General features: G+C 65.4%; 50 protein-coding genes (1 of these 50 running past the window's edge). 35 read left to right on the top strand and 15 right to left on the bottom strand.

All coding sequences use genetic code 11. From position 1 onward, the window contains the following. Positions 1-300: the 5' portion of a transporter gene (locus tag ABIC50_RS13685; protein WP_354164615.1), read on the bottom strand. Its footprint begins 597 nt before the window's first position; the window shows 300 of its 897 coding nt (coding positions 1-300); it begins with the start codon at positions 298-300; the stop codon falls past the left edge of the window. A 426-nt stretch (positions 301-726) separates the two neighbouring features. Between ABIC50_RS13685 and nthA the strand changes: the two genes are divergently transcribed. The 3 genes from nthA to ABIC50_RS13670 are packed head-to-tail and all read left to right on the top strand — an operon-like array spanning position 727 to position 3,265. Continuing rightward, a complete protein-coding gene (gene nthA, locus ABIC50_RS13680; RefSeq protein ID WP_006752893.1) occupies positions 727-1,326 on the top strand; it encodes a nitrile hydratase subunit alpha in 600 nt (199 codons plus the stop codon). A gap of 44 nt (positions 1,327-1,370) precedes the next feature. Then, positions 1,371-2,024 (top strand): nitrile hydratase subunit beta, encoded by a 654-nt coding sequence (gene nthB, locus ABIC50_RS13675; protein ID WP_011661412.1) that lies wholly within the window; start codon positions 1,371-1,373, stop codon positions 2,022-2,024. After that, a complete protein-coding gene (locus tag ABIC50_RS13670; protein ID WP_354164612.1) occupies positions 2,021-3,265 on the top strand; it encodes a GTP-binding protein in 1,245 nt (414 codons plus the stop codon). The genes nthB and ABIC50_RS13670 overlap by 4 nt, the downstream gene beginning before the upstream one ends. A 226-nt stretch (positions 3,266-3,491) precedes the next feature. On the opposite strand, the gene ABIC50_RS13665 is transcribed toward ABIC50_RS13670, so the two are convergent. Both ABIC50_RS13665 and ABIC50_RS13660 read right to left on the bottom strand, forming a co-directional pair. After that, positions 3,492-4,796, bottom strand: a complete 1,305-nt coding sequence (locus ABIC50_RS13665; RefSeq protein WP_354164609.1) for a HipA domain-containing protein — start codon at positions 4,794-4,796, stop codon at positions 3,492-3,494. After that, a complete protein-coding gene (locus ABIC50_RS13660; protein WP_006752887.1) occupies positions 4,786-5,070 on the bottom strand; it encodes a helix-turn-helix domain-containing protein in 285 nt (94 codons plus the stop codon). The genes ABIC50_RS13665 and ABIC50_RS13660 overlap by 11 nt, the downstream gene beginning before the upstream one ends. 310 nt (positions 5,071-5,380) lie before the next feature. Here ABIC50_RS13660 and ABIC50_RS13655 point away from each other — a divergent pair, with 310 nt between their 5' ends. Then, positions 5,381-6,091, top strand: a complete 711-nt coding sequence (locus tag ABIC50_RS13655; RefSeq protein WP_354164606.1) for an MgtC/SapB family protein — start codon at positions 5,381-5,383, stop codon at positions 6,089-6,091. A 56-nt stretch (positions 6,092-6,147) separates the two neighbouring features. Here ABIC50_RS13655 and ABIC50_RS13650 read toward each other — a convergent pair whose 3' ends face one another. Then, positions 6,148-8,340 carry a hybrid sensor histidine kinase/response regulator gene (locus ABIC50_RS13650; RefSeq protein WP_354164604.1) on the bottom strand — a complete coding sequence of 731 codons (2,193 nt, stop codon included), beginning with the start codon at positions 8,338-8,340 and terminating at the stop codon, positions 6,148-6,150. Between the two features lie 370 nt (positions 8,341-8,710). On the opposite strand from ABIC50_RS13650, the gene ABIC50_RS13645 reads away from it, so the two are divergent. From ABIC50_RS13645 to ABIC50_RS13630, 4 genes are all read left to right on the top strand, one after another. After that, positions 8,711-9,637 carry a TauD/TfdA dioxygenase family protein gene (locus tag ABIC50_RS13645; RefSeq protein WP_011661405.1) on the top strand — a complete coding sequence of 309 codons (927 nt, stop codon included), beginning with the start codon at positions 8,711-8,713 and terminating at the stop codon, positions 9,635-9,637. Between the two features lie 52 nt (positions 9,638-9,689). Beyond that, positions 9,690-10,745 (top strand): ABC transporter substrate-binding protein, encoded by a 1,056-nt coding sequence (locus ABIC50_RS13640; RefSeq protein WP_354164601.1) that lies wholly within the window; start codon positions 9,690-9,692, stop codon positions 10,743-10,745. Positions 10,746-10,869: 124 nt separating this feature from the next. Beyond that, a complete protein-coding gene (locus ABIC50_RS13635; RefSeq protein WP_494178969.1) occupies positions 10,870-11,820 on the top strand; it encodes an ATP-binding cassette domain-containing protein in 951 nt (316 codons plus the stop codon). Beyond that, a complete protein-coding gene (locus tag ABIC50_RS13630; protein ID WP_354164595.1) occupies positions 11,817-12,704 on the top strand; it encodes an ABC transporter permease in 888 nt (295 codons plus the stop codon). Before ABIC50_RS13635 ends, ABIC50_RS13630 begins: the two co-directional genes overlap by 4 nt. Positions 12,705-12,753: 49 nt before the next feature. Here the strand turns inward: ABIC50_RS13630 and aroE are convergent, their stop codons facing one another. The 5 genes from aroE to ABIC50_RS13605 are packed head-to-tail and all read right to left on the bottom strand — an operon-like array spanning position 12,754 to position 16,607. Beyond that, positions 12,754-13,587 (bottom strand): shikimate dehydrogenase, encoded by an 834-nt coding sequence (aroE, locus tag ABIC50_RS13625; RefSeq protein WP_354164593.1) that lies wholly within the window; start codon positions 13,585-13,587, stop codon positions 12,754-12,756. Further along, positions 13,584-14,807 carry a CaiB/BaiF CoA transferase family protein gene (locus ABIC50_RS13620; protein ID WP_354164591.1) on the bottom strand — a complete coding sequence of 408 codons (1,224 nt, stop codon included), beginning with the start codon at positions 14,805-14,807 and terminating at the stop codon, positions 13,584-13,586. Before ABIC50_RS13620 ends, aroE begins: the two co-directional genes overlap by 4 nt. Beyond that, complete coding sequence (locus ABIC50_RS13615) at positions 14,807-15,265, bottom strand: MaoC family dehydratase (RefSeq protein ID WP_126224816.1); 459 nt, start codon at positions 15,263-15,265, stop codon at positions 14,807-14,809. Before ABIC50_RS13615 ends, ABIC50_RS13620 begins: the two co-directional genes overlap by 1 nt. Positions 15,266-15,267: 2 nt before the next feature. After that, complete coding sequence (locus tag ABIC50_RS13610) at positions 15,268-15,660, bottom strand: VOC family protein (protein WP_105830673.1); 393 nt, start codon at positions 15,658-15,660, stop codon at positions 15,268-15,270. After that, positions 15,657-16,607, bottom strand: coding sequence for a ketopantoate reductase family protein (locus ABIC50_RS13605; RefSeq protein ID WP_354164589.1), 951 nt, complete (start codon positions 16,605-16,607; stop codon positions 15,657-15,659). The genes ABIC50_RS13610 and ABIC50_RS13605 overlap by 4 nt, the downstream gene beginning before the upstream one ends. A 95-nt stretch (positions 16,608-16,702) precedes the next feature. Between ABIC50_RS13605 and ABIC50_RS13600 the strand changes: the two genes are divergently transcribed. Further along, complete coding sequence (locus tag ABIC50_RS13600; RefSeq protein ID WP_175661275.1) at positions 16,703-17,623, top strand: LysR family transcriptional regulator; 921 nt, start codon at positions 16,703-16,705, stop codon at positions 17,621-17,623. Positions 17,624-17,685: 62 nt separating this feature from the next. Here ABIC50_RS13600 and ABIC50_RS13595 read toward each other — a convergent pair whose 3' ends face one another. Both ABIC50_RS13595 and ABIC50_RS13590 read right to left on the bottom strand, forming a co-directional pair. Beyond that, positions 17,686-19,092, bottom strand: a complete 1,407-nt coding sequence (locus ABIC50_RS13595) for an MBL fold metallo-hydrolase RNA specificity domain-containing protein (RefSeq protein WP_354164586.1) — start codon at positions 19,090-19,092, stop codon at positions 17,686-17,688. Positions 19,093-19,345: 253 nt separating this feature from the next. Next, positions 19,346-19,711, bottom strand: coding sequence for a hypothetical protein (locus ABIC50_RS13590; protein ID WP_175734191.1), 366 nt, complete (start codon positions 19,709-19,711; stop codon positions 19,346-19,348). A gap of 382 nt (positions 19,712-20,093) precedes the next feature. Between ABIC50_RS13590 and ABIC50_RS13585 the strand changes: the two genes are divergently transcribed. The 12 genes from ABIC50_RS13585 to ABIC50_RS13530 all read left to right on the top strand — a co-directional run bounded on the left by ABIC50_RS13585 (position 20,094) and on the right by ABIC50_RS13530 (position 33,339). After that, complete coding sequence (locus ABIC50_RS13585) at positions 20,094-21,356, top strand: MFS transporter (RefSeq protein WP_165754564.1); 1,263 nt, start codon at positions 20,094-20,096, stop codon at positions 21,354-21,356. A gap of 138 nt (positions 21,357-21,494) precedes the next feature. After that, entirely contained in the window at positions 21,495-23,174 is a 1,680-nt protein-coding gene (locus tag ABIC50_RS13580; RefSeq protein ID WP_354164583.1) for a flavin-containing monooxygenase, read from the top strand. Positions 23,175-23,258: 84 nt separating this feature from the next. Further along, the gene (locus ABIC50_RS13575; RefSeq protein WP_165754562.1) at positions 23,259-23,963 is read left to right on the top strand and encodes a CoA transferase subunit A; all 705 of its coding nucleotides are present in this window, start codon (positions 23,259-23,261) and stop codon (positions 23,961-23,963) included. Position 23,964: 1 nt separating this feature from the next. Continuing rightward, positions 23,965-24,606 (top strand): CoA transferase subunit B, encoded by a 642-nt coding sequence (locus tag ABIC50_RS13570; RefSeq protein WP_354164580.1) that lies wholly within the window; start codon positions 23,965-23,967, stop codon positions 24,604-24,606. A 152-nt stretch (positions 24,607-24,758) separates the two neighbouring features. Next, entirely contained in the window at positions 24,759-26,156 is a 1,398-nt protein-coding gene (locus tag ABIC50_RS13565) for a KamA family radical SAM protein (RefSeq protein ID WP_354164578.1), read from the top strand. After that, a complete protein-coding gene (locus ABIC50_RS13560) occupies positions 26,153-27,061 on the top strand; it encodes an N-acyl homoserine lactonase family protein (RefSeq protein ID WP_354164575.1) in 909 nt (302 codons plus the stop codon). The genes ABIC50_RS13565 and ABIC50_RS13560 overlap by 4 nt, the downstream gene beginning before the upstream one ends. Next, positions 27,058-28,995 carry an FAD/NAD(P)-binding protein gene (locus ABIC50_RS13555; protein WP_354164569.1) on the top strand — a complete coding sequence of 646 codons (1,938 nt, stop codon included), beginning with the start codon at positions 27,058-27,060 and terminating at the stop codon, positions 28,993-28,995. The genes ABIC50_RS13560 and ABIC50_RS13555 overlap by 4 nt, the downstream gene beginning before the upstream one ends. 2 nt (positions 28,996-28,997) lie before the next feature. After that, entirely contained in the window at positions 28,998-29,654 is a 657-nt protein-coding gene (maiA, locus tag ABIC50_RS13550; RefSeq protein WP_354164566.1) for a maleylacetoacetate isomerase, read from the top strand. 2 nt (positions 29,655-29,656) lie between these two features. Then, positions 29,657-30,175, top strand: a complete 519-nt coding sequence (locus ABIC50_RS13545; protein ID WP_006756721.1) for a cupin domain-containing protein — start codon at positions 29,657-29,659, stop codon at positions 30,173-30,175. A 61-nt stretch (positions 30,176-30,236) separates the two neighbouring features. Beyond that, positions 30,237-31,058, top strand: coding sequence for an acetoacetate decarboxylase family protein (locus ABIC50_RS13540; protein ID WP_354164563.1), 822 nt, complete (start codon positions 30,237-30,239; stop codon positions 31,056-31,058). Positions 31,059-31,195: 137 nt separating this feature from the next. Then, a complete protein-coding gene (locus ABIC50_RS13535; RefSeq protein ID WP_354164560.1) occupies positions 31,196-31,633 on the top strand; it encodes an acyl-CoA thioesterase in 438 nt (145 codons plus the stop codon). Between the two features lie 401 nt (positions 31,634-32,034). Continuing rightward, positions 32,035-33,339 (top strand): MFS transporter, encoded by a 1,305-nt coding sequence (locus ABIC50_RS13530; protein WP_354164558.1) that lies wholly within the window; start codon positions 32,035-32,037, stop codon positions 33,337-33,339. Positions 33,340-33,387: 48 nt separating this feature from the next. On the opposite strand, the gene ABIC50_RS13525 is transcribed toward ABIC50_RS13530, so the two are convergent. Continuing rightward, entirely contained in the window at positions 33,388-34,311 is a 924-nt protein-coding gene (locus ABIC50_RS13525; protein WP_105830806.1) for a LysR family transcriptional regulator, read from the bottom strand. A gap of 744 nt (positions 34,312-35,055) precedes the next feature. Here ABIC50_RS13525 and ABIC50_RS13520 point away from each other — a divergent pair. Then, the gene (locus ABIC50_RS13520) at positions 35,056-35,265 is read left to right on the top strand and encodes an MbtH family protein (protein ID WP_354164555.1); all 210 of its coding nucleotides are present in this window, start codon (positions 35,056-35,058) and stop codon (positions 35,263-35,265) included. A 505-nt stretch (positions 35,266-35,770) separates the two neighbouring features. Here the strand turns inward: ABIC50_RS13520 and ABIC50_RS13515 are convergent. The 3 genes from ABIC50_RS13515 to ABIC50_RS13505 form a co-directional block, all read right to left on the bottom strand. After that, positions 35,771-36,196, bottom strand: coding sequence for an acyl-CoA thioesterase (locus tag ABIC50_RS13515; protein ID WP_354164552.1), 426 nt, complete (start codon positions 36,194-36,196; stop codon positions 35,771-35,773). Between the two features lie 61 nt (positions 36,197-36,257). Further along, positions 36,258-37,202 (bottom strand): branched-chain amino acid transaminase, encoded by a 945-nt coding sequence (locus tag ABIC50_RS13510; RefSeq protein ID WP_354164549.1) that lies wholly within the window; start codon positions 37,200-37,202, stop codon positions 36,258-36,260. After that, the gene (locus tag ABIC50_RS13505; protein ID WP_354164546.1) at positions 37,199-40,810 is read right to left on the bottom strand and encodes an indolepyruvate ferredoxin oxidoreductase family protein; all 3,612 of its coding nucleotides are present in this window, start codon (positions 40,808-40,810) and stop codon (positions 37,199-37,201) included. Before ABIC50_RS13505 ends, ABIC50_RS13510 begins: the two co-directional genes overlap by 4 nt. Before the next feature lie 94 nt (positions 40,811-40,904). On the opposite strand from ABIC50_RS13505, the gene ABIC50_RS13500 reads away from it, so the two are divergent. The 13 genes from ABIC50_RS13500 (at position 40,905) to alr (ending at position 57,345) form a co-directional block, all read left to right on the top strand. Continuing rightward, the gene (locus ABIC50_RS13500) at positions 40,905-41,822 is read left to right on the top strand and encodes a LysR substrate-binding domain-containing protein (protein WP_354164543.1); all 918 of its coding nucleotides are present in this window, start codon (positions 40,905-40,907) and stop codon (positions 41,820-41,822) included. Positions 41,823-41,965: 143 nt separating this feature from the next. Beyond that, complete coding sequence (locus ABIC50_RS13495) at positions 41,966-43,057, top strand: LacI family DNA-binding transcriptional regulator (RefSeq protein WP_354164540.1); 1,092 nt, start codon at positions 41,966-41,968, stop codon at positions 43,055-43,057. Positions 43,058-43,209: 152 nt separating this feature from the next. Next, positions 43,210-43,875 (top strand): cysteine hydrolase family protein, encoded by a 666-nt coding sequence (locus ABIC50_RS13490; protein ID WP_354164537.1) that lies wholly within the window; start codon positions 43,210-43,212, stop codon positions 43,873-43,875. Between the two features lie 108 nt (positions 43,876-43,983). Continuing rightward, on the top strand, positions 43,984-45,507 hold the full coding sequence (locus tag ABIC50_RS13485) for a methyl-accepting chemotaxis protein (protein ID WP_354164534.1): 1,524 nt from the start codon (positions 43,984-43,986) through the stop codon (positions 45,505-45,507). A 130-nt stretch (positions 45,508-45,637) separates the two neighbouring features. After that, positions 45,638-47,203 carry an ABC transporter substrate-binding protein gene (locus tag ABIC50_RS13480; RefSeq protein ID WP_354164531.1) on the top strand — a complete coding sequence of 522 codons (1,566 nt, stop codon included), beginning with the start codon at positions 45,638-45,640 and terminating at the stop codon, positions 47,201-47,203. A gap of 7 nt (positions 47,204-47,210) precedes the next feature. Continuing rightward, the gene (locus tag ABIC50_RS13475) at positions 47,211-48,146 is read left to right on the top strand and encodes an ABC transporter permease (RefSeq protein WP_354164529.1); all 936 of its coding nucleotides are present in this window, start codon (positions 47,211-47,213) and stop codon (positions 48,144-48,146) included. Between the two features lie 14 nt (positions 48,147-48,160). Further along, positions 48,161-49,111 (top strand): ABC transporter permease, encoded by a 951-nt coding sequence (locus ABIC50_RS13470; RefSeq protein ID WP_354164526.1) that lies wholly within the window; start codon positions 48,161-48,163, stop codon positions 49,109-49,111. After that, positions 49,108-49,950: an ATP-binding cassette domain-containing protein gene (locus tag ABIC50_RS13465; protein WP_354164523.1), complete on the top strand. Its 843-nt coding sequence runs from the start codon at positions 49,108-49,110 to the stop codon at positions 49,948-49,950. The genes ABIC50_RS13470 and ABIC50_RS13465 overlap by 4 nt, the downstream gene beginning before the upstream one ends. Further along, positions 49,940-50,749, top strand: coding sequence for an ABC transporter ATP-binding protein (locus tag ABIC50_RS13460; protein ID WP_354164521.1), 810 nt, complete (start codon positions 49,940-49,942; stop codon positions 50,747-50,749). The genes ABIC50_RS13465 and ABIC50_RS13460 overlap by 11 nt, the downstream gene beginning before the upstream one ends. Positions 50,750-50,890: 141 nt before the next feature. Beyond that, positions 50,891-52,060, top strand: coding sequence for a porin (locus ABIC50_RS13455; RefSeq protein ID WP_354164518.1), 1,170 nt, complete (start codon positions 50,891-50,893; stop codon positions 52,058-52,060). A gap of 187 nt (positions 52,061-52,247) precedes the next feature. Beyond that, on the top strand, positions 52,248-54,362 hold the full coding sequence (locus tag ABIC50_RS13450; RefSeq protein ID WP_354164515.1) for a hydantoinase/oxoprolinase family protein: 2,115 nt from the start codon (positions 52,248-52,250) through the stop codon (positions 54,360-54,362). Next, positions 54,359-56,194, top strand: a complete 1,836-nt coding sequence (locus tag ABIC50_RS13445; protein WP_354164512.1) for a hydantoinase B/oxoprolinase family protein — start codon at positions 54,359-54,361, stop codon at positions 56,192-56,194. Before ABIC50_RS13450 ends, ABIC50_RS13445 begins: the two co-directional genes overlap by 4 nt. 14 nt (positions 56,195-56,208) lie before the next feature. Then, positions 56,209-57,345: an alanine racemase gene (alr, locus tag ABIC50_RS13440; protein WP_354164510.1), complete on the top strand. Its 1,137-nt coding sequence runs from the start codon at positions 56,209-56,211 to the stop codon at positions 57,343-57,345. Positions 57,346-57,671 lie beyond the last annotated feature (326 nt).

Raw genomic sequence — 57,671 nt, 5'->3', positions numbered from 1 at the left:
CAGCAGCACCTGCGGATCGATCGTCAGCCGGTCGGTCAGCTGGAATACGTGCAGCAGCCGCGCGATGCCGATGTTCGACTGCAGGTCGAAATTCGATGTCTTGCTGCCGTTCGCGTAGTACGCGTTCGTCGCCGAATAGTTGTAATACAGCACGCCGATCGTCGCGCCGACCGGGTACTGCTCGTAGTCGCCGGGATCGACCTCGACCGCGCCCGCGTAATGCGACGCGACGACTAGCAGCGATGCGCCGATCCAGTGCGCGATTCGCTTCAGTTTCATTCTGTTGACGTTGTCCATCATGCCCCTTGCCTGGATGCGCAGATACCATCGCGTCCGATGTGCGACGCACGCGCGCCGTTGCCGGACGCCGGAGTCGTGGTGTGCTGCACGCTGTTATCCATCGGCGCATCGGGTGCGCCCGACGATTCGCGACACGGAACGGCCGTCGCTTGAGGATGAGAATAGGAAGGCAAAATCCGCGATTCTGTTTTCCGGCGGAACAAGAAATTGGCTGTGGCGGGCCTCTGCCGTCGATGCCATGCAGTCGCAACAAAGGCAGGTGTCGGATCCGTCTCAGCACAGTTTCCGATCCGTGCCGGCAAAGAACCGCGCTTTTTCTCTTCTTAACCTACTCGTCGTAGCGTGACCGATACGACGTGTCCGCGCCCCGCCAGGGAAGCAGCGGCGGGGCGGCGGTCGACCCGAACCCCCACGAGGAGCCCCACGATGAGCGCGAACCACTCTGCAGAAACAGCATCGACACCCGGCGAACGCGCCTGGGCGCTGTTTCGCGTGATGAAAGAGAAAAACCTGATCCCGGACGGCTATATCGAAGGCCTGACGGAACTGATGTCGACGACCTGGGACCCGGCCAACGGCGCGCGGATCGTCGCGCGTGCGTGGGTCGATCCGGGGTTTCGCGAGCTGCTGTTGAAGGACGGTACCGCCGCGTGCGCGCAGTTCGGCTACACCGGCCCGCAGGGCGAATACATCGTCGCGCTCGAAGATACGCCGACGCTGAAGAACGTGATCGTCTGCAGCCTGTGCTCGTGCACGAACTGGCCGGTGCTCGGGCTGCCGCCCGAGTGGTACAAGGGTTTCGAATACCGCGCGCGGCTCGTCCGCGAAGGGCGCACGGTGCTGCGCGAACTCGGTACCGACTTGCCCGACGACGTCGTCGTGAAGGTCTGGGACACGACGGCCGAAAGCCGCTACCTGGTGCTGCCCGTGCGTCCCGTCGGCACCGAGCACATGACCGAGGAACAACTGCGAACGCTTGTCACGAAGGACGTGCTGATCGGCGTCGCGCTGCCGCGCGCGAGCTGATCCGCGGCGCATTCCCTTATCGACCTTCATTTCGGAGATCACAGATGGACGGCTTTCACGACCTCGGCGGATTCCAGGGCTTCGGCCGGGTGCCGCACACGATCAACAGCCTCGGCTACAAGCCGGTCTTCAAGGAAGACTGGGAACATCTCGCATACAGCTTGATGTTCGTCGGTGTCGATCAATTGAAAAAGTTCAGCGTCGACGAAGTGCGTCACGCGGTCGAACGGATCGACGTGCGCCAGCATGTCGGCACGCGCTACTACGAGCGCTACGTGATCGCGACCGCGACGCTGCTCGTCGAAACCGGCGTGCTGACGCAAGACGAACTCGACCGTGCGCTCGGTTCGCACTTCCGGCTCGCGAACCCGTCGCATTCCGTCGGCCGGGCAGCGCCTGCCGGCGCGACGCGGTTCGAGGTCGGCGATCGCGTCGTCGTGCGCGACGAATACGTGAGCGGACACATCCGGGCGCCGGGCTACGTGCGGGGAAAGACAGGCGTCGTGCTGCACCGGACGACCGAATCGTGGCCGTTCCCGGACGCGATCGGCCACGGCGACACCGGCGCCGCGCATCAGCCGACCTATCACGTCGAATTCCGCGTGAGGGATCTGTGGGGCGACGCCGCCGACGACGGTTATGTCGTGGCCGATTTGTTCGAAGGCTACCTGGATCGCGCGCCGGAGACGCGCGCATGAATGCGCTGGCGAATCAACCCGCGCCGGCCGGCCCGCCGGCGCGGATTCCGGTGACGGTACTGTCCGGATTCCTCGGCGCCGGGAAGACGACGCTGCTGAATTACATCCTGCGCAATCGCGCCGGCCTGAAGGTGGCCGTGATCGTCAACGACATGAGCGAAGTGAACATCGACGCCGACGATGTGCGACGCAACGTCGAGCTGCATCGCGGCGTGGACGAACTGGTCGAGATGAGCAACGGCTGCATCTGTTGCACGCTGCGCGCCGATCTGCTCGATCAGGTCAGCACGCTCGCGCGACAGCAGCGCTTCGATTACCTGCTGATCGAGTCGACTGGAATCTCGGAGCCCATGCCGGTCGCGGAGACGTTCGCGTTCCTCGATCGCGACGGCTTCAGCCTCAGCGAACTCGCGCGGCTCGATACGCTCGTCACGGTAGTCAACGGCGAGACGTTCGAGGACATGATCACGTCGGAAGAACCGGCCTCGAACGGAAGTGAAACCGGCCAGCCACGCAAGCTGTCGGACCTGCTGATCGAACAGGTCGAATATGCGAACGTCGTCCTCGTCAGCCGATTCGATCGGATCGGCGATGCGGGTTTCGACAGGCTGCGCGCGGTGCTCGCATCGTTGAATCCATCCGCGCGGATACTGCCGATGCGTGACGGTGAAATCGATCCGTCGGACGTGCTCGATACCCGGCGCTTTGATTTGCCGGCGCTCGTCGAATCGCCGGGATGGATGCGCCACATGCAGGTCGACGAACGACCGTCGGAATCCGACACATACGGAATCGGATCGTGGGTCTATCGCGAACGTGCGCCGTTTCATCCGGCGCGCCTGCTCGCCTGGCTGAGGCGGCCGTGGACCAACGGCCGGCTACTTCGCTGCAAAGGCTATGCGTGGGCTGCGCACCGCCATGAGGAGATCGGCATGCTCGTGCAGACGGGGGGGCGGTTCCAGTGGGGCTACGTCGGCCGCTGGTGGCGATTCGTGCCGCAGTCGGACTGGCCGCGCGACGACTATCGTCGCGCCGGCGTGCTGGAAAAATGGGCGGAGCCGGTCGGCGATTGCCGGCAGGAAATCGTGTTCATCGGGCAGTCGATCGATCACGAACGGTTGCGCCGCGAACTCGATGCGTGCCTGTTGACGGTGGAGGAAATCGAGGCGGGACTGGAAGCGTGGGCGGCGTTTCCGCAAGGAGACGCGTTCGATGCGCTCGTGGCCGTCGAACATCCGTGACGTTTGCTGGGCCGCGGGTCAGCGATGAATTTGCGATGTCGCGGTGGTCACGCGCGGCGACGAGGAGGCCGGCGTGCGGCCGCACGCGATCGATCCCGAGGCGGCTGAGCGTCTATGGGCGCACTCCGCTGCGCTGACGGGAGTCGATGCCTTCGCGGTGCGCCGCTGAGCGGGTGTCCGGGCGGGGGAGGCCCGCGGCGAAGCGCGCTTTTCCGCCCATCCCGGTTCACTCCCGCATCGACCGAAGCGCCCGCCCCATCTCCGCGATCGGCATCGCCACAATCGAATTCAGCAACCGCATCTCCCCGGCGTCCGGCCGCGCGATCTCCCGCACTTCGTCAAGCGTCTGCGCGACGTGGCGATCGAGCGGCTCGAGAAAGCGCCGCAGCTCGCTGGCCGCCGCCTTGTCCCTGAGCCCGAGCGCCTGGCCGAATGCGATCAGCGCATCCACATCGATATCGGCAAACCGCGTCGCGTTGCCGAGCGGCATCGTCAGTTCGCAGTGCGGCCAATGATCGCCGCGATAGTCGGGCCGGTGCGTCGGCGTGTGATACACGACCGTGCTGACGATGTCGTAGAACGGCGCGAGCCGGTAGCCGCGCGCGTCGACGAAGAACGACAGGTTCTTCAGATGCGCGTCGGCATTGCCCACCACCACGTTGAACACGGTCCAGCGGAACACCGACAGGCGCGCCAGCGCGCGCGTGCTGGTGCGGTCGATCGCGCGAGCGAGCTCCTGCGCATTCGCCCGCTGGTATTTGAAGCCGCGATCGTAGTTGAGCAGCTGCATCGCGTCGATCGTATGCACGCGGCCGGCCGGCGCCGACGCGACGTCGCGGTCGAACCGGTCGATCACGTAGCACGCGGACGGCGCGCGCAGGAAGTGCACGTCCGGCACGTCGAGCCCCATCTTCCTCGCGAGCTTCATGCAGAAGAATTCGTTGATCGCCGAGTGCGGGTAGCCGGCCGCGCGCATGTCCGGCTTGAGCAGGTGCATCGACGGCTCGCTGCCGACCGGCTCGTACAGCGTGTAGTCGGGCGCGTCGCCGCGCAGCACCAGCAGCAGCTTCTGCTGCGCGCCGGCCGCCGACATGCGCTTGGGCGCGGTGGCCGTTAGCGCGCGCTCGGGCATCGCCTGGATCCGGCGCTCGAGTTCGTCGAGCGACAGCGGCTGCAGGCTGCCGGGCGCTTCCCGCTCGCCGTCGGCGAGCAGCGTCAGCGCGCCGGCCGATTCGCGCCCGAAGTATGCGAGCAGGCCCCATGCGTCGGCGGCATCGACCTTCGCCTCGCGGGCGAGCGACATGCGCATGCCTTCCTCGGGCAGCAGGTTGTCGAAGAACCACTGGACGGGGCGATCGGTCGACGTGTCGGTGAAGGTGTCCGCGCGCAGCGCGAACGCCGGCGACAGCGGGTACGCGGCCGCGGACGCGAGCCACTGCGGATCGTACGCGAATGACCAGATACCTTTGTCGTCGGTCAGCGTGCCCATGCGCACGCCGTTGGCGGACGCGATCAGCGTTCTAGCCGCCATGGCTGCTCCTGCGGCGTTGCGCGGCCTTCAGCGCGGTGGCTTCCGAAATCTCGACCGACGATTCCGCGTACAGGCGCACGCCGAGTTCGCCGAGCAGCAGCATGACTTTGCCGATTTGCGCGGTCGGCTTTCCGGCTTCCACCTGGCTGATGAATTTCGGCGACAGCCCGGTCGCGTTCGCGAGTTCGTCGCGCGTGAACCCCTGCTGGAGCCGCGTCGCGCGAATGAGGTGGGCGAGCGCGCCGATCGTGTCGACGGACTGGGATTCCGACATGACGTTCTCCGTGCTTCGTATCTGATCGGGAACAGTATGGCACAACGCGCCGGCCCGGGCACCATTTCGTATCCGTTCAGGAACGAAGATGCGTTCACGGCAAGCCGGCGCGTCCTTTCGTACCCGATCGGAAACGGCGGGGCGTCCAATCCTCGCGTGCGGCTAAGTCCGTATCCGATCGGATACGTCGAGAGCGTGATGTGGCGTTTGCGCATTGCACGCGCGGCCGGGCTCGAACCTTGCGTCCCGGGAGTGTCGTCCGCGGTCGTACCGCGACGCATCTCGCATCACGATTTGCATGGAGGCGCGCATGGAGCCGATGCCGGTCGTACTTCACTGGACCGATGCTCTCCTCAGGATCGCGCTGGCGCTCGTCGCGGGCGGGCTGGTCGGCCTCGATCGCAGTGAAGCCGGCAAGACGGCCGGGCTGCGCACGACGATCCTCGTCTGCCTCGCCGCGTGCCTGGCGATGCTGCAGGTGAATGCGCTGCTGATGCAGGCCGGCAAGCCGGAGGGCGCGTTTGCGGTGATCGACCCGATGCGGTTGCCGCTCGGCATCCTGACCGGGATGGGCTTCATCGGCGGGGGCGCCATCCTGCATCGCGACGGCCTCGTCTCCGGCGTGACCACGGCAGCGACGCTGTGGTTCGTCACGATCATCGGACTGTGCATCGGCGGCGGCCAGTTGTCGCTCGGCGCGCTCGGGCTCGTGCTCGCATTGCTCGTCGTGTGGCCGCTGCGGCTGGTCGAGGAACGGCTGCGCGGCGTCAGGACGGCGCGGGTCACGGTCGAATACGAACTCGGCTCGACGGCGCGCGAGCGGCTGACGACCCAACTGCACGCCGCGGGATTCACGTGCCGCACGCGCGGCTTTCACGAATCGGTCGCGCGTGCGCTGCGCGAGGAGGAACTGCTCGTGCAGTGGCGCGAGCAGGCCAACACCGACGTGATGCTGCCGCAACTGATCCGGACCCTGGAATCGGCCGGCCTCATGTCGGTGCGCTGTTCATCGGAGAACTGAGCCGCGCGCCGCCGGCCGCCGTCCGCCGTCTACGGCGCGCATGTACCGTGCCGCGTTCAGCGTCCGGCTTCCGCGCCCGCGCCGTCGTGCGCATCGCCACCGGTGCGGGGCAGCGTCATCGCGAGATGCAGCGCGGCCGGATCGACCGGCTTCACGAAATGCTGCAGGAACCCGGTCGCGAGGCAGCGCTCGCGATCCGCGCTGCGGCCATAACCGGTCAGCGCGAGGAACATGCACGTCGTCACTTCGTTGATCGCCTTCAGCCGCCGCAGCAGCTCGTAGCCGTCCATCACCGGCAGCCCGATATCGAGGATCGCGACGTCGGGGCGGTACGCGCGATAAGCGGCCAGCGCGGTCACCGGGTCGTGCACGACGGCGACTTCGTGGCCGGCGTCGCGCAGCCATTGCGCGAGCGTCGACGCGGCATCCTCGTTGTCGTCGACCAGCATCACGCGCCGGCCGGTGCTGCCCGGCGCCAACTCGCGGATGCCCGGCGGCGGCTGCGGCGCGACCACCGCCACGGCTTTCGGTCGGTACTCGGGCAGCGCGATCGTAAACGTGCTGCCGCACCCGGGGCCGGCGCTGTCCGCGCGCACCGTGCCGCCATGCAGGTTCACGAGGCTGCGTACGAGCGCGAGGCCGATGCCGAGGCCGCCGTGCGCCTGCTTCGTTTCGCCGTCGAGCCGGTAGAACGGCTCGAAGATGCTGTCGAGGCGGTCGGGCGGAATGCCGGCGCCGTTGTCGCAGACCTCGATGATCGCGGCGCCGTCCGCGCCGTGCGTCGCGCGCACGGTGATATCGCCGCCCGGCATCGTGTATTTCGCCGCGTTGGTCAGCAGGTTCGCGACGACCTGCGACAGCCGCACCGGGTCGCCGTGGCAACGCGCGTCGGGATCGGCGTCGACATGCAGGCGGTGACGGCGCTGCTCGAGCAGCGGGCTGGCGACCTCGACCGCGCGGTCGACGATGTCCGCGAGCCGCAAGGATTCTTTCTTCAGCGTGATCTTGCCGCGCGTGATGCGCGACACGTCGAGCAGGTCGTCGATCAGCCGGACCATGTGATCGAGCTGCCGCTGGATGATCGCGATCTCGTTCGGCGTTGCCTGGCCGTCGCGGTTGCGGATCAGCTCGAGCGCGAGCGAGATCGGCGTCAGCGGATTGCGCAGCTCGTGGCCGAGCACCGCGAGAAACTGGTCCTTCGCCTGGTTCGCGTCGCGTAGTTCGCCCAGCAGCCGGTCGCGCTCGGCGTTCGCGGCGACGAGCTTCTCGCGCGCGGCGACGTGCTCGGTTACCTCGACCGCGCTGACGATCACGCCGAGCCCCTCGGCGAGCGGCTGCGGATTGAAATGCAGCCGGTACACGCGGGCGGCGCCGTCCGGTTCGGGCCGGTCGTGGTGTTCGCCGATCGTCGTCGAACAGCCTTGCTCGCGGGCGGTTTCAAGCGCCTGCACGATCGCAGGCGTATCGCCGCCGGGCAGCACCGACGTCAGCGGCTGGTCGACGATGTCGGTCCGGCCGCACAGCGCGGAGAAACGGTGATTCGCGAGCACGATCCGGTGCTCCGGGCCCGACAGCAGCGCGATCGGCAACGGCGCATGCATCAGGACGCCGTTGCGTTGCTGTTCGGCGTCCTCGCGGCGGCGGATCTCGTCGCTCAGCGCGCGCGAGCGTTGCTGGGACAGCGCCAGCGTCAGGTGCAGCTCGTTTTCGTCGTTGCGCAGCGACGCGGCAGGCAGGATTCGGCGGTGCAGCGAGCACACGTGGCGGAACATCTCCGACTGCTCGGCGCTCGGAAACGCGTCATGCGAATAACCGCAGTAGAGCGAGAAGCGGTACCGCGCGATCAGTTCGTCCCATAACGCTTCCAGTCGCAGGGCGCCGGCGTACCGATCCTGCGCGCACAGCAGCGAGACCATTTCTCCGAACGCATGCACGGGCCGGCCGGCGCGGATCGCGGCTTCGACGATCGGGCCGATCGAGCGGCGAAAGCGCGCCGGATCGGGCAGATCGCCGTCCATGAAGCTGTCGAGCAGCGCCTGCGCGCTCGACATGAAGATCCGGTCGCGGGCCGCGGCGCCGATTGCGGCGCCGAGCGCATCCAGGCGTTCGTGCACCGCCGCGAGCCGGTCGGCCCGCGCGATCACGATCGCGCTGCCGCCGTCGCGCAACGCATCGGCCGCAAACGACGCGACCTCCGACACGAGCTGCTCGTCGGATTCGTAGAACTGGACGAAATGATCGGCCCGCATCAGGGCCGATTCCAGCAGGGGAGAGTCAGGTGTCATAGCTCACGACCAGGCGATTGCCGGTGGCGGCCGGCGTCCCACTGCTGTCGCCGTCGCCATATCCGGGCCGATGTGAGCAAGCTGCGTGCCGCCTGCTCGGGGCGGGTCCCGCGGCCTTGCGGCACGGGCCTCGGCGCCCCGCGGGCGGTGCCGGACGCCACCGGGTTTGTAAATTCTGGACACGCGGTGTGCAAGATGGGTGCGCGATCCGGCCGGCAGCGCACCGGCACCGATCCTTATCGCCGCGGCAGATAAACGTATCGGAATCGCTTCGTTGACGCAATCCGGCACGCGCTCGTAGATTCGCATTTTTACCGAATCAGGGGCTTGTACCGTGACGACTTCCGCCATCCGCGCCGCATCGACGTCCGCCGGCCATCGGGCCGCGTTGCCGCCGGAAGCCGGCGCGCAGCGATTCGACATCGTCCCGTTCGATGCGCCGCTCGGCGCCGAAGTCGTCGGCATCGACCTGTCGCAACCGCTCGGCGCCGCCGATTTCGCGCGCGTCCATCGCGCGCATCTCGACCATCACGTGCTGGTGTTTCGCGACCAGCGCATCACGCCGGACGAACACGTCGCGTTCAGCCGCCGCTTCGGCCCGCTGCAGATCCATGTGCTGCACCAGTTCGCTCTGGCCGCGCATCCGGAAGTGCTGATCGTGTCGAACATCGTCGAGAACGGCCGGCCGATCGGGCTCGGCGACGCCGGTCATTTCTGGCACTCCGACCTGTCGTACAAGGAAAAACCGAGCCTCGGCTCGCTGCTGCATGCGCAGGAGCTGCCGGCCGAGGGCGGCGACACGCTATTCGCGAACATGCATCTCGCGTGGGATACGCTGCCTGCGCACCTGCGTCGCGCGGTCGAAGGGCGGCGTGCCGAGCATACGTATCTGGCTCGCTATGCAGAGCTGCAGGCGCGCAGCCCGTGGCGGCCGAACCTGTCGGCCGAGCAGATCGCGCAAGTCGAGGCGGTCGTGCATCCGGTCGTGCGCACGCATCCGGAAACGGGCCGCAAGGCGTTGTTCGTCAGCGAGCATTTCACGACGCGCATCGTCGATCTGCCCGAAGACGAAAGCCGCGCGCTGCTCGACGAACTGTTCGCGCACAGCGTGCGTGCCGAGCATCTGTATCGGCACCACTGGCGCGCGCACGACCTCGTGTTCTGGGACAACCGCTCGCTGATGCATCTCGCGGCCGGCACGCCCGACCATCTGCGCCGCAAGCTGTACCGCACGACGATCGAAGGCGACGCGCCGTTCTGAGCTGAGCGTCGCGCGTATCCGTCCCGCTGCCCCCATCCTGACTGGAGTTCCGATGTCGTTTCCGTTTTCGCCGGCACTGCGCCGCACGACCCGGCTCGCGCGCCGCGCGCTGGCCACCACGCTCACCGCCGCGCTGGCATTCGCCGCCGCCGGCACGCCGCAAGCCGCGCACGCGGAAGGCCGCATCCGCATCGCCGAGCAGTTCGGCGTCGTCTACCTGATGCTGAACGTCGCGCGCGACCAGCAACTGATCGAGAAGGAAGGGCGCAAGGCGGGCATCGACATCAAGGTCGACTGGGTGCGGCTGTCGGGCGGGGCGGCTGTGAACGACGCGTTGCTGTCGGGCGCGGTCGATATCGCCGGCGCGGGCGTCGGGCCGCTGCTGACCGTGTGGGATCGCACGCGCGGCCGGCAGAACGTGAAGGGCGTCGCGTCGCTCGGCAATTTTCCGTATTACCTCGTCAGCAGCAACCCGAACGTGAAGACGATCGCCGACCTGGGCGCGAAGGACCGCATCGCGGTGCCGGCTGTCGGCGTGTCGGTGCAGTCGCGTGTGCTGCAGTACGCGGCCGCGAAGCAGTGGGGCGACAAGCAGTTCGACAAGCTCGATCCGCTGACCCAGGCGATCCCGCATCCCGATGCGACGGCCGCGATCCTCGCGAACAGCAACATGATCACCGGCCACTTCGGCAATCCGCCATTCCAGGAGCAGGAACTCGCGGGCAATCCGAACGCGCACATCGTGCTGAATTCCTACGACGTGCTCGGCGGCCCGAGTTCCGCGACGGTGCTGTACGCGACCGGGAAATTCCGCGACGACAACCCGAAGACGTACCGCGCGTTCGTCGCCGCGCTCGCCGACGCGGCCCGCCAGATCGCCGCCGATCCCGAGCGCGCGGCCGACACCTATATCCGCGTGAACGGGTCGAAGATCGATCGCGCATTGCTGCTGAAGATCCTGCGCAATCCGCAGGTGCAGTTCAAGACGGCTCCGCAGAACACGATGAAGCTCGCGCAGTTCATGTACCGCACCGGTGCGATCCGCAACGAGCCGAAGTCGTGGCGCGACTACTTCTTCGACGATCCGGCGACGGCCGGCGGCAGTTGAGCGATGGTGTTGCGACGTCGCGATCGATGCTTATGCGTCGACGCGGTTTCGATATGCGCAATCGTTGGTTGGGTCGCGCGCCGCGCCGCCGTATGTTGATGCTTTCCCGCCAAGAGTTTCGATCGTGAACGCCACTTCTGCCCGAATCGGTTTGCCGCCGTATGCGGCGCGCGGCGCGGCCGCGCCGGCCGCCCATCCCGCCATCGACGCACGCGCGGCGAGCCGGCCCGCGCCGCAGGCCGCACCGGCAGGCGCGCACAGCGAGCGCCTGCTCGCGATCGATCGCGTGAGCCTCGAATACCGCAACGGTGCGCGGATCGTCCGCGCGACCCATCAGGTCAGCTTCGACGTGTACGGCAGTGACCGTTTCGTGCTGCTGGGCCCGTCGGGGTGCGGCAAGTCCACGCTGCTGAAGGCGATCGCCGGCTTCATCGAGCCCGTGTCGGGTTCGATCGCGCTCGATGGCCAGCCCGTGCACGGGCCGGGCCCCGACCGCATCGTCGTGTTCCAGGAGTTCGATCAGTTGCCGCCGTGGAAGACGGTCGTCGAGAACGTCGCGTTTCCGTTGCGCGCGGCCGCGAAGCTGTCGCGCGCCGAAGCACGCGAGCGTGCGCTGCACTATCTCGACAAGGTCGGGCTTGGGGCCTTCGCCGATGCGTATCCGCATACGCTGTCCGGCGGGATGAAGCAGCGCGTCGCGATCGCGCGGGCGCTGGCGATGCAGCCGCGCGTGCTGTTGATGGACGAACCGTTCGCCGCGCTCGACGCGCTCACGCGCCGCAAGATGCAGGAAGAGCTGCTGCGGCTGTGGGACGAATTCCGCTTCACGCTGCTGTTCGTCACGCATTCGATCGAGGAGGCGCTCGTTGTCGGCAACCGGATCCTGCTGCTGTCGCCGCATCCGGGTCGCGTGCGCGCGGAGCTCAACAGCCACGACTATTCGCTCGACAGCATCGGCAGCGGCGACTTCCGCGACAGCGTCGCGCGGATTCATCATCTGCTGTTCGACACCGACGTGGCGAGCGGAACGCATCCCGCATCGACTACGGAGACCACGGAGGCCACGGCATCATGAGCACGATCGATCCGGCTCTGCCGCCGCTGCCGCCCGTTCGCGCCGAATACGTGCGCACGCTCGACACGCCGCCCGACGCCGAACGTGCGGCACCCGCGCCGCTGGTGCGCCGCATCGTCGGGGCGAGCGCGTTTCGGCGCGTCGTCGTCGCGTTCGTGCTGATTGCCGCGTGGGAAATCGTCGCGCGTATCGTCGCGAACGATCTGCTCGTGCCGACCGTCGGCGCGACGCAGGCCGCGTTCGTGCAAGGCATCGCGTCGGGCGAACTGCTCGTGAAGACGGGGGTCTCGATGTCGGTGCTGCTGCGCGGCTATGCGCTCGGCGTGGTGTTCGCGTTCGTGCTGACGTCGCTTGCGGTGTCGACGCGCATCGGCCGTGACGTGCTGACGATGCTCACGGCGATGTTCAATCCGCTGCCGTCGATCGCGTTGCTGCCGATCGCGCTGCTGTGGTTCGGGCTCGGCACCGGCAGCCTGCTGTTCGTGCTCGTGCACGCGGTGCTGTGGCCGCTCGCGCTCAGCATGTACACGGGTTTCGCCGGCGTGCCGGCCACGCTGAAGATGGCCGGGCGCAACTACGGCCTCACCGGCGCGCGGCAGATCGCGCTGATCCTGGTGCCTGCCGCGCTGCCGTCGATCCTGTCGGGGCTGCGCGTCGGCTGGGCATTCGCGTGGCGCACGCTGATCGCGGCGGAACTCGTGTTCGGCGCGAGCGCCGGGCAGGGCGGGCTCGGCTGGTACATCTTCCAGAACCGCAACGAGCTGTACACCGACCGCGTGTTCGCGGGCCTCGCGGCCGTCATCGTGATCGGGCTGCTGGTCGAGCACCTCGTGTTCGATACGCTCGAGCGTGTGACGGTGCGACGCTGGGGTATTCAGCACTGACCGTATTGAATCGGAGCGCGAGCGCGCGCGCTGCGCTCGCGCACCGCATTCAATCGAGCGGGACCGTGAGTCGTTCGATCACGGTAGCCGTCTCCGGGCGCACGCCGCGCCACCACGCGAACGCTTCCGCAGCCTGCTCGACCAGCATGCCGACGCCGTCCGCGACGCGGCTCACGCCGGCATTGCGTGCGAGCCGGAGAAAGGGCGTGAGCCGCTTGCCGTAAGCAAGCTCGTACGCAGCCCCGGTCGGGCTGAACACGCCCGGCGGGACGGGCGGCAGATCGCCGGCGAGGCTCGCCGACGTGGCGTTCACCACCAGATCGAAACGTCCCATCGCGACGAGATCGGCATAGCCGCACGCCGCCAGCGGCCCGCGTCCGGCGACCTGCGCGGACAGTGCGCGCGCCTTGTCGACGTCGCGATTCGCGATCACCATCTCGGCGGGGCCGGCCGCGAGGAACGGCAGCAGCGCGCCGCGCGCCGCGCCCCCCGCGCCGAGCATCAGCACGCGTTTGCCGGCCATCGGCAGGCCGAGATTGATTTCGATATCGCGCACGAGCCCGATCCCGTCGAAGTTGTCGGCCAGGATGCGTCCGTCTTCGAACTTCAGCGCATTGGCCGCGCCGGCGAGCGACGCGCGCTCGCTGCGCTCGTCCGACATCGCGAATGCCTGAAGCTTGAACGGCGCGGTGATGTTGATGCCTTTACCGCCGCTCGCGGCGAATGCCCGCACCACGTCGACGAACGCGCCTTCCGGCTCGAGCGGCCCTTCGATGGCCGAGTAGTGCAGGTCCTGCCGCGACGCTTGCGCAAAGATGCCGTGGATCAGCGGAGATTTCGTGTGTCCGATCGGGTTGCCGATCACCGCGTACTGGTCAGTCATCGTTGGCTCGCTTTTGAATAGAGAACACCATCGGCCTGCATCGCGTCGATTTCAGCGGGCTCGAACCCGAGCGAACGGGCGACGTCGGCGTTGTGCTGGCCGAGATCGGGCGCGACGTCGCGAATCGTCGTATCGCAATCCGAGAACCGGAACGGCAGATTCGGCAGGCGCAGCGTGCCGTAGCGCGGGTGCTCCTGCTCGACAACCATGCCGCGCGCCTGGATCTGCGGATCCGCCAATACCTCGTCGATGCGTTGTACCTTCGCGCACGGCACGTCGATGCGATCGAGCAGGTCGAGCACCGACGCGACGGACTGGGCGGCCACCCACGGCTCGACGATCGACAGGATCTCGACGCGGTGCGCGTTGCGTCCGACACTGTCGTGAAAGCGCGTGTCGGCGCCGAAGCCGGCCGGTCCGCCATGCGCTTCGATCAGGATCGCGAATCGTTTCCATGCATCGTCGACCTGCGCGGCGATCACGAGATCGCCGTCCGCCGCGCGAAACACGCCGTAGAGCGTCGAAGTCGGCATGTCGTGGCCGGTCTGCTCGGGCAGCACGCCTTGCAGCGTGTAGCACTGGACCGCGTATTCGTGCATGGAAACCAGCGTGTCGTACAGCGCCATGTCGATGTGCTGTCCGCGGCCGCTCTTCACGCGTCCCAACAGTGCGGCGTTGATGGCCGCGACCGCGTGAATGCCGGTGTACATGTCGCCGAGCGATATCCGCAGCAGCGGCGGCCGCTCGCCCGGTGTGCCGACCATCTGCATGATGCCGCTCTTCGCCTCGGCGATCAGCCCGAAGCCCGCGCGATGCGCATCGGGACCGGTATGTCCGTAGGCCGAGATCGAGCAATAGACGAGCGCCGGATTGCGGGCCGACAACTCCGCATAACCGAGCCCCAGCTTGTCCAGCGCGCCTGGGCGGTAGTTCTCGATGAACACGTCCGCGGAGTCGCACAGCCGCTGCATGAATGCCTTGCCGCGCGCGTCCTTCATGTTCACGCTGACGCCGCGCTTGCCCATGTTGAGCTGCAGGAAATAGCCGCTTTGCTGGTCGTCGAGTACCGTCGCGTGCTGGCGGCCGGCGTCGCCGGTGCCGGGGCGTTCGACCTTGATCACTTCGGCGCCGAGCGCCGCGAGGCAGCGCCCGACATACGGGCCGGCCAGGAAATGGCTGTAGTCGACGACACGAATACCTTCGAGAGGGCGGGCCTGCATCAGAACGCTCCCGGCCGGCGCGGCACCATCAGTCGATGCTCGCCGCGCTGGACGACCTGGCCGTCCTGGTTGATCAGCTCCGACGGCAGCACGACGATGCCCCAGCCCGGACGGCTCTTGCTCGCCCGCATCGAGCCGACGCGGAACGTCACGTGCAGCACGTCGTTCACCTTGATCGGCAGCAGGAAGTCCCAGGTCCAGCCGAGCGACATGCCCGGCAGGAAACGGTAGTCGCTCTGCGTCTTGAGGCCGTCGGCGATCGACAGCCCGAACAGCCCGTGCGCGACGAGGCAGCCGAAGTGGCTCGCGTTCGCGTATGCCTCGTCGACGTGCACCGGCGTGTGGTCGCCGGTGAGATCGGCGTAAGCGAGGATGCGCGCCTGGGTGACCGTGTAGGTCGGACTCGTGCAGGAGTCGCCCTCGCGGGCATCGTCCCAGTATTTTTCGACGATCGTCATGGTCATGCCTCCGTCCGCGGGTTGATCGCCAGCGCCTGCGCGACACAGGAGGCGGGCGTTGCCTGAATGAGCTCGACGACCAGGCCGTCCGGCAGGCGCAGCCAGTTGCGCCCCTGCGGCAGGTCGGTCACGCCGTACGCTTGCGCCGCGGCCAGCGCGGCTTCCAGGTCCTCGCACATCACGCCGAGATGACCGAGCCGGCCCTCGGGGCCGTCCCAGCCCGGCGCATGGATGAACTGCAGGCCGCCGAGCGTCCAGTACTGCCGCGGCGCATCGACGGTGCCGTCCACTTCGCGCATCGTCATGCCGAGCACGTCCTCGAAGAAGCGGATATGCCAATGGATGTCCTTCACCCAGATGGCGACGTGCTCCAGATAGGCTTTAGTGGCGCTCATGCGGTTATCTCCTTTGCCTGGCGATCGGTCATCGCGCGCTCGATTCCCTTGATGCATGCGACCAGCGTCGCGTTGACCGGCGTGGGCACGCCGTATCGCTGTCCCCAGCGCACGACCGATCCGTTGATGAAGTCGATTTCGGTCATCGTCCCTCTCTCCAGGCTTTGCAGCATCGATGTCTTGAACGCGGCTGGCAGGCCCTCCGCGGCGAGCGTCCAGGCCTGCTCGGGGTTCGTCATCGACAACCTGACGCCGGCCGCTTGCGCGACCCCGATCGCTTCGGCGACGGCCGCGAGCGACGTGGACTTCAGCAGCGGCTCGCCGTAGAGCTGCCCGTAGGTCAGGCCGGTGATGCCGGTGAGCGCGCCCGTGGCGACGTTGACCAGCAGCTTGTCCCACATCGTGCCGACGATGTTGTCGCTGACGGTCGTCGCGAGGCCCGCGGCATTGAACGCATCGGCGATCGCCTGGACGCGCGGCGTGATGCGGCCGTCGAGTTCGCCGATGAAGGTGAGCTTGCCGGCCACGCCCGATTCGATGTGCGCGTCGCCGCGCCGCACGCCGCCGACGTAGGTTTTGCCCGCGAGCACGCGCTCGCGGCCGACGACGTCGGCGAGGATGTCCTCGTGCCCGAGGCCGTTCTGCAGCGACAGCACGAGCGTATCGGGCCCGATCAGCCCCTGCGCGCCGCGCATGGCCGCGTCGGTGTGGAACGACTTGACCAGCACGATCACCAGATCCGCCACGCCGACGTCGTCCGCCTGCGTCGTCGCGCGGACGCGGACGCGCCGTGATCCGCTCGTGTCGTCGACCTGAAGGCCGTCGCGGCACATCGCGCCGACGTGCGACGGCGAGCGGGCGATCAGCCAGGTCTCGTGGCCGCCTTCGGTCAGGGCGGCGCCAATCGCGCAGCCCAGCGCGCCGGCGCCCAGCATTGCAATCTTCATGGGTTTCTCCGATGTCATGCAGGGTTGACGTATCGCTGCACGATAGAAGTTGCCCGTCATGCTGACAATGCAATGACTACAATGACGTTATTGCGATGGACAATAATGCGATGATTCCGACCGATCTTCCCGACCTGAAGCTGCTCCAGCTTTTCGATTTGCTGTACGACGCGCGCAGCGTCACCCGCGTGGCCGAGCAACTCGGGCAGAGCCAGCCGACGGTCAGCATCTGGCTCGGGCGCTTGCGCGAACACCTTCACGATCCGCTGTTCATTCGAACGCCCGGCGGCATGGCGCCGACGCCTCAGGCCGACGCGCTCATCGGCCCGTGCCGGGAAATCCTCGAATCGTTGCGGCGCTTCGCGGCCTGGGAGATCGCGTTCGACCCGGCGACTGCCCAGCGCCGGTTTCGCATCTGCATGACCGATGCGAGCCATGTCACGCTGCTGCCGCGGCTTCTCGCACACGTTCGCGCGCAGGCGCCGGGCGTGCGGCTGGAGGCGGCGAGGATCGACGGCAACACGGAACGGGCGCTCGAGTCGGGCGAAGCCGATCTCGCGATCGGCTATGTGCCGTGGCTCGGCGGAGGCATCTACCAGCAGAAACTGTACGACCAGGACTGGGTGTGCCTGGCCAATCGCCATCATCCGAGGATTCGCGGGCGCCTCGGCGTCAAACAGTACCGGTCGGAAGGGCACGTGGCCATTACGGCCGGCACGGGCGCGCAGCTTCTCGACCAGGCGCTGATGCGGGAGCGCATCGAGCGTCAGGTCGTGCTGGGGCTGCCGGGGTTTCTGGGTTTGGGCGCGATCATCCAGAGCACGGACCTGATCACGACGCTGCCGCGCCATATCGGCGAGACGCTGGCTCAGGCCAACGACCTGACGGTGCATGCGTGTCCGATCGAGGTCGAAGGCTTTGCGGTTCGACAGCACTGGCACTCGCGATATCACCACGAAGCAGGGAATCGCTGGCTGCGCGGCGTCGTGGTTCAGTTGTTCGCGAACGGGCGGTGAGGGGGCGCGCGAGCATCTACTTCCCGTCACGCGCATTCCGCGATTCGCCGCATTGCCGTCAGTTATGACGAAAGCATCGCGGATCCCCGCGCGCCGCCCGATGCGACTTCGTCCAGATCGACGCATTGCTCGTAAGCCGGCACCTCGCATGGCCACTGCAGGCGCTCCGCAATACGCCGCCGCAACGCGTCCGCGGCAGCCGGTTCGCCATGCGTGATGAAGGTCCGGACGGGGGCGCACTGCATCGTGCCGAGCCACGTGAGGATCTCTTCGTAGTCGGCATGGGCCGAGAGCGCCGTGATCGACTCGACCTGCGCACGCAGGCGGACGTACTCGCCGTGAATCTTCAGCGTTGGCTCGTGCGCGGCCAGCGCCGCGCCGCGCGTGCCGGTGGCCTGGTAGCCGACCAGCGCGATCGTGTTGCGCGCATCGGGCGCATAGCGGCTCAGGTGATGCAGCACGCGTCCGCCGGTCGCCATCCCGCTGCCGGCGATGATGACCATCGGGCCATGGTGTTCGGCGATCGCCTTCGACTGGTCGACCGAGCGGACCATCGTCGCCGCATGGCCGAGCGTGTTCGCTTCGGAGACGGTCAGGCGATGTTCGAGGATATGGTGGCGATAGATCTCGGTCGCGTTCGTCGCCATCGGACTATCCAGGAAGACCGGGACGTGCGCCATGCGGCCGGATGCCTTCAGCCGTGCGATGTAGTACAGGATTTCCTGCGTGCGGCCGACGGTGAAGCAAGGCATCACGACGACCCCGCCGCGCGCGAAGGTCTTGTCGAACATCGCGGCCAGCTCGTTCTCGGGATCCGACGCCGGGTGCAGCCGGTCGCCGTACGTCGATTCGACGACGACGTAGTCCGCATGCGCGGGCGGCCGCGGCGGCTGCATGATCGGGTCGTGATACCGGCCGAGGTCGCCGGAGAAGGCCAGCACCTTGTGATCCCAGTGCATCACGACGCTCGCCGCGCCAAGGATGTGCCCGGCCGGCAGCATCCGGAACGACAGGCCGCCGCCGCCCAGCGCCGTGCATTCGTCGTACGCAACGGGCTTCAGCAGGTGTAGCGCGCGCTGCGCGTCGTCCAGCGTGTAAAGCGGCTGCGCCGGCCGATGCTTCGAATAATCGTGCCGGTTTGCGAAGTCGGCTTCCTCTTCCAGCAGGCGCGCGCTGTCGCGCAGCATGATGTCGCAGAGCTCGGCCGTGGCCGCCGTGCAGTACACCGGCCCGCGATAGCCTTCGCGCACCAGCACCGGAAGATAGCCGGAGTGATCGAGATGCGCGTGGGTGAGCACGACCGCGTCCAGCGTGTCGGGCGCGAGCGGCAGCGGCTGCCAGTTGCGCAGCCGCAGGTTCTTCGTACCCTGGAACAGGCCGCAATCGACCAGCACGCGCCGGCTGCCGTGCTCGACCAGGTACTTCGAGCCGGTCACGGTTTCGGTCGCGCCGAGAAAAGTCAGTTTCATGGAGCGCCTCAGCGGAGTCGACGGGACGGTAATTCGATTACAGCCCGAACGTGCGAGAGACGGTTGACCGAAATCAGGAAGTGGGGGGATTTGCCGCTGGCGCTGTGGCGCTCGTTGGGCTCGCCGGGCGGCTTGGGCCGGCGCGACGGGTAGGGCAGATGCGATTCATCTCGGCGCCCATCGCGCGCTCGATGCATCAGGTGCGGTGCTGGTGTTCGCCGTTGTTGCGTGAGCGTCCCCGGATCCCGTTGACTCACTTGAACTTGCCGAAATCTGCTTCTTCTTTGACGAACTTCCCCGTCAACAGGAGTGCCCGTTCGACGTCCGCGACTATGGACGCGTTGTCGATTGAGGCGGTCACGAAGAGTCCCCAGATATCGTCGTCTATTTCATAGTAGCCGCGAGCATATTTCCAATAGCTGAAATAGTGGTCCTGCGATAAGGCGATTCCTGGATCATCAAGGCCGTCTGGATGCGGCACTTGGACGGAATGGAGAGCTTCTTGGAGGATCGCAGCGACGTTGGGAAAGTCGACAGTGCGATGGTCTTCGAGTATCTCGACCAGAAGATCGCTACCGTGGTAGACGGGCCGAACCCGGAATCGAATCAGTTTTGTCATTGCCCGTTTTTCTGTTTCGACAGAGCGGCGTCGATTGTGCCACATGCGAATGTGGTGGAATTCGTCCGCATGACAGCGTGGTGTCGTATTCCGGCGCCTGAAGTCGGCTTTCGATGCGATCAATCAATTGACCGCTTCTGACTGAACGCCGACGCTCCTCCCCCGGCGCTCCCGCCGAAAATCCGCGATGAACCTTTTAATTTCCCATCCGCGGACCCATGACCGGGCAGAGCGCGAACTTACTGCCATCAGCCTTTCCCTACAGTTCTGAAAGGAAATTCTGGGTTATCGGTAACTACGATAATTTCTATTGCAGATACGTCTCTACTCGCAAAACCGGCCTTCGACTACTGTAGCCGTCACGTTACTACCGAGGCCATTCATGTCCAAACTCAACATCAAACTACTGGGTCCATGCCTGCTCGCCATTGCGATCGACGCGATGGGATTCGGGCTCGTGTACCCGATCATGGCGGCGATTTTCTCCGACCCCCAATCGGGCATCATCGGGGCCGACACGAGTCCGCACCTCCGCAATTTCTACCTGGGGCTCGGGTACGGCGTCTATCCGTTCTGCATGTTCTTCGGCTCTTCGCTGATGGGTGAGCTGTCCGACGGCTACGGTCGGCGGAAGATCCTGCTGCTGTGCGTGTTCGGCCTGGCGCTCAGCTACTTCCTGATGGCGGTCGGCGCGCTGCTGCCGAGTATCGCGCTGCTGTTAATCGGACGCGGCCTGAGCGGGCTGATGGCCGGTTGCCAGGGGATCGCGCAGGCAGCGATCACGGACATGAGCACGCCGGAAACCAAGGCGTACAACATGAGCATCATGTCGATCGCGTTCAGCGCGGGCGTCATCGTCGGCCCCGTGCTCGGCGGCGTCACGTCGGACCGCACGATCGCGCCGTTCTTCAACTACGGCACGCCGTTCCTGCTGGTCGCCGCGCTGTCGGTCGTCTGCGGGCTCTGGACGTTCTGGTCATATCGCAACGCGGTCGCGCCGACCGGCAACACGCGAGTGGACCTGCTGATGCCGCTGCGGATCATCTACCAGGCCGGCACGCACCGCCGCGTCGCGTTCCTGTCGATCGTGTTCTTCCTGATGCAGGTCGGCTACGGGCTGTATCTGCAGACGATCATGCTGGTGCTGCAGACGAAATTTCATTACACCAGCTCGCAGCTCGGCCTGTTCAGCGGTCTGATCGGCATATCTTTCGTGTTCGGGCTGATGGTGATCGTGCGGCTGATGCTGAAAATCTGGAGCGTGGTCGACATCGCGAAGACGGGCCTCTTGATCGCGGGCATCGGGCAAGTGCTGTCGGCGCTGTTTCCGCACGAGAACACGCTCTGGGTGCTCGGCATGGTGGTCGGCTGCTTCGACATGGTTGCATACACCACCATGTACACCGCGTATTCGGACGCGGTGAGCGAGGACCGGCAGGGCTGGGCGCTCGGCGTCGCCGGCTCAGTGATGGCGATCGCCTGGGTCGTGACGGGCTTCCTCACCAACCTGTTGCCCGTGCTCGGCGAGCTCGGCCTGCTGATGGTCGGCGGCCTGAGTTTCGTCCTCAGCTTCGTGATGATGCTGGCGTATGGCCGAAAGTGGTCCGTGCCGATCGTGTCCGTCGGCTCGCGCGCCTACGACTGATGTGTGTTTTCCCGGTGCGCGCATCGCTGCGGCGATGCGGGCCGGGCGCCAACCGGGTTCCAGGCCGGCGCATGCTCTCCCTGTATCGAAACGGAAGTACCCGATCAATCCAGCAACACTTCATATTGAAGGACTGACATGGTGAACATCGCATCAAGTGACGAGGACGCCGCATTCGATATGGTCATCGTCGGCGCCGGCGTAGCCGGCCTGTACATGCTGCATCGGGCCAAGGAAGCCGGCCTGTCCGTACGGCTCGTCGACGCGGCCGACGGCATCGGCGGTACCTGGTTCTGGAATCGCTATCCCGGCGCACGCGTCGACATCGAGAGCTTCGAGTATTCGTACTCGTTTTCGAGCGAACTCGAACAGGAATGGCGCTGGACGGAACGCTATGCATCGCAGCCCGAACTGCTGCGCTATTTCGATCACGTCGCGCATCGCTTCGGGCTCTATGAACACATCCGGCTCGGCACGCGGATCGATGCCGCGACGTTCGACGAATCGCGCGCCCGCTGGACGCTCGTCACTCACGCCGGCGAACGACTGCACGCCCGCTACTGCGTGATGGCGACTGGCTGCCTGTCCGCGCCGAAGGTGCCGGACGTCCCCGGGTACGGCAGCTTCGCCGGCGAAACCTACTTCACGTCGCGCTGGCCGGCCGGCACGGTCGACCTTGCGGGCAAGCGCATCGGCGTGATCGGCACCGGTTCGTCGGCGATTCAGTTCATTCCGGTGGCCGCGCAATCGGCCGCTCACGTCACCGTGTTCCAGCGCACGCCGAACTACAGCATCCCGCTGCGCAACCGCCCAATGGACGCGGAATACGAGCAGCAAATGAAGGCGAACTACGCGGAACTGCGCCGCATGGAATGGCAATCGCCTGGCGGCTTCGTCTGTGTCGGCGGCGAACCACGTCAACCGCTGCGGATTTCCGCGCTGTCCGTCACGCCGGAAGAACGCCTGCGCGAATACGAAGCGCGCTGGGCCGCGGGCGGGCTGTGTTTCTACACGTCGTATAACGATCTGCTGACGAACAAGGAGGCGAACGACACGCTCACGGCGTTCGTTCGCGCGAAGATCCGCGAGAAGATCGACGATCCCGTGCTGGCCGACAAGCTCACGCCGAGCGGCCATCCGATCCTGACGAAGCGCCTGTGCGCCGACAGCGGCTATTTCGAAACCTTCAATCGCGACAACGTGTCGCTGATCGACCTGAAGGAAACGCCGATCGAGTCGATCACCCGCAACGGCATCGTCGCGGGCGGCCGCGAGATCGAGCTCGACATGATCGTGTTCGCAACCGGCTTCGATGCGGTGACGGGCGCGCTGCTGAACGTGGACATTCGCGGGCGTCACGGCGAATCGCTGCGCAGCGCGTGGAAGAGCGGTCCGCACACGTATCTGGGGCTCATGAGTGCGGCGTTCCCCAACCTCTTCAACATCGCGGGCCCCGGCAGCACCGCCTCGCTGAGCAGCGCGGTGCCGTGCGACGAGCACCAGGTCGACCTCGTGATGAAGCTGATCGAGCGCGCCAAGCACCACGATGCGGCTACCGTCGAGCCGACTCGCGCGGCGCAGGAAGCGTGGACGGCACGCATCCAGGCGATCGCCGAGAAGACGCTGATCCATCAGAGCAACTCCTGGTACGTCGGCGCAAACGTGCCGGGCAAGCCGCGCGCCGTCCTGCTCGATCTCGAGGGATTCGATTCCTATATCGCCGTATGCGACGGCATCATCGAACGCGATTACGAAGGCTTCCTGTTCAACCGAGCAACCGCAGATCATTCCCTTCCCGAAAGTGTGGCCGAAGTCTGACCGCGCGACGTCCTCCCTCTGAATCGGTTTTCTCCCCACCGGAGATTCGCGCCTGACGGGCGCGAATCTCAATAAGGATTACGTATGAGCAAACTTTATTCGAGCGCCGCTTCAGCGCTCCGGGACATCGTGCGCGACGGCCAGACCTTCGCGATCGGCGGCTTCGGCCTGTGCGGGATTCCCGAGGCGCTGATCGGCGCGTTGCGCGATTCGGCCGTCAAGGGCATCACCTGCATCAGCAACAACGCGGGCGTCGACGGCTTCGGTCTCGGCCTGCTGCTGGAAACGCGCCAGATCAAGAAGATGATCTCGTCGTACGTCGGCGAGAACAAGGAGTTCGAGCGCCAGTACCTGGCCGGCGAACTCGAGCTCGAATTCACGCCGCAGGGCACGCTCGCCGAGAAGCTGCGCGCGGGCGGCGCCGGCATTCCCGCCTTCTTCACGAACACCGGCTACGGCACCGTGATCGCGGAAGGCAAGGAAACGCGCCAGTTCGGCGATCGCCACTACGTGCTCGAGCCGTCGCTGACGGCCGACGTCGCGCTCGTGAAGGCGTGGAAGGCCGACAAGTCCGGCAACCTGATCTATCGCCGCACCGCGCGCAACTTCAACCCGATGTGCGCGATGGCGGGCAAGATCACCGTCGTGGAAGTCGAGGAGATCGTCGAGAACGGCACGCTCGATCCGGACCAAGTCCACACGCCGGGCATTTTCGTTCAGCGCATCGTGCTGAACGCGACGCCCGAGAAACGCATCGAACAACGCGTCGTACGCGCGAAAGGAGACTGACATGGCCTGGAATCGTGACCAGATGGCCGCGCGCGCGGCGAAGGAACTGCAGGACGGCTTCTACGTGAACCTCGGCATCGGCCTGCCGACGCTCGTCGCGAACCACGTGCCGGAAGGCGTCGAGGTGTGGCTGCAGTCGGAGAACGGCCTGCTCGGCATCGGCCCGTCGCCGACCGAGGACGAAGTCGACGCCGACCTCATCAACGCCGGCAAGCAGACCGTCACGACGCTGCCGGGCTCGTCGATCTTCTCGTCGGCCGATTCGTTCGCGATGATTCGCGGGTGCCACATCAACCTCGCGATCCTCGGCGCGATGCAGGTCAGCAAGACGGGCGACCTCGCGAACTGGATGATCCCGGGCAAGATGATCAAAGGGATGGGCGGCGCAATGGATCTCGTCGCGGGCGTGAAGCGCGTCGTCGTGCTGATGGAGCACGTCGCGAAGGGCGACCAGCACAAGATTCTCGACGAATGCAACCTGCCGCTGACGGGTGTCGGCGTGGTCGACCTGATCATCACCGATCTCGGTGTGATCGAAGTGACGCCGCACGGCCTGAAGGTGCTCGAACTCGCAGACGGCGTGAGCGTCGGCGAGATCAAGGCGAAGACCAGCGCGCCGCTCGATGTAAGCGCCGTGTCCTGAAACACCGGCGAAGAACGGCAATGCATCACGCCGTTTCGTCGCTTTCGATTTGCGTTCGTTGTTTCGCTGTACTTACTGCATCACCTTTATCACCAGGAAATTGAGTTCGATGTCGTCACATTCATAAATCTAATCTGTTTGAGAGGGCCGTCATGAGTCAGGATCAGATGTGGAAGTTCAAGCCGTATACGAGGCACACGGTTTCCCAATCGCCGCAATGGCAGCTGTTGCCGAGCGAGCTTCAGGAAGCCGTCGACGTCGTCTCGCGCGTACTGCCGTTTCGAGTCAATCCCTATGTGCTGAACGAGCTGATCGACTGGGACAAGGTTCCCGACGACCCGATCTACCGGCTGACGTTCCCGCACCGCGACATGCTGAAGGACGACGAGTATGCGGCGATCCGCGATCTCGTCCGGGACGGTGCCGACGAAGCGCGCATCGACGCCGTCGTCCGCCAGATCCGCCTGCGGATGAATCCGCATCCCGCCGGGCAACTGACCCACAACGTGCCCTATCTCGACGGCGTGCCGTTAAGCGGCCTGCAGCACAAGTATCGCGAGACGGTGCTGTTCTTTCCGAGTGCGGGGCAATCCTGCCACGCGTATTGCACGTTCTGCTTCCGCTGGCCGCAGTTCGTCGGCATGGACGAGCTCAAGTTCGACGCGCGTTCGTCGCAGGAGCTCACCGCCTATCTGCGGCGTCATCCTGAAGTCACCGACATTCTCGTGACGGGCGGCGATCCGCTCGTGATGAGTGCCCGCGCGCTCGGCGAGTACCTCGAGCCGCTGCTCGCGCCGGAGTTCGACCATGTGCAGAACATCCGGATCGGCACGAAATCGGTCGCCTATTGGCCGCAGCGCTTCGTGAGCGACAAGGACTCGGACGACCTGCTGCGCGTATTCGAAAAGGTGGTGGCGTCCGGGCGCAATCTCGCGATCATGGGCCATTACAACCATCCGCGCGAACTGCAGCATCCGATCGCGCAGCGAGCCTTGCGACGCATCATCGGCACCGGCGCGACCGTGCGCATCCAGGCGCCGCTGATCCGGCACATCAACGAGGATCCGGCCGCCTGGGCCGAGCTCTGGACGACGGGCGTGCGGCTCGGCGCGATCCCGTACTACATGTTCGTCGAACGCGACACCGGGCCCAGCGACTATTTCAAGCTGCCGCTCGCACGCGCCTACGAGATTTTCCAGGCCGCCTACCGCTCGATATCGGGCCTCGCCCGCACCGTGCGCGGCCCATCGATGAGCGCGTTCCCGGGCAAGGTGATGGTCGACGGCATCGTCGAGCTGGCCGGCGAGAAGGTGTTCGCGCTGCAACTGCTGCAGGCCCGCAACCCGGAATGGGTGCGCCGGCCGTTCTATGCGAAGTTCGATCCGAACGCGACCTGGTTCGACGAGCTCGTCCCCGCATTCGGCGAAAAGACCTTCTTCTTCCAGGACGAACTGGCGGCGATGGAGGCGGGCACTGGCGGATCGGGCCGGACCATCGCCGTGGCGCGTCACGATGCCGTGCGCCCCGATTTGCTGGAGGCCGTGGAATGAGCGGCCTTCTCGATCAGGACAGCGCGGAGTACGAAGTCTTTGCGCTGCGTTACGCGACACACGACGATCGGCGCAGCGGCGAGAACTATCTCGGCGACGATCCGCACGACGACATCTCCATGCCGCTCGACTTCTATGTCTGGGTGATTCGCGGCATGGGCCACACGGTGTTGGTCGACACGGGGTTCGACGCGTCGACCGCCGCCCGGCGCAAGCGTCGCTATCTGCATTCGCCGGTGGAACTGCTGGGCGAGCTCGGCATCGACGCGGCCGACGTGGACGACGTGATCATCACGCACATGCACTACGACCACGCGGGGAACATTCGCGCGTTTCCTGCGGCGACGCTGCATATCCAGGATGCGGAGATGGCGTACTGCACCGGGCGCTGCATGTGTCACGAAGCGATTCGCAAGCCGTTCGAGGCGCGTGACGTGTGCGCGGCGATCGAACGGCTGCACGCAGGCCGCGTGCGATTCGCCGACGGCGATCACGCGGTGGCATCCGGCATCCATACGCATCTGATCGGCGGCCACACGGCCGGCCTGCAGGTGGTGCGGGTGCGCACGGCGCGCGGCCATGTGGTGCTGGCCAGCGACGCCGCGCACTACTGGGACCACATCCGCTCGAAGCGCCCGTTCCCGATCGTCTTCAACGTCGCGCGCATGCTCGACGGGCATGCGGCGATCGAAGCGCTGGCGGACGGCCCCGACCACATCATTCCCGGCCACGATCCGGCGGTGCGCCAGCGCTTCCCGCGCTGGAACGGACATCCGGACATCGTGGCGCTGCACGCGTCGCCCCTGAGCGACGCGCACCTCGCCGTCGACGCGTCGCGCGTGGCGGCATCGAACCCGGCGACAGCATCGGCCGACGTTCAACTCGAAACGGGAGAAACGCAATGACGAACACGATTTCGATTGCGATCATTGGCCTGGGGCCGCGCGGCGTCACCGTGCTCGAGCGCCTCGTCGAGCACGCGCGCAATATTCCGGCCGGCGTCGCGCTGGACATCACGGTGTTCGACGCCGGCGAATGCGGGCAGGGCGCGCATCCGTCGAGCCAGCCGGATCACTTGATGATCAACACCGTCGCGTCGCAAGTGACGATGTTCGCGCCGTCGAGCGAGCTGGGCCGGCACGGCGCGCCGTCGCTCGTCGAATGGGCGCATGACAGCGGATATCGCTACGTCGACGGCGCGTTCCGGAGGGCGTCGGTCGATGCGGGCCGCCCGCTCAATGATGCCGACCATTTGCCGCGCAGCCTGCTCGGCGAATACCTGTCCTGGGTTTATGCACGGATCGTCGCGGCGCTGCCGCGCAGCGTCGCGGTGACGCATCGCCGTGCCCGAGTGGTCGATCTCGTGCCGGCCAACCGCGGCTACGAACTGCATGTCGACGACAGTGCGCCGGCCTTTGCGCACTACGTGTTCCTGACGACGGGCCACGGCACGCGCCGGCCGACCGAGAGCGACCAGCGCCTCGCGCAGTTCGCGGAGCGGCATCAGGTCAACAACGCGCAGCTCGCGTACGTGCCGTCGCCATACCCGATCGAGACGCTGAACGATATCGCCCCTACCGCGACTGTCGCCATACAGGGGTTCGGCCTCACCGCACACGATGTCGTGTCCGCGCTGACGATCGGCCGAGGCGGACGCTACGTCGAACGCGATGGCGAACTCGAATATGAGAAATCGGGGCTCGAACCGCAGATCCTGCTGTTCTCCCGCAACTGCCTGCCGTTCGCCGCGCGCGGGATCAACCAGAAGGGGCTGACGGGCCGCCACCGCCCGCGCTTCTTCACGCCGGACGCGGTGGCGGCATTGCGTGCGGCTGCGCTGGATACGACGGGCGACAGCCGGATCGATTTCCGCGCAGACGTGCTGCCGCTGATCATCAAGGAAATGGCTTACGCGTACCGGCTCGCGCTGCAAGGCGGCAACGTCGATGCCGACGGGTTCGAGCCGAACGCCGATGAGCTGCATGCGATTGGCCAGATTCTGTGGCCGCTCGAGGGCCGAAGGTTCGAATCCTTCGACGCATTCCACACGTTCTTTTTCACGCTCATGCGCGACGACCTGCATCACGCGCTGCTCGGCAACCTGACGAGCCCGGTCAAGGCGGCGACCGACGTGCTGCGCGATACGCGCGACGCGTTGCGCGCGGCCGTCGAATACGGCGGGCTGACGCCCGATTCGCATCGCTACTTCGTCGACGAATTCAACGCCATCACGAACCGCGTGTCGTTCGGCCCGCCGTTGCGGCGCAACCGCGAGCACCTCGCACTGCACCGCGCCGGCTTGCTCGACATCGCCGGCGGCCCCGGCGCGCGGCTCGTCGCCGACGAGACGTGCGCGCATTTCCGCATCGAGGCGCACTACGGCGAGCGGGTGGAGCGCCGCTACGCGGACGTGCTCGTCGTCGCGCGGCTCGATCCGTATTCGCCCGTCACCGACGGTTCGCCGCTCTCGACCGCGCTGCTCGGCCGCGGCATCGTCCGCCCGTACCGGAACGGCGACTACCACCCGGGCGGACTCGACGTCGATACGGGTATGCATCCGCTCGGCCGCGACGGCGAAGCGCAGTCGCGCCTCTGGGCCATCGGCTTTCCCGTCGAAGGCGCGCACTTCTACACGCATGCGCTGCCGCGTCCGGGCATCGCGTCGCGGCAGACGCGCGATGCCGAGCGCTGCGTGCTCGAACTGCTCGACATGATCGCGGCCGAACAGGCCACCGGCCCGGCTCGCATCGGCGTGCCGGGCGACGACACGACCGCGGCGCGCGATTCGCTCGCGGCCGCACCTGAAGCCGCGTTGACAGCGGCGCTGGAGGGCAACTGAATATGCTGACCCTGCACGATTTCCACCGCTCGTCCGCCTCGTTCCGGGTGCGTATCGCGCTCAATCTGAAGGGCGTCGCCTATACGACGGTCGTTCAGGATCTCGATGCGCGCGCCCACCGCGCCGATCCGTATCTGTCGATCAATCCGCAAGGCCTGCTGCCTGCGCTGCGGATCGGCGACCGCGTGCTGACCCAGTCGTCGGCGATCGTCGAGTATCTCGACGACGAATATCCGGACCCGCCGCTGCTGCCAGCCGGCACGCAGGAGCGCGCGCGCGTGCGGGCGCTGTTCCAGACGGTCGCGGCGGACACCCACCCGATCACGGCCATGCGTGTCGCCCAGTACCTGAAAGAGGTGACCGGCTGCGACGACGGCGTGGTGCTCCGCTGGAAGCAGCACTGGATCACCACGAGCATGGATGCACTCGAGGCGATGCTCGCCGGCAGCGACGAGACAGGGCGATTCTGTCACGGCGATCGGCCGTCGCTCGCGGACCTCGCGCTGGTGCCGCAAATCGTCTCGGCCCGCAACGTCAACGTCGATATCACGCCGTATCCGACCGTATCGCGCATTCATGACGCATGCATGCAGCTCGCGGCGTTCCGCGATGCCCATCCGGATACCTGTTCATCCCACCCTGCGTACAACAAGGAGTAACCATGCAGACGATCGAAGGCGACATTCTCTCGTTCTCGGAATATCTCGAACTGACGTCGAAACCCCCGGCCGACCCGGTGGTCTGGAAGTGGCAGTCGATCGAATCAATGACGCGCAGCCGCCCGCATAACCCGCAGGGCACGCTTGCGCTGTCCGGCGGCAGAGTGGACGAGCACGGGACGGTCGCCCCCGAACTGTCGCTCGTCATCCAGGTACTGAAGCCCGGCGAGATGACGGAGCGGCATCGCCATTCATTCTGGCATCTGTACATCGTTCATTCGGGATCCGGAGAAATGGCGTTCGGCGAAGACCAGACGCACGAGCGGCTCGTGCCGGGCGACACCGTGTTCGTGCCCGCCTGGAGCTATCACGCGATCGGTAACCCGTCGGGCACCGAGCCGTTCGTGCTGTTCCGCCTGCAGAACCTTCCGCAGAACGCGAGTTCGGGCAATCTCATGCGCGAAATCCAGGGGGAGCTGCAAATCATCTATGCCGGCGCGGGTCTGGCATCCCATCGGTAACGCGACGCGCGGGTCGGCCGTACACGGCAACCGGCCCGCGTATAGACGAAGGAGGTGTTCGTTGGCTTACACGTTCGAGAAGGGCCGCATCTATCGAATGCCCACTCACTTCGGACCGGCGCCGGGCCCCCGGCAGGTGCCGGACGCGCTCGCGGTCGACCCGCACCGCAATCCGACGCGCATGACGGTATCCGCGTCGTTTCTCACCGACGCGACCCGGCTGGAACGGCATCTTCCGGAACGTTTCACGCTCGCTGGCGAGCCCGTCGTGACCGTCGAGTTCCACTACCTGACCGGCATCGACTGGCTCGCCGGACGCGGCTACACGATGGTTCACGTGAGCTGGCCCGCGATCTTTGCGGGAACGCGCGACCGCGCTGCCGGAAAGTTTCTCGCGGCGGTATGGGAAAACCTCGCGGATCCGATCATCACCGGCCGTGACGAGATCGGTCATCCGAAGCTGTATGCGGACGTCGCGGCGCCGCGGCAGTTCAACGGCGAACAGCATTGCGAAGCGAGCTGGATGGGCTTTCGCTTTCTCGAGCTTGGCGTGACGGGATTGCGCGAGCCGGTCGCCGACACGCCGCCGGCCCGGTCCGACGGCACCTTGATGCTGAAGTACACGCCGCGCACCGGCGACTGGGGCGAGACCGAGCTGTGCCAGGTCACGCTGACGCCGGTTCACGACCCGTACGTCACGGTCGACCGGCGGCACGTCGGAGATGCGCGCGTGCGCTTCAACGTCGCGAGCTGGTCGGACCTGCCGACGATGGCGCACGTCGTCAATGCCCTCGCCGAGTTGCCGATCGTCGAGATGCGCGGCGGCTCGATCGTGCATGCGCATGGCGGGAAGCCATATCTGGATCAGCGCGTGCTGTCGTAGCGCGCATGCCCCGGCCCGTCCGGTATCGCACCGCACGCTTTCGCGCGATGCGCGAATGCCATCGGGCATTCAACGTTTGCTTGACCCGACCCGCCGGGCAGTCCGGCGGGTACAACCTCAACCCCACAGGTGCCAAGATGACCCGAGCCTTCACCCAGACATTCGACGTCACGTATCGCGACCAGGATCCCGCCGGCCACGTCAGCGCGACGATGTATTACGTGTACATGCTGAATGCATACATGGCTTACGCGCATGAACTGCTGGAGGTGCCGCTCGATCAGGGCATTCCGCAGATCATGCTGAAGACGTCGTGCGAATACGTCCGTTCCGCGAAATGGGGGGAAACGCTCGAGTTGAGCGCGCGAATCACGCGCCTCGGCACGAAGAGCTTCGACCTCGAATACCTGATCACGCTCGCGGACGACGCCAAGACCGTGATCGCGCGCGGCGCGTCGACGCACGTCGCTTACGACTACGTGACGGAGTCGACCGTGCCGCTGTCGGAAACGTTCCGCGCACGCGTCAGGCAATACCAGGAAGAGGAGGCGCCCGAATTGTCCGAAGTCGCCTGACAAACCGCGCCGTGACTGCGCCCGGTCCGATGGCGGGCGCAGTGCCACGGTCGGCCGGGGAAAGCGGATTGCCGGGATCGAATGCCTGATTGACGGCGCATGAGCGATGTCGACACATGCGAAGGCGCCCGGCTCACGACAGGTTGTACCGAAAAGGCTACGTTAGCGTGAAACCGGCCAGAACGGCACACGCCAGCGAGAAGATCAACGTTCAATTCAGGGTGAACGTCGAAAGGTTGCGCAGTAATCGAGTGTGGTGACAAGCCGGGCGGGACCAGGGTTCGCCAAACCTGAATGCCTGCCATCAGCAGAACAACGGGTGATATGTAGCACTGCAAACCGTCCTGCCTGTCGACACACATGAACACTGTTGCAACCGGGACGCGTTCATATGGACTGGCATGTCCACTGTCGTCTCGATTCAGAATGGCGATCGCACGTCGGCGCTGTATCGCCGGCTCGACCGCCGCCTGCTTTCCTTTCTGCTCATCTGCTATTTGTTTGCCTGCCTTGACCGGCTCAATGTTGGTTTCGCCCGGCTGCACATGCAGTCCGACATCGGCTTGACCGATGCGCAATACGGCCTGGCCGCCGGTATATTTTTCATCGGATACGCGCTCTTCGAGGTGCCGTCCAACCTGTTGCTGCCGAAAATCGGAGCGCGCAAGGCCATCAGCCGGATCCTGGTGCTGTGGGGCCTGACGTCCGCAGCCATGGTCACGACGCGCGATGCGACGACGTTCTATGTGCTGCGCTTTCTCCTGGGCGTCTTCGAGGCCGGATTCACGCCGGGCATCCTGTTCTATCTGACCTGCTGGTATCCCGAATCCCGCCGTGCGAAAGCCATCGCCGCGGTCATGATCGGCGGCCCCCTTGCGGGCGTGCTCGGCGGCCCGCTGTCGATGTGGATCATGACGACCTTCGCAGGCTTGGGCGGCCTGTCCGGCTGGCAGTGGATGTACCTGATCGAAGGGCTGCCGTGCGTCGCGCTCGGCATCATGGCCCGCGTGCTGCTTGCCGATCGGCCCGAGACCGCAACGTGGCTGTCACCCGAGGAACGGCAGGAACTCGTCGACATGACCGCGAAGCCTCAACATGCGGAGCGGCACGGTTTCGCGGAAGTCGTGAAGGATCCGTACGTCTATTTGATGAGCGCCGCCTATTTCTGCGTCATTTGCGGCATCTACCTGATCAATTTCTGGTTGCCCGGCCTGCTGGCGGCCGGTGGCGTCACCGATCCGATGAAGATCGGCCTCTATTCGTCGATTCCGTTCGTTGCCGCGACCATCGGCATGGTCGTCGCCGGCCGTAGTTCCGATCGTCGCAACGAGCGGCGCTGGCACAGCGCGATTCCGGCACTGGTCAGCGCGATTTCACTCGTTGCGACTGTCGTGTCGAGCGACAGGCTCGACGTTTCGCTGATATTCATCACGGTTGCGACGACCGCAATGTGGATGGCCTACACGGTGTTCTGGACCATTCCGTCCGCCTATCTGAAAGGACCCGCCGCCGCGGGCGGCATCGCGCTGATCAATACGATCGGTGTGTTGGGCGGCTTTTTCAGTCCTGCGGCAATCGGCTGGCTGCGTACGTCGACCGGGAGCTTCCGCGTGTGCCTGGTGCTGATGGCGGCCATCATGGCCATCGGCGCCGCGCTGCTTGCGGCCACCCGGCCCGCTCCCGTTTCAATGCGCGGAAAAAAGTGAAATATGCGGACGTCGATGCACGGTCGGGGATTCGTTTTGTCGATCGTGCTACATGTCGAGCGCGTCGTCCGCAGCCCGCGCCATCATCTTCGGCAGATACTCCTCGATGATCTTCACGACGACCTGGGTCTTCGAAGGCACGGGCCGTGTGACCGGCAGTAGCGCATGCAGGTCGAATCCCGGTACCGTGTAATCCGGCAGCAGCCTGACGAGCCGGCCGGATTCCAGGGCGTCGATGCAGACGTGTTCCTGAAGGACGCCGATACCCGCGCCGTTCAGCAGTAGCTCGTAGACCGGCCGCCAGTGGCTGGTGCTGACGACGACGTTGATCGGCGTCGGCCGCGCCGATTTCGACGGACTCATCAGGCGAAGCTGGCCATCGTTGAAGAGCCCCGTGACGCGAATGAATGGATGCCCGACGATGTCGGTCGGTTCCTCTGGCAGTCCATGCTTTTCGATATAAAGCGGCGACGCGACCAGTACGCGTCGTACGTAACCCAATCGACGCGCGACGAAATTGCCATCGCCGATCTGGCCGAGCCGCAATGAAATATCGACGCCCTCGGTGACGGGGTCGGTGATTTCGTCATTCAGGACGAGCTCGATATAGAGCTGCGGATTTTGTTCGCGGATGACCGTGAGAATTTCCGGCAGTACGACTTCGCCCAACCCATGTGGCGCGGCAATGCGAATGCGCCCACGCACGATCTTGTTGCCGAGCGTGACGACGGCCCGTGCCTCGTCGGCCGCGTCGAGCACGACCTTGCTTCGCTGATAGAACAGAATGCCTTCATCGGTGCACGACACCGCGCGCGTGTTTCGGAGCAGCAATTTGACGCCGAGAAACCGTTCGAGCCGATCGACTCGGTCGCTAACGGTAGGTTGGCCGAGGCCGAGATCTTTCGCGGCCCTCGATAAATTGCCACGCTCGACAACCCGCACGAAAATTCGCATGGCCGCCAGCAAATCCATAGACCCTCGATAATCGGAAGAATTTAGTTATTCTGAAAAGCGAAAACAGGTTCGCTTGTTTCTGTCCGGCCGCCGGCGAGCGATAGGCCCGTTTGGGATGTTACAACTCGTTACGTGGGGCAGACGCGTAACTATACCCAACCCTGTCAATTTAGGCTGAAACTTTTTACGCATAAGAAATTCAATGTACCGGAGGGGGCGGGGGCGCGTTGTTGTGCGGCAATTAAGAGGCTGAACAGCCGGGGCGCCACGTCACTACCTGATGTTTCTTCGATTAGCCACGGTTCGATGCCGTCCGGAAAGACGCTCCCCAAGCCGGAGTAATTGGCTGCCGCGCCGCAGGCATGATGCGGCCGATGCCGTGCCGTTCAGCGCTGGAGCGGAATGGGGAGGGTGGTGGCCGGTAAGGCGATGCATCGGGACTCCGCTTTAAAAAAGCGGTATGCAAGATTTTTAAACAATTATGCCGATTGTTTATTTATCGGGAACGGTGGGTTGTTTTTCTCTGGTAGCATATTTAAGAAGCAAATATCAAGCGTGCTGGCTGTTGGAGCTGATAATTTATTCGATTCCGTCGTAATGAAAATGTAATTAATTCCAGATGGTTTATGGATAAGCCGACCGGCTTCGATTTCAAACAACTTGAATCGTTGCCCCGGTGCGAGCGGGTGTGCCGTTTCTATCGAAATATCGATTTATGTGATGCGGGTGACACGTGGGATCGATTATCGAATCGAGAGAGGCATGGAAGTCGACACGCCGAAAAACGCCGCCGCTTTCAACGTAGTCGTCAATCACGAGGAACAATACGCTATCTGTCCGGACGACAAGCCTGTGCCGGAAGGCTGGCAGGCGCCGGGCGCGTCGGGAGCACGAGACGTCTGTCTCGAATGGTTCGGCGCCAACTGGACCGACAGGCGCCCATTGAGTGTGCGCGCCGCGCTGTCGGCCTGACTGTCGACCCGCGGGAGCACGCTGCGTTACGCCGTTAGAATCCGAGGGAAAAAGCACCATGTTTGTCGATGATCGCATGGGCGGGGCCTCAACACAGGCATTCTGGCTTCGCGCGCGCATGACCTGAGCCGTTCCTGTCCAAGTCATTTGATCGGATTCGGTGGCGGACGGCGGCTGCATCGAGAGCCGCGCGCTGCAACAGCAGCAAATTCTAAGACCAGGCAACTAGAGCTATAAGAGGGGTGCGACCGGTGAAACGATGGATCCAAATCAGCTCGTACCGGATCTCCTGCAGTCACAGGGAGCTCCGTGCGCATTGGATAGACTCTATCTGCCGTATGCCCGTGCTGATGCAGCGCCGGCCCGGACAACCTCGACAAGAGAGAAGAGACTCTGCGCTGGATTCGACGATTTGACTAGCGACTGCTTTGTGGACGTGCGCGAGGCTACGCCGACACGCAACAAGCGTGTCGGCGTAGCCTCTTCCCGTCGTTGCTTCAGTTCGCTATACGCTGGCTCCCGCTGCCGACCAGGGGAGCTTGCGCGGTGCGCGGTCGGCGCCCGTCGCCACGAACGTCAGCGTGGCTTCCGTGACTTTTACGATCACCTCGTTGAGGCCCATCCGCTGCGCGAATACCTCGACGTTCACGGTGACGGACGTATTGCCCTCGCGGACGATTCTTGCATAGAAGCTCAGCAGGTCGCCGATGAAAACCGGCTGTCGGAACGTGAACGAATTAACGGCGACCGTGACGACACGTCCGTTCGCACGCTGGCTGGCGGGAATCGAGCCGGCGATATCGACGTGCGACATAATCCAGCCGCCGAACACGTCGCCATGCACATTGGCGCTGCTCGGCTGCGGCACGACGCGCAGCGCGGGAATTTCGTCCGCGGGCAGTTTGGTACTTGCGCTGAAACCTTCGGACATAAGGGATTCCTTGATGACGTATGCGTGTGCCGCAATGCGTTACGGCGCGCGCGAGGATGGATCAAAGGAGGACATGATCGTATACGCTGGTCAGCCAGTGTGCGTGTGCTGCTGAGCGACCGGATACGGCCTCGAAGAAGCGGGTTTGCAGCGTTTCGGTTACAGGCCCGCGGGCGCCTGCGCCGATCGTGCGGTCATCCAGTTCACGGATCGGCGTGATCTCGGCGGCAGTGCCTGTGAAGAACGCTTCGTCTGCGCAATAGATCTCATCGCGTGTGATCCGCTTTTCGACTACCGTCAGCCCTTGCTCCCGCGCGAGTTCGATCACCGAGGCGCGCGTGATGCCGTCGAGGCACGACGCGAGATCCGGCGTGTACAGCACGCCATGGCGGACGACGAACACGTTCTCACCCGCACCTTCGGACACATAGCCGTCGGTGTCGAGCAGCAGCGCCTCGTCATAGCCGTTGCGCGTGACCTCACGGTTCGCGAGGATCGAGTTGATGTAATAGCCGCTCGCTTTTGCGCGGACCAGCGAAACGTTCACGTGATGCCGCGAATATGACGACGTCTTCACGCGAATGCCCCGCCTGAGGCTCTCTTCGCCGAGATAGCTGCCCCACGGCCATGCGGCAATGCCGACGTGCACTGTGTTGCCGCGCGCGCTTAGGCCCATCTGTTCGCTGCCCAGCCAGACGAGCGGCCGGATGTAACATGCTTTCATCCCGTTGCGACGGATCACTTCGAGCTGCGCATCGCGCAACGTCGTGATGTCGAACGGCATATCCATCTCGAAGATCTTCGCTGAATTGAACAACCGCCGCGTGTGGTCGTCGAGCCGGAACACGGCCGCACCGTGCGCGGTCTCATACGCGCGCACGCCTTCGAACACGCCCATCCCGTAGTGCAGCGAGTGCGTGAGGAAATGAAGCTGCGCGTCGCGCCAGTTCACGAAACTACCGTCGAGCCAGATAACGCCGTCGCGGTCATGCATCGAAGATTTCATTGCGAGATCGATCCAGTTGATGAGGAAGAAAGAGGAACGGCAGCGGGCGTGGTTGCCAAGCTGTCGTATTCGTCCAGCAGGCGTGCGCGCTTTGCTTCGACTGCACGGAGGTTGCGCGCCTTCACGTGGCCGAAGCCACGGATCTCGTCGGGCAGGTTCGCGAGCCGGATAGCGGTTTCGATGCGGCTGCTGTCGAGCGTCGCGCAGAAGCGGTCGATCAATGAGACATACTCGTCGATCAGCGCGCGTTCGTGGCGTCGTTCCCAGGTGTAGCCGAACGGGTCGAAGCGCGTGCCGCGCAGCGCCTTCAGGCGCGCGAGCATGCGAAACGCCGGCAGCATCCACGATCCGAACGGCAGCTTGCGCAGCTGACCGAGTTTGTCGCGGTTTGCGAGCAGGGGAGGCGCGAGATGGAACGTGATGCGATAGTCCTTGCCCGGTTCACCTTCGAACTGCGCGCGCAGCTTGTCGAGGTACGCAGGGTCCGCGTATAGGCGCGCAACTTCGTACTCGTCTTTGTAGGCCATCAGCTTCGCGAGATTGCGTGCGACCGCTTTTGTCAACGGGAGCCCGCGCGCGTCCGGCAGACGTGCCTCGACATCCTGAATGCGCGAGACGAGATGCCGATAGCGCGCTGCGTATCGAGCGTTCTGCCAGGCGGTCAACCATGCTGCGTTGCGCTCGACGGTCTTTTCCAGCGACTCGGGGAGGTGCAGCATGACCGCTTGGCTCGGGGCGGACGGACTGAGCGCATCGGTGAATGGCTTCGCCGCGTCCGGGCCGTGGTGCGCGAGATAACGGCCCCACGAGAACGCAAGCCGGTTCGTGTCGACCGACACGCCGTTTAGTTCGATTGCGCGCATCAGGCTCGCGAGGCCGAGTGGCACGAGGCCCTGTTGCCACGCGTAACCGAGCAGCAGCGGATTCGCGTAGATCGTGTCGCCGAGCAGCCGGACGGCCAGTTCGTTTGCATCGACGAACGAGCACGCGTCGCCGAGCACGTCGCGCAACGCGCGCTGCGCGTCGTCGCCGGGGAAGCTCCAGTGCGGATCGTGCACGAACTCCGCGGTCGGCGTCGCGCCGATGTTGATCGCCGCGCGCGTGAGGCCGCGGCGGATCTTCGAGCGCACTTCGGCCGACGCCGATACGATCACATCGCAACCGAGAATCGCGCGCGCGTCGCCGGCCGCGATCCGGGTGGCGTGCAACTCGTCCGCGTGGCGGGCAAGCTGTACGTGGCTCAGCACCGCGCCGCCCTTTTGCGCGAGGCCGGCCATGTCGAGCACGGTGACGCCCTTGTGTTCCAGATGCGCGGCCATCCCGACCAATCCGCCGATCGTCACGACGCCGGTGCCGCCGACCCCGGTGATCAGCAGCCCGTATGGCCTGTCGAGCACCGGAAGTTTGGGTTCGGGCAACGCGGAGAAGTCGGGAGCGTCCGCGCGGCCCGCGCCGGCCGGTTTCTTCGGCTGCGCGCCTTCGAGCGTGACGAAACTCGGGCAGAACCCGTCGATGCACGAAAAGTCCTTGTTGCACGACGACTGGTTGATCTTGCGCTTCGTGCCGAACGGCGTGGACAGCGGCTCGACCGACAGGCAGTTGGACTGCACCGAGCAGTCGCCGCAGCCTTCGCAGACCGCATCGTTGATGAATGCTCGCTTCGCCGGATCGGGGTACGTGCCGCGCTTGCGGCGGCGTCGCTTTTCGGTCGCGCAAGTCTGGTCGTAGATCAGCACCGTGGTACCGGCGGTGTCGCGCAACTCGCGCTGGATGCGGTCGAGTTCGCGCCGATGAAACACGGCGACGCCGTCGGGCAGCGCGACGCCGTCGTATTTCCGCGTCTCGTCGGTGACGACGACGACCTTGCGCGCGCCTTCCGCGACGACCTGATACGCGATCTGCGGCACCGTGAGCACGCCGTCCACCGGCTGGCCGCCGGTCATCGCGACCGCGTCGTTGTACAGCAACTTATACGTAATGTTCGCGCGCGCGGCGATCGACGCGCGGATCGCGAGCAGCCCGGAATGGAAGTAAGTGCCGTCGCCCAGATTGGCGAACACGTGCTTGTCCGACGTAAAGCGCATCTGGCCAAGCCATGCGACGCCTTCGCCGCCCATCTGGCTGAACGTGTCCGTGTTGCGGTCCATCCACATCGCCATGTAGTGGCAACCGATGCCGGCCAGCGCGCGCGAGCCGTCGGGCACGCGCGTCGACGTGTTGTGCGGGCAGCCCGAACAGAACCACGGTTGGCGCTCGGCCAGCGGCGCGGGCGTCGCTGCTTCGCGTTCCTTGGCGTCTATGATCGCCAGCCGCGCCTCGATGCGCGCGCGTAGTTCGTCGCCGATGCCGATCTTCAGCACGCGGCGCGCGATGGCCTTCGCGATCAACGCCGGCGAAAGCTCGTATTGCGCGGGCAGCAGCACCGGGCCGCGCGGCACCGACCATTCGCCGCCGTCGTCGCCGTCGCGTTCGTCGAATTTGCCGTAGATGCGCGGGCGCACGTCTTCGCGCCAGTTGTACAGCGCTTCCTTGAGCGCGTATTCGAGGATCTGGCGCTTTTCCTCGACGACCAGAATTTCGTCGAGGCCGGTCGCGAAGTCGCGCACGTCTTGTGCGTCGAGCGGCCACACGCAGCCGATCTTCAGTACCCGCAGGCCTATCTGCGCGCAGACCGCGTCATCGAGCGACAGGTCGGCGAGCGCCTGGCGCACGTCGAGGTAAGCCTTGCCCGCCGTGACGATGCCGAGACGGGCATGCGGCGCATCGATGGCGACCCGGTTCAGCCGGTTCGCGCGAACGTATGCGAGCGCCGCATACCACTTGTGGTTCACGAGCCGCGCTTCCTGCGCGAGCGGCGGGTCGGGCCAGCGAATGCCGAGGCCGTCGGGCGGCATCTCGAAGTCGTCCGGCGTGACGATTGTCACCCGCTGAGGATCGATCTCGACGGACGCGCTCGACTCGACCACGTCGGTCACGCACTTCATCGCGACCCACAGGCCCGAATAGCGGCTCATCGCCCAGCCATGCAGGCCGTAGTCGAGATATTCCTGCACGTTCGACGGATATAGCACCGGAATGCCGCTCGCGATGAACGCATGTTCGGACTGGTGCGCGACCGACGACGATTTCGCCGCGTGATCGTCGCCGGCCAGCACGAGCACGCCACCGCGCGCATCGGTGCCGGCCGAGTTCGCATGCTTGAACACGTCGCCGGTGCGGTCCACGCCGGGACCCTTGCCGTACCACATCCCAAATACGCCGTCGACGCTTGCGCCGGGCCATAGGTTCAGCTGCTGCGTGCCCCAGATCGCGGTCGCCGCGAGGTCTTCGTTCACGCCGGGCTGGAATACGACGTCGTGCGCGTCCAGATGCTTCTTCGCTTTCCACAGGCTCTGATCGAGCGCGCCGAGCGGCGAGCCGCGATAGCCCGACACGAAACCCGCCGTGTTGAGGCCGGCGCGCCGGTCGCGTTCGCGCTGCAGCATCGGCAGGCGCACCAGCGCCTGGGTGCCGCTGAGATAGACACGGCCTTTTCCGAGCGTGTACTTGTCGTCGAGCGTGACGGCGTCTAATGCCGGTTGCTGTTGCGGGAATAGCGGGGCGTTCATTGTTTCGTCTCCAGACCTCGATCGACGCGGAGTATAGGAAGCCGATTTCCTATCGTAAAATCACAAATACCAAACCCAGGTATGCGAAAAACAGATGACCAAGGACGTATCGAAAGACGTGACGCTGCGGCAGTTCCGCTACTTCGTGGCCGCCGCGCAGAGCGGCCAGTTCTCGATGGCGGCTGCGGCCGAGCACGTCTCGCAGTCCGCGATCACGAACGCGGTGCTTGCGCTGGAGAGCGCGCTCGACCGGCGCCTGTTCGTGCGTCTGCCGCAGGGCGTCGAACTGACACCGGACGGGCAGGACTTCCTGACCCATGCGCGCCAGGTGCTCGACTCCGTGCGCGACGCGCTTCACACGCCACCGTTTCGCGCGCACTGCCTGCGCGGTACGGTGCGGATCGCTGCGTCGTACACATTGCTCGGTTATTTCCTGCCGGATCTGTTCGCGCGGTTCCGGTCGACGTATCCGGAAATCGAACTGGATCTGCGCGACCTCGACCGCCGGGCGATCGAGGCGGCGGTGCTCGCCGGGGACGTCGAGCTGGGCGTCGTGCTGCTGTCGAACGTCGAGCGTCGCGCCCGCTTCGGCCATCACGTGCTGATGCGCTCGCGCCGTCAGTTGTGGGCCGCACCGACCCATCCGCTGATGCAGATGGACGCGCCGACGCTGCGCGACGTTGCGCGCTATCCGTACATCCAGCTGACCGAGGACGAGGGCGAGCAGTCCACGCAGCGCTACTGGGCACGCCGGCGGATCGCACCGGACATCGCGTTCCGCACGAGCTCGATGGAGGCGGTGCGCGGGCTCGTCGCGCACGGATTCGGCGTGACGATCCTGTCCGACATGGTGTTCCGGCCATGGTCCCTGGAAGGCCGACGGATCAACGCGTGCGCGCTGCACGACGCGATTCCGCAGATGGAGGCGGGCATGCTGTGGCACCCGAGCGTGCCGCTCGCCGACCCCGCGCGTGCGCTGCAACAGTTTCTGATCCACGCGTGCGGCAGTTGAGTGGCGGGTTGCCGCCCGGCTTCCGGCCGACGCGAAACCGGGCCGTCGCGCGGACCGATTTGCTTCCGGCCCAAGAGGGCCTTAAACTCGGTGCAACGATTCACTGAAGCATCGTTTTTCCTCTTTCTCTTGTCCGGATCCCCATGCCCGCAAAGAAACCGGCCGCTACGGCCAACCCCGCCACGCGCAGCCGTAAGTCGCCTCAAGGCGCGCCGACCGTGCAGGACGTCGCGAAACTGGCGAAGGTATCGGTTGGCTCGGTGTCGCGGGTGCTGAACGGGCGGGCGAACGTCGCGCCGGAGATTCAGGAGGCGGTACGCAAGGCCGTCGCCCAGTTGAACTTCGTGCCGAACGTGGTCGCACGCAGCATGCGCAAGGGCAGCTCGAAGGCGATCGGCTGCCTGATCTCGGACATCGCGCAGCACACCGCCGCGCAGATGGTCAGCGCGGCGGAGGCGCGGCTGCGCGAGCACGGCTACGAGATCCTGATCGCGAACTCGCACTATGACCTCGAACGCGAGCGCGCGATTCTGGAAAGCCTGAAGCAGCGACGGCTGGACGGATTCATCGGCGCGATTTCGGACGACGAGACGCCCGCGTACTTCAACCTGCTGCGCACACTGAACATGCCGGTCGTGCTATGGGAGCGCGACGCGCAGGGCGAATTCAACTCGGTGCTGACCGATCATGCGGACGGATGCCGGCAGGCCGTTCGTTATCTGACGTCACTCGGGCACCGGCGGATCGCGCTCGTTGCCGGTCACGAGCACACGTGGGTCGGCCGCGAGATGGTGCGCGGCTACATGACCGCATGCGAGGATGCCGGCATCGGCGCCGATCCAGCGCTGATCCTTCGGACCGGCGAGTTCGGCGAGGATGCGTGCCGCAGCGTGCTCAGCGGTGCCGCGCGCCCCTCGGCGATCATCGCGACGCTGAACGACGCAGCCACGGTGCTGGAAGTCGTGCGCGATCTCGGCCTGATTGTGCCTGGCGACCTGTCGGTCGTGTCGATCGGCGACCACCAGTACGCGGGTATTTCGGCGCCCGCGCTGACGGTGGTCACGCAGGACCCGCGCGCGGTGGGGACCGAGGCCGCCGACATGATGCTGCAACTGCTCGACGGCGCCGGGCGGGCCGGGATCCGGCGCTCGAAACATCCGATGCGGATGATCATCCGCGAATCGTGCGCCGCGCCAGCGGGGCAGCCGAAACGAGGCCGCTCGCGGGCCGCGTGACTACCTGAGGTTTACCCCTGCCGTCTGCTGCTTGACAGCCGGTTTATGGTCTTCGATTCTTGGTGAATCGATTCACAAAGACTTTTGACGCGGAGGCGGCAATGGGGGACGGAACGAGACGTGATGGAGTAAGCCGGCGGTCGTTCGTCAAGATGACGGCGACCTCGGCCGGAGCGCTCGCGATCTGCATGGGGCTCGACGGCTGCGGCGAAGGAAGTATCTCGGCGGCCGCGGCGCAAACGCCCACGCTTGCGGTGCCGCCGATCGTTGCCGCGAGTACAGCGCTCGTGATCATGCATTATCAGACCGACGTGCTCAACGTCGTGTCGTCTGTCGCGCCGACGCTGGTCGCGAACGCCCGCAAGCTATGCGATCTCGCGCGCGCCAAGGGCGTGCAGGTCTATTTCGTGAAGATCCAGTTCACTCCGGGTTATCCGGAGGTGAGCACGCTGAACAAGAGCGGGCAGGGGTTGAAAGCATCGGGGCTGTTCGTCAGCGACACGATCGCCTCCGAACTCGCGCGGCAGGCGAACGAGCCGCTGATCATTGGCCATCGCGTCAGTGCGTTCTTCGGCACCGACCTGCACGCGCGGCTGTCCGCGGCTGGCATCGACACACTCATTCTAGCCGGCATCGAATCGACCGGCGTCGTGCTGTCCACCGTTGCGTATGCGAGCGACGCGGACTTCCGGTTGTACACCGTGAAGGACTGCTGTTACGACCGCGATCAGGTCGTTCATGATCATTTGTTCACGACCGCATTCGATACGCGCAGCTATGTGCTGTCGCTCGCGGACGCGGCGGTGCTGCTCGCATGACGCGAACGGGCGTGCGAGAACGGAGCGGTTCCCCGTCGCCATAAAAAGGCCGAAAACAAGGCTAAAACAAGGCCGGCGACCCAGCCGGCGTGAGGTGTGAGGTACGGGATGAGCGATTTTTTCAAGAGCATCAGGTTCACGATCGCGCTCGCGTCTTCGGTCAGCGTGCTGCTGCTGTGCGTGCTTGGCACGTTGTGCATCAGCGGCCTCGCCGCGCTGAACGGACAGATGCGCATGGCGCACGAAAGCGGTGCCGCCTCGATCGTCGATCTCGCGAAGATCCAGTCGGCGGCGCTCGATACGCGGCTGCGCCTGCGTTCGATCCAGACGATGACGTCGGACGGCGATGTGCGGGCGGCGGTCGATGCGATCCGTCGAAATGCGAGCGCGATCGACGACGCATTCCGCGACTACTATCCGGCCCGCGTCGCGAGCGACGAGGAGCGGGTGGCCGCGCAGCGTGTCGAGCATACGATCCCGGCGTTCACGTCGCTTGTCGACGCGGCGATGCAGCGCGCCGGGATGTCCGACTACGCGCAAGCATTGCAGCGAATCGAACGGCTGCCGCCGAGCGGGCTCGGGCCGTTGATGGCGTTGAACGAACGGAAGGTCGCCGCGCTCGCGGAGCAGGGCGAGGTTTGTTTCGAGCGGTTCCGCAACTGGGCGCTCGCGATGTTGGTCACCGGGATTGCTGCGGCAGTCGGCGTGGCGATTTACCTGGTGATGTCGATCGACGCGCCGCTCGGCCATGCGGTGTGCGCGGCCGGCGCGATCGCGGACGGCCGGCTCGGGCAGCAGTTTCCACCGGGCCGCCGCACGGAGTTCGCCCGTTTGCTCGATGCGCTGGCGCAAATGGACAAACGCCTCGGCGTGATCGTGCAATCGATCCGCAGTTCCAGCGACACGATCGCGGGTGCGACGTCGCAACTCGCGTCCGCGAACGTCGATCTGTCGTCGCGGACCGAGGAGCAGGCAGCGTCGTTGCAGCAGACCGCGGCCGGCATGCATGAACTGACCGAAAGCGTGTCGCAGATCGCCGCCAATTCGCGGCAGGCGACGACGCTCGCGGACGAAACGTCGTCGCTCGCAACGACGAGCCGCCAAACGATGGCGCGCGTGACGGATGTGATGGCCGACATCCGCACGCATTCGGAGCGGATCGCGGATATCACGGGCGCGATCGACGGCATCGCGTTCCAGACCAATATCCTTGCGCTGAACGCTGCCGTCGAGGCTGCACGGGCGGGCGAAGCGGGACGCGGTTTCGCGGTCGTCGCGGGTGAGGTGCGCGCACTCGCGCTGCGGGCGTCGACCGCCGCGCGCGAAGCGGGTTCGGTGATCCGCGAATCGACGGCCACCGTCACGCGCGGCGCGGCGCTCGCGGACAACGCGGCGGACGCGCTTGCCGAAGCACAGCAGGGCGTCGAAGGCGTCGCGGCAGTCATCGCATCGATCGCGGACGCGGCAACGGAACAGAGCCGCCGCATTACGGAAATCAGCGTGGCGCTGGCTGCGATAGACACCGTCACGCAGCAGAACGCGGCGCTCGTCGAACAGGCTGCGGCGAATTCGCAGGCGCTGGAGCACGAGGCCGCCCGGCAGAAGGATCTGGTCGGCGTGTTCCAGTTGTAACGCTGAATCCCCGCGTTTTCCGGGATCGTCAGGGTTTCCGATATTTTTGAAACGTTGACTCGCCACCCCCTGGCGCCTATCGTTTATGAATCGATTCACCGAGCGCAGTATTATGCAGCCAAGGACAGTCATGAGCATCGACAGAACACGACGCAGGATCCTGCACGCCGGTGCAGCGGGGGTCGCCGGCATCTCGCTGCCGTTCGCGTTCGGCACCCGGGCGTTCGCCACGGACGGCGGTGTGCTGACCGTCGCGATCCCGAGCAATCCGCAGACGCTGGATCCGCTGAACCAGCCCAATCACGACGTGATGGCGATCAACCAATTGATCTTCGAAAACCTGGTTGGCGTCGACGCGCGCGGCGAGCGCGTGCCCCAGCTCGCGCGCACGTGGACGATTTCCTCGGACAAGTTGACGTATACGTTCAATTTGCAGCGCGACGTCACGTTTCAGAACGGCCGACCATTCACGTCGGCTGACGTGAAATACAGCTTCGACTACGTGCTTGATCCGTCGAACAAAGCGTTCCGCCGGCCGTTCTGGACCGTGATCGATTCTGTGTCCGCGCCCGATCCGGCGACGGTCGTGATTCGTCTGAAGCGGCCGTACCGGCCGCTGCTCGACTACATGTCGAAGTACATGGGCATCTTTCCGGTCGGCAGCCGCGAACAACATCCGGCTGATTTCTTCCGCCAGACGCCGGTCGGCGTCGGCACCGGGCCGGGCATCTTTGTGCAGTCGCGAGCGAACGATTTCGTCGAGCTGCGGCGCAACCCGAACTACTGGCGCAAGGCGTTGCCTCGCTGGGAACGGGTCGTATTCAGAATCATTCCGGAGGAGTCGTCGCGGCTCGCGTCGTTGATGGCAACCCAGACGCAGATCATCAGCGCGCCGCCTGCGCAGCTGTTTCCGCAGATTCGCCGTGCGCCGGGCATCGCTGGCGACAGCCGGCCGTCGCCGACCAGCCCGTTGATGATGTGCTTGAACACGCGCAAGGCGCCGTTCGACGACCCCGCATTCCGCCGCGCCGTGTCGCTGGTGATGGATCGCGCCAAGATCAGCCGCGATCTCTGCTACGGCGCGGTAAAGGCGAGCAGCATGCCGTTCGCCCCGGATTCGCCGTGGTTCGACGCGGCGTCGGCGGCGAGCGTCGACTTCAACCCGGATGCTGCGCGGGCGGCGCTGAAGGCGTCGAAATACGCGAAGGGCGCGTCGTTCGATCTGTTGTACGTGCAGCCCGCCTATCTGATCGACACGTCGTCGACTGCGCTGTTCGTACAGGCGCAGCTTGCGTCGCTCGGCGTGAAGGTGAATCTGCGGCCGCTCGACTTCGGCCAGATGATCGCGCAGGCTATGGTCGGCAACCATCAGGCCGTGCTGACCGGCTTCATCGCCCCGCCCGAGCCGACTTATCTGTTGAACGCACTGTTCCGGCCGACCGAGAGCCTCTGGAAAGCGACCGGGTATTCGAACGCCGCATTCCTCGGCCTGATCGACGACAGCTACGCAGCCGACGATCCGGTTGTGCTGAAGCCGATCCTGGCGAAGCTCCAGCAGGTCGTCGCGCGTGAATGCCCGGCGATCTGGATCGGTGCGCTCGAGGTACAGAACCTGTGGCGCAGCCAGGTGAAGAACTTCCAGGTGAACTCAGGCTTCTCGCTGGCGCTCGACCAGGTCGCCGTTTCCGCCGTATGAGGTCGCGATGAATGTGATTTCCCGCCTGTTGTCCTCCGCGCTGCTGCTCGTGGTCGTCAGCGCGCTGCTGTTCGCGATGTGTCGCGCGACGCCGGTGTCGCCTGCGCGGCTGACGCTCGGCAGCGACGCGACCATCGACCAGATCGCCGCATTCAACCATCAGTACGGCCTCGACAGGCCGGTCCCCGAGCAGTATGGGCACTGGCTTGCACACGCCGTGGCGCTCGACTTCGGCACGTCGTATGTGTCGGGCAGCGCGATCGGGCCTCAGATCGGCGAGACGCTGCCGACGACGGTCGAACTGGTGAGCCTGTCGTTCGTGTTCACGGTGATCGTTTCGATTGTGCTCGGCACGGTCGCCGCGCTCAAGGAAAACGGTGCCGCCGATCATCTGCTGCGCGTGATCGCCATCGTGGGCTTGTCCGTTCCGTCGTTCTGGCTCGGACTGCTGCTGATCCGCTACGTCGCGCTCAAAACGGGGTGGTTTCCCGTCGGCGGACTGACGTCGTGGAGCGGTAGCGGACTCGCGCACATACAGTCGCTCACGCTGCCGATGCTCACGATGTCGGTCTATTACATTTCGGTGTTGAGCCGGCTCGTGCGCACGAGCATGGTCGACGCGCTATCGCAGGACTACGTGAGAACCGCGCGCGCGCTCGGCCTGCCGCGGGCTCGCATCCGAGTGTATGCGCTGAAGAACGCGCTGCCGCCGCTCGTCAGCACTGCTGCGATGAGTTACGGCTACATGTTTGGTTGGGCGCTGATCGTCGAGCAGATTTTCAACATACCGGGCGTGTCACGCGCGTTGCTGGCCGCGATCTTCCAGCGCGATTACCCGACCGTGCAGGCGATCGTGCTGGTGATCACCGCGATCTTCATCCTGTCGAACACGTGTGCGGACCTTCTGCACGGCTATCTGGACCCGAAGGCAAACCGAAAATGATGGCTGATTCCTCCATGCGGACGCTGCCAGACAGACCGTCCGCACTCGCGTCGATCACGTGCGGCAGCGGCCGGCTCGTGCGGGCACTGATGCGCGAACCGACCGGCGCGATCGGCGTCGTGCTGATCGTTGCGCTCGGCGCGCTCGCGGTCTGCGCGCCGCTACTCCCGCTGAAAGACCCGTTGCATCTGTACATCGAGCATCGTCTCGAAGCACCCGGGGCGGCGTTCTGGTTCGGCACCGACCAGGTGGGCCGTGACATCCTGAGCCGGACGATCTGGGGCGCCCGTGCGTCGCTGTCGATCGGCCTGTGCGCGGTCGCGATCGGCGTCGTGCTCGGCACCGCGATCGGGCTGGTCGCCGGCTACAAAGCCGGCTCGTGGATCGACGAGGCGCTGATGAAAGCGATGGAGGTTCTCGCGTCGATCCCGCTGCTGATCTGGGCGATCGCAATTGTCGGCATCACCGGCACCGACACGCTACATATCGGGCCGTTCGCGCTCACCAACGAGACGAAGCTCGTCCTGCTGATCGGCGTGCTCTATGCGCCCGGTCTGGCGCGGCTCACCTACAGTCTCGCGAAAACCGAAGTGCAGGCTGAATACGTGGCCGCTCGGCATCTGCAGGGCGTGGGCGGCGCCCGCATTCTGTTGTCGGACGTGTTGCCGAACATCGTGTCGCCGGTGCTCGTGCAGGCGACGCTGTTGCTCGGCGTCACCATCATCGTCGAAGCATCGCTCAGTTTCATCGGCCTCGGCGTGCAGCCGCCGACGCCAAGCTGGGGCGCGATGCTGTCCGACTCGCGCGCGCTGATTTTCACCGGCGACTGGTGGGTGTCGATCTTCCCCGGCGCGGCGGTGTTCGTCAGCGTGCTCGCGTTCAACCTGGTCGGCGACGCGATGCGCACGGTGCTGGACCCGCGCCGCCGCCAGCGCGCCACGGAAACGGCGGGAGGTGCCGTATGAGCGAGGTGCTGCTTTCGGTCGAAGACCTGCGGGTGGCCTATGGCGCAGGGCACGCGGCCACCGAGGTGCTGCACGGGCTCGACTTCCAGGTGTCCGCGGGCGAGGCGATTGGCCTTGTCGGCGAGTCTGGCTCCGGCAAGAGTGTCGCGTCGCTCGCGGTGCTAGGGTTGCTCGGCAACGGCGGGCGCGTGAGCGGCGGCCGGATCCTGTTCGAGGGCGAGGATCTTGCGCACGCGAAGGAGTCGCGGATGCGGGCGCTGCGCGGCAGCCGGCTGTCGATGATCTTCCAGGACCCGGCGACCGCGCTGAATCCCGCCTTCACGATCGGCACGCAGCTTGCGGACGTGATCCGCGCGCACCGGTCTCTGAGCGGCAAGGCTCTGCTCGACGCGATCGAGTCGGTGCTGGAGCGGGTGGGCTTTCGCGATCCGCGCCGCACGGCGAAGGCGTATCCCCACGAACTGAGCGGCGGGATGAAGCAGCGCGCGATGATCGCGGCGGCGATCGTCTGCGAGCCGTCGCTGCTGATCGCGGACGAGCCGACCACCGCGCTCGACGTGACCGTGCAGGCGCAGATCGTCGAACTGCTGCGCACACTGGTCGACGATCTGCGGATCGGGCTCGTGTTCATCACGCACAACCTCGACCTGATGGCAGAACTGTGCTCGCGCGCGGTCGTGCTGAAGCAGGGCAACGTGGTCGAGCACGGCGACGTGCAATCGATCTTCCTGCGGCCGACACATCCGTATACGCGGCAACTGATCGACAGCATTCCGCGCCTGCCCGCGCTCGGGCAGACGCATCACCAAACCGGTCACGGAGCAGGCCATGTCAACTAGCGGCGTCGCGCAGCATGCGCTGTTTCAACTGTCGGACGTCGGCAAGTCGTATGCGTCCGGGCGCTCCGCCGTCGAGCGGCTGTTCAACCGGCAGCGCCTTCATGCGGTATCCGGCGTGAACCTGCGCGTGGCAAAGGGCGACTCGCTCGCGATCGTCGGCGAAAGCGGCAGCGGCAAGTCAACGCTCGCGCGGATGATGGTGCAACTGACCGAACCGACCGTCGGCGAGATCCGCTTCAAGGGCGTGCCGCTCGCACGAATGTCGCGCGGCGAGCATGCCGAGTTTCGCCAGCAGGTGCAGATGGTGTTCCAGAGCACGACGAATTCGCTGAACCCGCGCAAGACGATTCGAACGACGCTCGCGGAGGCGATCGGCGGGGACGGCGTGCCGGTCGACGAACTGCTGGAGATGGTGCGGTTGCCGCGCGCGATGCTGTCGCGCCTGCCGCATCAGCTATCGGGCGGGCAGCGCCAGCGGGTCGCCATCGCGCGCGCGCTCGCGCGGCGGCCGGAATTGATCGTCGCGGACGAGCCGACGTCGGCGCTCGACGTGTCGATCCAGGCGGAGATCATCCGGCTGCTGCGCGATTTGCATCGCGCGTCCGGCGTCACGCTGGTCGTGATCAGCCACGACCTCGCGCTGGTTGGCGAGCTGTGCGAGCGCGTCGTCGTGATGCGCGATGGGCGTGTGGTCGAGTCGGGGCCAGCCACGCAGGTGCTGTTCAAACCGGCCGAACGCTATACGGCTGCGTTGCTGGCGGCGATACCGAAGGGGATCGGCATGCGGCCGGACGGCTGAGCCGCTTTGCGTGACGCGAGCGGGTCGATCCGCGAAGCAATGCGGACTCCAGATAGCCTCATTGTGAATCGATTCACTCACGAATATCAATCTGTCGCCGCGCTGCGGGGTGCCTGCGACGCCTTGTTTGGAGATGCAGCAGTGAAAACCAAATGGATTGCGATGGCGGTACTGGCCGGCGCAGGCGGTACGGCGCATGCACAGAGTTCGGTCACCCTGTACGGGATCATCAATCAGGCATTGACCTGGTCATCGAATCAGGGTGGCCACAGCGCGGTGCAACTGACCGGCAACGGCGAATACGGCAGCCGTTGGGGCCTGAAGGGCGCGGAGGATCTGGGCGGCGGGTACCGGGCGATATTCACGCTCGAAAGCGGCTTCAATCCGGTGAACGGCGCGCTCGGGCAGAACAACCGGATGTTCGGCCGCCAGGCTTTTGTCGGACTGTCGCATCCGCAGTACGGGACGTTGACGTTCGGGCGCCAGTACGATGCGATCGTCGGCACGTTGCAGACGATGACATCGAATGGCGCGTGGGGCGGCGTGATGTTTTCGCATCCCTACGACAACGACAATACCGACGATTTTCTGCGCGTGAACAACTCGGTGAAGTACACGTCGCCGAATATCCGCGGTTTCACCGGCATCGCCATGTATGCGTTCAGCAATGCGGCCGGCGACTTCGTGAACAACCGGATGTGGTCGCTCGGTGGCATCTACACGAACGGCCCGTTCGCGATCGCAGCCGCCTACTCGCTATACGACCGGGCCGGCGTGAACACGACCCCGACCGTCAATACGAACGGTGCAATCACCTGCTGCGACGCGCCGATTACGTCGAAACGCGAGCAGATTGCGGGCATCGGCGCATCGTACGCGCTCGGCGCGGCCAAGTTCAGCGTGATGTACAGCAACGCCATCTATAACAACGTCGGCACGACGCTCGGCAGCGGCATCAACTATCGGTTCAATAACTACGAAGCGAACGTGCGCTACACGATTTCGCCGACCCTCCTGATCGGCGCCGCGTACACATACACCAGCAACGACATCACCGGCGGTCCGCGGGGGCCGACCCAGGTCCACTGGCATCAGGTGAATCTGCTCGTCGACGAGTTCATCTCTAAGCGCACGTCGGTCTATGCGGAACTGATCTGGATGCGCACCGGCGGCGGCGCTTTTCCGCGGCCGACCGGCGGACCGATTCCGGCGACGCCGGACGGCGCGCCGGCCGCGCAGATTCAAACGATGCTGCCGTCGACGTCGCGCAACCAGACGGTGGCCAGCATTGGCATTGTGCACAAGTTCTAGGGATGGGCCGTCGCCAGGGCATTAAAAAAGCCTTTGGTGAATCGATTCATTAAGTGCTATCTTGCAGCGACGACGCAAATGGCCGACGGCCTCGAACACGGATGGATTGCCAAGGAAGGCGGCAATTGAGCGCGGCGCCGCGGGTTCGGTACCGCATGGATACGGAGCAAGGCAGGCAATGAGTGCAATGACGGAAAGACTTTATCGGGCGGGCGTGGATATCGGCGGGACGTTTACCGATATCGTGGTGATCGGCGATGACGGCGTGGTGCATACGAAGAAGGTGTCGTCGACACCTGACGATTACGGTCTCGCGATCGTCTCGGGTTTGCGGGCGTTGCTGTCATCGCTCGATGCACATCCACGGCAAGTCACCGAACTCGTGCACGCGACAACGGTCGCGACGAACACGGTGCTGGAGGGTAAGGGAGCAAAGACGGCGCTCGTGACGACGCGCGGTTTTCGTGACGTGGTCGAGATCGGCCGGCTGCGTGTGCCGATGCTGTACAACCTCGGCTACCGTAAGCCGGAGCCGCTCGCGAAGCGTCGCCATCGCTATGAGGTCGACGAGCGGCTGAACGCGGACGGTTCGGTAGCACAGGCGCTCGACGACGCGCAGGTAATCGACGTCGCGCGCCGCATCGCAGCGGAGCGCATCGACGCAGTGGCGATCAGCCTGATCCACGCGTATGCCAATCCGGCGCATGAAATCCGGATTCGCGACTTGCTGCGCAGCGTGCTCGGCGACGACGTGTATCTGACCTGCTCACACGAGATCCTGCCGGAAATTCGCGAGTACGAACGCACCAGCACGACAGTGGTGAACGCGTATCTCGGGCCGGTTGTCGTCAGATATCTGCACTCGCTGATCGACAAGCTGAGCGCGATCGGGATGACCGGGCCGGTTCAGATCATGCATTCGAACGGCGGCGTGATGAGCGCGGCGGCGGTGATGCAGAAGCCCGCCGCGATCATCGAGTCCGGGCCGGCGGCCGGCGTGATCGCGGGGGCCTCGGTCGCGGCGGCGTCCGGCTACGCGGATTGCATCACGGTCGACATGGGCGGTACGACCGCGAAGGCGGCAATCATCGAAGATGGCGAGCCGGCACGCACCACCGAGTATGAGGTAGGGGCGGGCATCAACGTCAGCAGCAAACTCGTGAAGGGCGGCGGTCACGCGGTGAAGCTGCCGTTCATCGACGTATCCGAGATCGGCGCCGGCGGCGGCAGCATGGTTCGCATCGACGCGGGCGGGCTGGTGAAGGTCGGCCCGGACTCGGCTGGCTCGGTGCCGGGACCGGTCGCGTACGACGGGGGCGGCACGACGCCCACGTTGACGGACGCGGTGCTCACGCTCGGTTACCTTAACCCGGAATACCTGGCCGGCGGCGAACTGCGGATCAACCGGCAAAAGGCGCTCGATGCAATGCGCACCCAGGTTGCCGAGCCGACCGGCACCGATCTGCACGAAGCGGCGTACGGGATATTCTCGATCGCCGCGTCGACGATGACGCGTGCGGTGAAAGCCGTTTCCACGTATCGCGGCCGCGACCCGCGCGAGTTCGCACTGTTCGCGTTCGGTGGCAACGGGCCGATCATCGTGCACGCGATCGCCGAACTGCTCGACATGCGCACGGTGATCGTGCCGCCGAGTCCCGGCGTGTTCAGCGCGCTCGGATTGCTATTCTCGACGACGCAGCACGAGTTCATGCAGACGATGTTTTGCCGGCTCGACGCGACGACGGCTAACCGGCTCGGCGACGCGCTCGAAGATCTGATCGCGCGCGCGAAGGCCGACATGGTGGCGGAAGGCACCGTGCGGAGCGACATCGAAGTTGCCTGCGCGCTCGACCTGCGTTATGCCGGTCAGGCCTACGAACTGACGGTGCCGCTCGACTGGCGGTCCGGAGACGTGGTCGACGCGACGCGTATCGCGCGCGCGTTCCATGCGGAGCACGAGCGCACCTATGGACATGCGTCGGAAGACGATTCGATCGAACTGGTGAACCTCCGCGCGGTCGGCAGCCTCGCGTCCGAAAACACGCGCGCGTATGACGCCCGCCGCGCTGGCGGCAGCCGTGGCGCGGCGGGCGGTCGAGTGTCGCGCCGCGCGTATTTCGGCAAGACGCATGGTTTCGTCGATACGCCGGTGGTGTCGCGCGCGGACTTGCGCGCAAGCGAGCGGCCGGGGCCGCTGATCGTCGAGGAATACGACTCGACCTGCGTAGTGCCGCCGGGCGCGTCCGCGCACGTCGACGAGCACGAAAACATTGTGATTTCGCTTACGGAGCAACCCGCATGAATGCCGCCCCGACCTTGCTCGCGACGACCGACGCGATCACGCTGGAGATCGTGAAGAACGCACTCGGCTCGATTGCCGACGAAATGGCTCTCGTCGTGCTGCGTTCCGCGTATTCACCCATCGTGCGCGACTCGATGGACTTCTCGACCGCGGTGTTCGATCGCGAAGGCCGCGTGATCGCGCAGGGCCTGACGCTGCCGATCCATCTCGGCGCGTTTCCGGCCGCGATGCGCAACGTGGTGAGCCGCTATCGCGACGCAGGCAAGCCGGGCGACGTGTACATCATGAACGACCCGTACACGTCGGGCGGCATGCATCTGCCGGACGTCTACCTGATCCAGCCGGTCTTTTTCGATGAGCGCATCGAGGGGTATGTGGCGACGATCGTGCACCACACCGACGTCGGCGGAATGGCGCCGGGCAGCATGGCGATCGGCGCGACCGAAATTTTCCAGGAAGGCTTGCGCATCCCGCTGATGAAGCTCGTCGACGGCGGCGAGCCGAATGACACGCTGCTCACGCTGCTCGAAACGAACTCGCGGATGCCGGACCAGTTGCGCGGCGACCTGCGTGCGCAGATCGCGTCGTGCCGCGCAGGGTCGCGCGGACTTACGCAGCTATTCGAGAAATACGGAGCGGTCGGCTTCGCTCGGCTCGTCGACGCACTGCACGACTATGCGGAGCGCGTGACGCGCCAGGCTATCCGCGCGATGCCGGATGGCGAATACCGTTACGAGGACTTCATTGACGGGCTGGGCGACGAACCGGAGCCGATCGCATTCCGCGTGAAGGTGACGATTGCGGACGACGAAGTGTCGATCGACTGGGCTGGCACCGACGGGCAGGTGGCCGGCGCGATCAACGGGCCGTTCGCGACTACGCAGTCCGTTGCGTATGCGGCGGTGCGTTGCGCGATCGGCGTCGACGTGCCGAACTGTGAAGGGTTTTCGCGCGCGGTCAGCGTGCTCGCGGAGCGCGGTTCGATCGTGAATCCGGTCGAGCCGGCCGCGTGCGCGGCTCGCGGGATCATGGCGTACCGGATGTTCGACGTGCTGCAGGGGGCGTTTGCGCAGGTCGTGCCAGACGCGATTCCGGCGCTCGGCGAAGGCGGCCCGTCGGTGATCTCGATCTCCGGCCGCGCGCGCGATGGCGGGAACTGGCTGATTACCGACGGCATTCTCGGCAGCTGGGGCGGCGGCGGTCGACACGACGGCAGCGAAGGCATTGCGAATCCGCTCGGCAATCTGTCGAACCAGCCGGTCGAGCTGATCGAGGCGCGTCTGCCGCTGAAGGTCTCTGACTATAGCTTCGTCACCGATTCGGGTGGCGCGGGCAAGCACCGCGGCGGCCTCGCGATGCGGCGAACCTATCAACTGCTGGCCGACCATGCGTCGCTCGGGCTGCGCTCCGATCGCCGCGCGCATCGCCCGACAGGATCAAACGGCGGACTGGACGGCTCGCCGTCGTTGAACTTCCTTTCGCGTGACGGGGTATCGACGCTGCTGCCGAGCATGCCGAGTTCGGTCACCACGTTGACGCGCGGCAATGCGGTGTGTCACATCGCGGCCGGTGGCGCGGGTTACGGCTATCCGTGGGAGCGCGACGCGCAAGCCGTGCTCGACGACGTGCTCGACGAACGGATCTCGGAACGGATGGCCGCGGACGTGTATGGAGTTCTGATCGATCGCCAGAGTGCACGCGTCGATGCGGCGGCGACCGAAACGGCGCGTGCACAGTTGCGCACGTTGTCGAACGAGGCGCTGCGCGAGCGGCAGGATCGCGAGTTCGCCCGGTCGAACGGCATTTGCACGGCCGTTGCCGATCGTCTTTAAGGAGCGGCCAGACCATGTACGAAAACGATCCGCAGGTGCGCGAATTGAGGCTGCTACGGCCCGCGTGGGCAGAGATCAATCGCGGCGCGATTGCTGAAAATCTCGCAGTGGCACGTTCGCTGGTGCGCGACGGCGTGAAGGTCTATTTCGTTTGCAAGGGAGACGGCTTCGGCTTTGGCGCAGCCACCGTCGCGCGGCTCGCGGCCGACGCGGGCGTCGACGGCTTTTGCGTCGGTAGTCCTGAAGAGGGCGCGGCGATTCGCGCGGCCGGCATCAATCACGAAGTGCTGCTGTTCGCGTCAACGCTGCCGGAGGACGCCGCGCGCGTCGCGTCACTCGGGTTGACGGTGACGATCCAGAGCATGGAAAGCCTGCACGCGTTCGTGTGCGCCGGCATTGCGGTGGACGCGTTCGTCGAGATCGATCCGGGGTTCGGGCGATTCGGCTTCCTGCCGTCGCAATGGCAGGAAGCGTTTCGCGCGCTCGCCGCGCAATCGGTCGTGCGGCTGAAAGGCATCTACACCCATCTGAGCTCACCCGGCGACGATACCGTGACCGGCCGCCAGGCCGGCGTTTTCGATGCCGCGCTCGCCGATGCGCGAGCGGCCGGATTCGACGACTTGACGACGATGCTTGCCAGTTCGCGCGTGATGATCGCCCATCCGGAACTGAGCTATCGCGCGGTCGATCCGGGACGTCTGCTGTACGGAGCGCTCGATCGTGAATGGATGGAGCGGGTACCTCTGCAGCCGATGCTGCGAGCGGTACGCGCCCGTATCATTCATGTGCAACAGCATCCGGCCGGATCCATGCTCGGCATCGGCTATGCGGCGCCAATCCGTCTTGAGCGAGCGATGCGTGTCGGAGTCGTTCCGATCGGCTTCGGAGATGGACTGAATCATGTGCCGCCGCTCGGCCACGTGTTGGTCCGTGGCGTGCAGGCACGGGTGCTGGGGCGCCGTTCGTTGCAGCATACGGTCATCGATTTGACGGATCTGCACGATGCCGGTATCGGGAGTGTCGTCACGCTGGTTGGCGAAGATGGAGGGAAGCGGATAACGATCGATGAACTCGCCGATACCTTGAAGTTGCCGGTCATGGAGTTGCTCCCGCGACTCGTGCGTAGTCTGCCTCAGATTTGCTTGTCGTAAAGCGGCATTGAAGCCGTGCTGATCGACATCAGATTTCCGGTTCTGGTCCGCGCCGGCACTCAGCAACGCGCGCTCGGCTTCATGCATTCGATCGGCCGCTCACGGGGCCCGCCAGCAGTTTCATCGTCGCGCTGCTGCTCGAGCAGGCGGGGCGTGTCGGCGGTGTTCCCGCTTATCGGCGGCAGCATACGGACATTTATTTGACATAAGGTAAATTATCGAAGTTGAATTTGTAAGAGCAAAGTTGTAATGTCGCATCTGGGCAAAGTTGAAATGTCGTAGTCCGAGGGTTTCGGCGCATGCTGGCGGCGGTTCGAACTGCCGGA

Source organism: Burkholderia sp. 567, assembly GCF_040545115.1.
Classification (GTDB): Bacteria; Pseudomonadota; Gammaproteobacteria; order Burkholderiales; family Burkholderiaceae; genus Burkholderia; species Burkholderia ambifaria.
This window is presented reverse-complemented; position numbering and strand designations above follow the sequence as displayed.

Bases quoted from the DNA above. Each gene is read 5' to 3' on its own strand.
- nthA (WP_006752893.1), top strand. From the start codon at position 727: ATGAGCGCGAACCACTCTGCAGAAACAGCATCGACACCCGGCGAACGC.
- nthB (WP_011661412.1), top strand. From the start codon at position 1,371: ATGGACGGCTTTCACGACCTCGGCGGATTCCAGGGCTTCGGCCGGGTG.
- ABIC50_RS13670 (WP_354164612.1), top strand. From the start codon at position 2,021: ATGAATGCGCTGGCGAATCAACCCGCGCCGGCCGGCCCGCCGGCGCGG.
- ABIC50_RS13665 (WP_354164609.1), bottom strand. From the start codon at position 4,796: ATGGCGGCTAGAACGCTGATCGCGTCCGCCAACGGCGTGCGCATGGGC.
- ABIC50_RS13660 (WP_006752887.1), bottom strand. From the start codon at position 5,070: ATGTCGGAATCCCAGTCCGTCGACACGATCGGCGCGCTCGCCCACCTC.
- ABIC50_RS13655 (WP_354164606.1), top strand. From the start codon at position 5,381: ATGGAGCCGATGCCGGTCGTACTTCACTGGACCGATGCTCTCCTCAGG.
- ABIC50_RS13650 (WP_354164604.1), bottom strand. From the start codon at position 8,340: ATGCGGGCCGATCATTTCGTCCAGTTCTACGAATCCGACGAGCAGCTC.
- ABIC50_RS13640 (WP_354164601.1), top strand. From the start codon at position 9,690: ATGTCGTTTCCGTTTTCGCCGGCACTGCGCCGCACGACCCGGCTCGCG.
- ABIC50_RS13630 (WP_354164595.1), top strand. From the start codon at position 11,817: ATGAGCACGATCGATCCGGCTCTGCCGCCGCTGCCGCCCGTTCGCGCC.
- aroE (WP_354164593.1), bottom strand. From the start codon at position 13,587: ATGACTGACCAGTACGCGGTGATCGGCAACCCGATCGGACACACGAAA.
- ABIC50_RS13620 (WP_354164591.1), bottom strand. From the start codon at position 14,807: ATGCAGGCCCGCCCTCTCGAAGGTATTCGTGTCGTCGACTACAGCCAT.
- ABIC50_RS13615 (WP_126224816.1), bottom strand. From the start codon at position 15,265: ATGACGATCGTCGAAAAATACTGGGACGATGCCCGCGAGGGCGACTCC.
- ABIC50_RS13610 (WP_105830673.1), bottom strand. From the start codon at position 15,660: ATGAGCGCCACTAAAGCCTATCTGGAGCACGTCGCCATCTGGGTGAAG.
- ABIC50_RS13605 (WP_354164589.1), bottom strand. From the start codon at position 16,607: ATGAAGATTGCAATGCTGGGCGCCGGCGCGCTGGGCTGCGCGATTGGC.
- ABIC50_RS13600 (WP_175661275.1), top strand. From the start codon at position 16,703: ATGGACAATAATGCGATGATTCCGACCGATCTTCCCGACCTGAAGCTG.
- ABIC50_RS13595 (WP_354164586.1), bottom strand. From the start codon at position 19,092: ATGAAACTGACTTTTCTCGGCGCGACCGAAACCGTGACCGGCTCGAAG.
- ABIC50_RS13590 (WP_175734191.1), bottom strand. From the start codon at position 19,711: ATGACAAAACTGATTCGATTCCGGGTTCGGCCCGTCTACCACGGTAGC.
- ABIC50_RS13585 (WP_165754564.1), top strand. From the start codon at position 20,094: ATGTCCAAACTCAACATCAAACTACTGGGTCCATGCCTGCTCGCCATT.
- ABIC50_RS13580 (WP_354164583.1), top strand. From the start codon at position 21,495: ATGGTGAACATCGCATCAAGTGACGAGGACGCCGCATTCGATATGGTC.
- ABIC50_RS13575 (WP_165754562.1), top strand. From the start codon at position 23,259: ATGAGCAAACTTTATTCGAGCGCCGCTTCAGCGCTCCGGGACATCGTG.
- ABIC50_RS13570 (WP_354164580.1), top strand. From the start codon at position 23,965: ATGGCCTGGAATCGTGACCAGATGGCCGCGCGCGCGGCGAAGGAACTG.
- ABIC50_RS13565 (WP_354164578.1), top strand. From the start codon at position 24,759: ATGAGTCAGGATCAGATGTGGAAGTTCAAGCCGTATACGAGGCACACG.
- ABIC50_RS13560 (WP_354164575.1), top strand. From the start codon at position 26,153: ATGAGCGGCCTTCTCGATCAGGACAGCGCGGAGTACGAAGTCTTTGCG.
- ABIC50_RS13555 (WP_354164569.1), top strand. From the start codon at position 27,058: ATGACGAACACGATTTCGATTGCGATCATTGGCCTGGGGCCGCGCGGC.
- maiA (WP_354164566.1), top strand. From the start codon at position 28,998: ATGCTGACCCTGCACGATTTCCACCGCTCGTCCGCCTCGTTCCGGGTG.
- ABIC50_RS13545 (WP_006756721.1), top strand. From the start codon at position 29,657: ATGCAGACGATCGAAGGCGACATTCTCTCGTTCTCGGAATATCTCGAA.
- ABIC50_RS13535 (WP_354164560.1), top strand. From the start codon at position 31,196: ATGACCCGAGCCTTCACCCAGACATTCGACGTCACGTATCGCGACCAG.
- ABIC50_RS13530 (WP_354164558.1), top strand. From the start codon at position 32,035: ATGTCCACTGTCGTCTCGATTCAGAATGGCGATCGCACGTCGGCGCTG.
- ABIC50_RS13525 (WP_105830806.1), bottom strand. From the start codon at position 34,311: ATGGATTTGCTGGCGGCCATGCGAATTTTCGTGCGGGTTGTCGAGCGT.
- ABIC50_RS13520 (WP_354164555.1), top strand. From the start codon at position 35,056: ATGGAAGTCGACACGCCGAAAAACGCCGCCGCTTTCAACGTAGTCGTC.
- ABIC50_RS13515 (WP_354164552.1), bottom strand. From the start codon at position 36,196: ATGTCCGAAGGTTTCAGCGCAAGTACCAAACTGCCCGCGGACGAAATT.
- ABIC50_RS13510 (WP_354164549.1), bottom strand. From the start codon at position 37,202: ATGAAATCTTCGATGCATGACCGCGACGGCGTTATCTGGCTCGACGGT.
- ABIC50_RS13505 (WP_354164546.1), bottom strand. From the start codon at position 40,810: ATGAACGCCCCGCTATTCCCGCAACAGCAACCGGCATTAGACGCCGTC.
- ABIC50_RS13500 (WP_354164543.1), top strand. From the start codon at position 40,905: ATGACCAAGGACGTATCGAAAGACGTGACGCTGCGGCAGTTCCGCTAC.
- ABIC50_RS13495 (WP_354164540.1), top strand. From the start codon at position 41,966: ATGCCCGCAAAGAAACCGGCCGCTACGGCCAACCCCGCCACGCGCAGC.
- ABIC50_RS13490 (WP_354164537.1), top strand. From the start codon at position 43,210: ATGACGGCGACCTCGGCCGGAGCGCTCGCGATCTGCATGGGGCTCGAC.
- ABIC50_RS13485 (WP_354164534.1), top strand. From the start codon at position 43,984: ATGAGCGATTTTTTCAAGAGCATCAGGTTCACGATCGCGCTCGCGTCT.
- ABIC50_RS13480 (WP_354164531.1), top strand. From the start codon at position 45,638: ATGAGCATCGACAGAACACGACGCAGGATCCTGCACGCCGGTGCAGCG.
- ABIC50_RS13475 (WP_354164529.1), top strand. From the start codon at position 47,211: ATGAATGTGATTTCCCGCCTGTTGTCCTCCGCGCTGCTGCTCGTGGTC.
- ABIC50_RS13470 (WP_354164526.1), top strand. From the start codon at position 48,161: ATGCGGACGCTGCCAGACAGACCGTCCGCACTCGCGTCGATCACGTGC.
- ABIC50_RS13465 (WP_354164523.1), top strand. From the start codon at position 49,108: ATGAGCGAGGTGCTGCTTTCGGTCGAAGACCTGCGGGTGGCCTATGGC.
- ABIC50_RS13460 (WP_354164521.1), top strand. From the start codon at position 49,940: ATGTCAACTAGCGGCGTCGCGCAGCATGCGCTGTTTCAACTGTCGGAC.
- ABIC50_RS13450 (WP_354164515.1), top strand. From the start codon at position 52,248: ATGACGGAAAGACTTTATCGGGCGGGCGTGGATATCGGCGGGACGTTT.
- ABIC50_RS13445 (WP_354164512.1), top strand. From the start codon at position 54,359: ATGAATGCCGCCCCGACCTTGCTCGCGACGACCGACGCGATCACGCTG.
- alr (WP_354164510.1), top strand. From the start codon at position 56,209: ATGTACGAAAACGATCCGCAGGTGCGCGAATTGAGGCTGCTACGGCCC.